This is a genomic window from Singulisphaera rosea, from assembly GCF_054877945.1.
Map to the genome: position 1 here is coordinate 1 of NZ_JBTYIP020000044.1, position 57,671 is coordinate 57,671.

Below are 57,671 nucleotides of genomic sequence, written 5' to 3' on the forward strand. Positions count from 1 at the left end.
TCCGCGGGCGTCGGGACCGACGCCGTTGGGCTACAGGTTCGGGTACGCGCGATGTCTTCGCCAGGCTGTCCCGCGGGCTCGAAGCACCAGTCACCTTTCCGGCGTAAGGCCGTGCCAGGGGCGTGGGTCCAGTGTAGCAGAGCGCCGGCGCCATTTTCATGGGTTTCGGGTGCCGCCAGAATGGCGGCGTGAAGGCTGTCCCCATTTTCCGGGCCGTCGCCGTCCGCTGCGGCGGAAACGTGGACGGGCACCTGCGCTTCGCTGCGGAGCCAGTCCCCGTTTCCGTCTCCGCTCTCGGGTTCGGGTCCCATCGTGCCGTGTGTCAGACAAACGTTAGTCGCTCTAATATGTGGCCTTCCTGATCTGGATTCGGATCCCGTCGCGCAGGGAGGCCCTGGTGTTAACGAAACCGCTTCGAAGGGATCGCCGCCGGCCTGAACGGGCTGTATCAATATTCGTGAATTGGATATCAGAGGATTGCAATATTCAAAAACGTATCACATGCCTTGGAAAATATCGGCAACACGGATGCGTAGGCCAGGCAGATAGGGGTCGGCCGTGAGCTCTTGACGGATGTTGTAGAGCTCCGGCTCTTCGCCTTGGCGGTGGACCAAAACTGTACGGAAATCGGTGTCGACGAGCCAGACGAGGGCTGACCCTGAGTCGAGGTAGAGTCGTACCTTCTCAGAAACCTCTTCGTGAGTGTCTGAGGGCGAGAGAATCTCAATAGCAAGGACAGGCGGTCCTTCGAAGAACGGCGAGCCTTTCGGGGTATTCGCGAGGACTTCGGCGGAGACATAGGCGACGTCAATGCCAACGTACGTGTCGGGCCCGCGTCGGAGCCGAAAGCCGGCCTCTCCGCCGACGATTAAGCCTCGAAGCTCGGGTTGCCTTCGCCACCAATCGCCCAGCAGATATCCGAGGTGAAACATTGAACTGCTGTGCCAACGATTATGCTTCGTCATGGGTCGTTCCCGGAGTTGGCCGTCGATCAATTCCCGCTCGACGTCGTCATCGGGAAGCTGGAGCAACTCCTCGGTTGACATCGCGCTTGTTTGAGCCATCGTGCTCATTGGTCGACCTCCTCTCGGTGAACTCGCGACCGACTTGGCTTTGGCAGATCGTTGGCCTTTCCCTCTCACATCCTATCCAAACACCGATCGCGTTGTCAGTGAACGAGCGGACGGAAGCTAGAGATGCATTGCACTTCTGATCAGGCGGTCTCAGCGGCTGCTGGACGGGGCCCTTTCCCGAGATGGGGGTGACCTTTAGGATAGGACGCTTCGTGGTGCGGCGAGGCTTCGGGACGATGACTCGGCGGTGACGATCGACGCCCAATGCCCTGGCGGGGTGGGCGGGCCGGGTCGCGGGTCGTCGGGAAGGGTGATGGGTTTGCGATGAGTACCAGCGAGACTCCCGTCCGGCTCGAGATGCGGAACATCACCAAGCACTTCGGGGGCGTGCATGCGCTCCGCGACGTGACGTTCACGGCGAGAGCCGCTGAGGTCCATTCGCTCTGCGGGGAGAACGGGGCGGGCAAGAGCACGCTCATGAAGATCCTCGCCGGGGCGATCACCGACTACGAGGGCCAGATCCTCGTCGACGGCAAGCCGGTGGCGTTCAACGGCCCGGCCGACGCGGAGGCGGCCGGGATTCGGATCATCTACCAGGAGCTGAACCTCGTCCCCGAGCTGTCGGTCACGGCGAACATCTTCCTCGGGCGGGAGAAGACTCGCGCCTTCGGCTGGCTCGACGACCGGGCGATGGAGGCCGAGGCCCGCCGGCTCTTCGAGCGGCTGGGGACGCCGATCTCGCCCCGGGCCAGCGTCGGCGACCTCCGGATCGGCGACCAGCAGATGGTCGAGATCGCCAAGGCCCTGGCATGCGACGCCGCGGTCCTGATCATGGACGAGCCGACGTCCGCCCTCTCCGACGCCGAGGTCGCCCGGCTTTTCCGCGTCATCGACGACCTCCGGCGGCACGGCACCACGGTGCTGTACATCTCGCACAAGATGACCGAGGTCTTCACCCTCTCCGACCACGTCACCGTGCTCCGCGACGGCAAGTTCGTCGCAAGTGCCCCCAGGGCCGAGACCGGCCCGGCGCAGGTGGTGCGGTGGATGGTCGGGCGCGAGATCGCCGAGCTCGCCTTCGAGCACAAGCCGGTCTCGGGGCCGCCTCGGCTCCAGGTCTCGGGGCTCTCGCTCCAGAGCACGCCGGGGAGCGGGCGGCCGGACCTGAAAGACGTGAGCCTGGAGGTCCGGCCTGGCGAGGTCCTCGGCGTGGCCGGGCTCCTCGGCGCGGGGCGGACCGAGTTGCTCGAGGCCCTCTTCGGGGCGGGGCCGAAGCCCTCGGCCGGTACGATCTCGATCGGAGGCACGCCGGTCCGATTCCGAGGGCCCGAAGATGCGATCGCGGCGGGAGTTGCCCTCGTGACCGAGGATCGCAAGAACCTCGGGCTGTTCGACCAGATGTCGGTCGCCGAGAACATCACGATCCGACACCTGGGCGCCCTCGCCCGAGGGGGCATGGTCGACCGACGCGCCGAGGCCAAGGCGGTCGCCGAGTCGATTACTCGGCTCGCCATCAAGACGGCCGGCGGGAAGGCCGCGATCACGAGCCTCTCGGGGGGCAACCAGCAGAAGTGCATCCTCGCCCGTTGGCTGTTGACCGAGCCCAAGATCCTCTTGCTCGACGAGCCGACCCGCGGGATCGACGTCGGGGCCAAGGCCGAGATCTACGCGTTAATTCGACGACTGGTCGCGCAGGGGATGGCGATCGTCATGACCTCGAGCGAACTCCCCGAGCTCCTGACCGTCGCCGATCGGATCGTCGTCCTCTGCGAAGGCCGCCTCACCGCCGAGCTCCCCCGCTCCGAGGCGACCGAGGAGTCGATCATGCACGCCGCGACCCAGTTCCTCGACCGCGCGAAGGCATCCTGAGCCGACCGGTTTCTGCCACTCTCGAAACCTGTTTTCAGGTTTCGGAGAAATGCTTACTCTCGGCCGCCGTGCCAGAGGATGATGGAACGATCCGAAGGGACGTAGGCTCCGAGGGTTCGTCCGTCGGGCGAGAAGTCGAGAGAACCCAGGGGCTTCGACGGGCCGTCGAGCGTGAGAACCTCTTGCCCTTCGACGGCATCCCAGAGGCGGACGATACCGGAGCGGTCGGCGCTGGCGAGGGTGCGGCCGTCGGGTGCGAAGGCGAGGTGGGTGACGAGGCTGGTCCGTTCGGTCAGTCGGGAACGGACGACGAACGACCTCGTGTCATACAGCCGAATCGTGCCGTCGCGGCATCCCGTGGCGAGGGTCAGGCCGTCGGGCGAGGCGGCGAAGGAAACGGGATTGCCTTCCGCGATCAGGCCCGCCGTGGTCTGGCCCGCCGACTCGGGGGACGGTAGGGAGTAGGCATACTCCCCCGAGACGATGATCAAGGTCCCCCCCGTCTGGAGGATCAGGAGCGTAGGGATGGCACCGTCCAGGGATCCGTCTCGTACCAGCAGACCTGTGTTCGTGTCCACAACTTTGACGAGCCCGGCGTTTCGGTCGAAGTAGGCCAGGAGTTGCCCGTCGGGGCTGAAGGTCGTCAGGGGGAAATCCTGGGGAGACGGGCCGTCGGGGATCGGGAGGGGGATGTCCTGGGCGCCGGGGTCGCTCAGACGGAGAAGACCGGGCGGGGACAGGTAGGACAGGACCCGCCCGTCGGGGGCAAGACGCGTTCCGATGGTACCGTCGGCCGAGCCCGTCGGCAGGGACTTGAGGAGTCGTCCGTCGACGTCGAAGGCGGAACGTCGGCCGTCCTTGAAGAGGACCTGGAGTTTGGTGTCGCCGTCGACGAATCGGAACTCGACCGGGAGGGGGCCCGAGCCGAGGGGGATGGTGGTCCGGTCTCGTCGTCGTTCGAGGTCCCAAAGCTTGACCGTGCCGTCTCGGCTCGCGGAGGCGAGGCGGGTGCCGTCGGGAGAGAAGGCGACGCTCCAGACTCGGTTGGCGTGCCCGGTGAGCACGTCGACAAGATCTCCCGTGGAGGCATCCCAGAGCCGGATGTTCGGGTCGAGGTGGTCGCCGCCCGTGGCGAGCCGGGCCCCGTCGGGAGAGAAGGCGACGCAGCAGGCGCGTTCGCGGTTGCTCCGCAGGGTCGACTCCAACTCGCCCGAGGTCTGCCAGAGACAGACTCCGGTCGGGCCCGCCGTCGCGGCGAGGTGTCGGCCGTCGGGGGAGAAGGCTGTGCTGTAAACGGGGCCCAGGATACCATCCGGCCGTACCAGGTCGCGGGCGTTCTGGAGCCTGGGAGTGAGCAGCGCGAGGTGCTTGCCGGCGATGCCCCCGGCGGCGATGAACGAGCCGTCGGGGGATGTCGCCAGGGATTTGATCTGGCCAATCGAGAGTTCCGCCCGGGCGAGCGGCCGCTCCTTGGCGGGGTCCCAGACGAGCACCACGCCGTCGTCGTAACCCGCGATAACGCGGCGGCCGTCGGCCGAGAAGATGGCGGCGGGGACGGAAGAGGACGAGACCTCACGCAACGGGCGAGCGAGGGGGTCACCGGTCCTCGCGCTCCAGAGCCGCACGGTGCCGTCGTCGCTCGCGGAGACGAGCGACTGGCCGTCGGGGGAGACTTCGACGGAGTTGACTTCGCCTAGATGGCCTCGCAAGGGAGGGATCCGGGAGGCACCCGTGGCCGAATCCCAGAGCCTCACGGTCTGATCCTGCCCGGCGCTCGCGATCCAGCGGCCGTCGGGGGCGTAGCGGACCTGGTAGACCTCGCCCCGGTCGTGGGTCATCGTGATCGACTCGCGGTGGGCCTTCCGCTTGAGGTAGCCCCACTCGAACCCTCGGGGGTCGTCCGGGCCGTTGCTGCGGGCCCAGGGGGCGAGGATCGCGTCGGCACCCGCGACGTTGAGATCCTCGAGCCGCTGGCCCGCCTGCCGGATGCCCCGGAGATAGCCGGCACGGGTCGTTTGGGAGGTCCCGAGGCGAACCAACGAGGCTGGGCGCGACGCCTTGGGACGATTCGAAACCGCCCACGCCAGCAAGGTTAGCGCTAATCCGACGGCCACCAGTCCGAGCCCGACCCCCACCCAACCGTGTCGAGTGTATCGAGCCGCCCGGACCGGCTTCCCGGCGAGGAAGCGTCGGAGGTCGTCGGCGAGCGCCCCGGCGCTCATGTAGCGGTCGTCCGGCTTCTCCTGGAGGCAGCATGTGACGATCGCGCGGAGGTCCTCGGGGATCCCCGGGATCCCCACCAGGGCCCGGGCTCGGCCTCGGAGCGGGCCGTCGGGCGGGAGGTCGGAGAGCATGTGGTGCAGGATCGCCCCCAGGCCGTAGAGGTCGGCCCTGGGGCCGATCCGAGACCGGTCACCCCGGGCCTGCTCGGGCGCCATGTAGCGGGGGGTCCCCATCGGGCCGATCTGCGTCTCCTCCCCCACGTCGTCGAGGAGCTTGGCCAGTCCGAAGTCGGTGATCCGGGGCTGGAAGGGGAGCTCGGCCCCCTTGGCAGTCCCCTCGAGCAGGACGTTGCCGGGCTTCAGGTCGCGGTGGAGCACTCCCCGGTTGTGCGCATGGGCGACGGCCTCGGCCAGCTCGATGCCGAGCCTGGCCACCATCGATGGTTCGAGGGGGGACATGCGGTCCGCCAGCCATTGTCCGAGGTTCGGCCCGTCGACGAAGGCGGAGGCGAGGTAGCAGACCGGCCCGACCTCGCCGAAGTCGTGGACGGGGATGATCCCCGGGTGGTCGAGCCGTGCCACGGCCCTGGCCTCGCGGAGGAATCGGGCGCGGATCTTGGGCGCGGCGAGGGCCTCGGGCCTGGGGACCTTCAGGGCGACCGAACGCCGGAGGACCGGGTCGAAGGCGAGGAAGACCAGGCCGTGGCCCCCTCGGCCGAGCAGGTGCCGGATCTCGAACCGGCCGAGGGTCACGCCATGGGCGTCGATCGGACTCGAGGCGCCCCCGCCTCCTGCTTCGGGCCAGGGCCATCGCCTGTGGAGCATCTCGAGGCAGGAGCGGGCCTGCTCGAGCCTTGCCCGATCCTCCTCGCCGACGATCCCCGGGGTCAGGGGGGCCATCCCCGGCGACCCCAGGTCCGCGGCGAGGGCCACGTCGTGGGCGATCAGGAAGGTCAGGAACTCGTCCTCGGTCCCCTCGTCGGGCATCGGCGTCGCCATCTCTTCGTTCGTCATGACGCACTCTCCCCCGTCTCGATCGAGCGGCGGAGCCGGTCGATCGCCCTCGCCCAGAGCTTGCGCGCCGCCTCGCCCGACCGCCCGAGCCGCCGCCCGATCTCGTCGAAGGGGAGGTGATCTCGGTTGCGGTACAGGATCACCGCCCGGTCAACTTCCGGGAGCCCTGCGAGCGCCAGGTCGAGCGCATCGGTCTCCTCTCGGGCGACCGCGGACGTCCCCGGCGTCGGGTTCGGGTCGACGAACGACGCCTCGGCCTGGAGCGCCTGCTCGCGGCCGACCGCACGCTTGCTCGTCGATCGATAGTGCCGGGCGATGTCGGCGAGGTTGTTCCGGAGGATCTCCCGGAGCCAGGCCCGCAGGTCCTCCGGGGCCTCCCCCTCGAACTTGATGAAGTGCCGATGGGCCTCCATCAGCGTCTCCTGCACCACGTCCGAGCCACCGACCTTCCCGAGCAAGTCGTCCGAGAGGTCGCGCTGCGCGATCGCGAGCAGGTAGGGGCGGAACGCCTCGAGGAGACGTTCCAACGCCAACACGTCGCCCCGGCGCGCGGCCTGCGCCTCGCGTTCGAAATCCGATCCGAGCCGATCATCCCGCACGTCCATCACGAGCCCTCGCACCGGCCCTCCCCGGAGAAACCTCCCGAATGCGCCCTCCTTCGGGATTTCCCGGCGTCAGCTCAGCTACCCAGGAAACCGTCTCGTCGGACGTTTGTCGACTGATTTTTTTCGGTGGCGCGTCCGCTCTGCCAAATTCTCCCGCTCAGGGGAACGGAGGGCCCCACGGCCCGGGGGTCGGAGGGATGTGGGGTTTTCAAAATTCACACGTTTTTGTAGTTCGGAAAATTTTAAAGTGAAAACGTGAAAAGTCAATGACGTTCTAAAAAGACGGCGTCGCCGACTTGCGGCGGATGCCGTTGCCGGACGCGCGGGAGAAGGCCGCCGGCCTCGCCGAGCGGCCCGGGTGGTTCCCGACGACGAGGAGGGCGAAGTCCATGGATCGTCGATCGAAGGTCGCTCGCGATGGGGCCCACGCCTCCTCCCCGAGGCGTGGTAGGCCGTCCGCCCTGGCCTCGACCCTGACGCCCGGGCTCGGCGTGATCGTGGCAATGGTGTTGGTGCTTGCCGTCTCCGTCGCCGAGCCCCCGAAGGGGTTCGCGACCCGCTTCGTCCTCGACGGGGAGGAACGCGTGGTCCGGACGTTGGCGTTCGCCCCCGACGGCCATTGTCTGGTCGTCTGCGGCAAGGACGGGGTCGCCAAGATCTGGGACCCCGAGTCCGGATCCTACCGGGCGATCGAGGTCGGCGAGCGGGCCGGAGGCGTTCGCGCGGAGCTGTCGCCCGACGGGGCCCGCCTCGCCGTGCAGAACCCGGACGCGACGTTGACCGTCTGGGACCTCTCTCCCGAAGGGGGGCGCCTCGACTTTCCGACGTCCGTGGAGTCGTTCGGGATCCTCGCGTTCTGTCGCGATGGCAAGGCCCTGGCCGTCGTCGAGGATCAGGGCGTCGCTGTCTGGGACCTGCCCAGCGGCCAGAAACGAGCCTGGTTGTCCCAGGTCGGGAGCGGGGTGTCGAGCCTCTGCTTCTCCCCGGATGGCCGGACCCTGGCGGTCGGCGGGAGGGAGGGGAAGGTCCGGCTCTGGGACCTCGCGTCCGGGGGCCAGCTCGTTGAGTTTCGGGCGCATCCCCACATGGTTTCCGCGCTCGTGTTCGACGACTCGGGGCGCAGGCTCGCCTCCGCGAGTGGCGCCGACGGATTCGTCCGAGTCTGGGAGCCCGCAACAGGCCTGCTGAGCTCGACGTTCGACTGCCAGACCTCGCCGATGCAGGCCCTGGCGTTCGCCCCTGGCGGGCGGATCTTGGCTGCGGCCGGTTGGGACGGGACGATCCGGCTCTGGGACATGTCCTCGGGACGTGTCCGCCAGGTGCTCGAAGGCCATGTCGGGGCCGTCACCGCCGTCGTGTTCTCCGCCGACGGGCGTTGCCTCGCGAGTGCGGGCGGCGACTCGATCCGGATCTGGGAAGACCGCCTCGACTCGGGTGGAGCCCCTGCGGTCGGAGACGCGGCCGTCTCGTCTCGAGGTGGGGTCGGTCGCCCTTCGCTGGCCTCGAGCGTTTCCTGGGCGGGGCCTCAAGGCTGACGGTGCCGATCGCGCGTCGCGGTTCGCGGGATCGATCGGGGTCGAGGGGTCGGGTTTCGCGACCTGGCCCCGGTTCTCTTGATCGAACGGGACCGTGGTCCGTACACTCTTCGAGGATCGCCCGACCGGTTCCGTCGAAGGCGAGATGCTTCTTCCTCGCGGGAGTGCCGCGGATGTCGGATTCGTTGGAGATGGCCGAGGCCAACCCGCTGCGTCAGAGCTTGCCGAGGACTCGGGTCCCCGAGCCTTGCGCGGTCGTCCTCTTCGGGGCGACCGGCGACCTGACGCACCGCAAGCTCGTGCCGGCGCTCTACCACCTGGCCCAGGGCGGCAACCTGCCCGCCGAGTGCGCCATCGTCGGGTTCGCCAGGCGCGACTGGACCGACGAGCAGTTCCGCGCCGAGCTCGAGAAGAGCCTCGCCAAGGGCGGCGACGCGGACTTCGCCGAGTCCTGGCCGCAGTTCGCCAGCCGGATCGCGTTCGCCTCCGGGACGTTCGACGACCCGGCCGCCTACGAACGGCTCAAGGAGCAGCTCCACCAGCTCGACGGCCAACTCGGGACCCGGGGCAACCGGCTCTACTACCTGGCCGTCGCCCCCGAATACTTCGCCACGATCATCAGCCACCTGGGGAAGGCCGGATTGGTCTACCCGAGCCACCAGGAAAGTCCCTGGAGCCGGGTGGTCATCGAGAAGCCCTTCGGCCACGACCTCGCCAGCGCCCGCGCCCTGAACCGGGACATCTCCGAGGTGCTCGACGAGAGCCAGGTCTACCGGATCGACCACTACCTCGGCAAGGAAACGGTCCAGAACATCCTCGCACTCCGGTTCGGCAACGCGATCTTCGAGCCGATCTGGGATCGCCGCCACGTCGCCTCGGTGCAGATCACCGTCGCCGAGGAGCTCGGCATGGCGGGGGGCCGGGGCGGCTATTACGACAACTCGGGCGCGCTCCGCGACATGGTCCAGAACCACCTGATGCAGCTCCTCTGCCTCGTGGCCATGGAACCCCCCGTCGACCTCTCGGCCGACGCCGTGCGGAACGAGCGGGTCAAGGTCCTCGACGCCCTCCCTCGCTGGACTCCCGAAGACGTCGCCAAGAACGTCGTCCGAGGCCAGTACGTCGCCGGCTCGATCGAGGGCAAGGAAGTCCCCGGCTACCACGAGGAGAAGGGCGTCCGGCCCGACTCGAGGACCGAGACGTATGTCTCGCTCAAGGTCACGCTGAATAACTGGCGCTGGGCGGGCGTCCCGTTCTACCTGCGGACCGGCAAGCGGCTGCCGAAGCGGGCCTCCGAGATCGCGATCCAGTTCCGAGAACCGCCGACGACCCTCTTCGAGGTCGACACCGACGAAGCCAACGGCGCGAACCTGTTGGTCCTGCGAATCCAGCCGAACGAAGGGGCGAGCCTCGCCTTCCAGGCCAAGGTCCCCGGCTCGAGGCGCAGGCTTCAGGAAGTCCGGATGGATTTCCGCTATGGGACCGCGTTCGCCGTCCCGCCGCCCGAGGCCTACGAGCGGCTCCTCCTCGACGTGATGCTCGGCGACCCGACGCTCTACACCCGCACCGACGCCGTCGAGAGCGCCTGGCGGTTCTGCGCCGCGATCCTCGACGCCTGGAACCGCGACGACGCCGCACCCCCCGTCCCCTACCCCGCCGGCACCTGGGGACCCGACGCGGCCGATTCCCTCATGGTCGACGAACATTCTCGCTGGCGCAGGCTGTAACATTGGGTTGAGGGGGGAGGATTCACCACGAAGGCACAAAGGGCACGAAGGGAAATTGGAAACGATTCGCAGATGTCGCAGATGAGCGCAGATAAAAATCAATGAAATAGGTTGAATTTAATCTGTGGCCATCTGCGTCATCTGTTGGTTTTGTCTTTTCTTCTCTCTTCTTTGTGCCTTGGTGGCGAATCCTCCCCTCCCCCATACCGTTCCACCCCACTTCACGACACGGTGACGAACATGACCGAGGCAGCCACCGACGCCTTTTTGAATGGCCAGGGGGTCCCGGTCGACCTCCACGACATCGAGACGGAGTTGCTGCGGCTCTGGGGGCCGGCGGCGGAGCGGATCGGGGGGCCGGACCTCGAGAATCCGCACGTGACGCGGATCGCGCTGGCGAACCTCGTGGTCGAGGGGCGGGCGACCGGCGCGTCGCGGCTCCAGGGCGTGATCGACGCCGTAACCGCCCAGTTCCCGAGCCGGACGATCGTCCTCAGCCGGACGAACGACCCCGAGCGCCGGCTCTCGGCCGAGGTCTCGGCGCTGTGCCACCTCCCCGCGCCCGGCTTGCCCCAGGTCTGCAGTGAGCTCATCGTCCTCGCCGCCGGGCCGTCCTCGTCGGACTTGCTCCCCGGCGCGGTGCGCCCCCTGTTGGAAGCCGACCTCCCCTTCGTGCTCTGGTGGACGGACGACCCGAGGTCCGACGAGACCCTCTTCCGCGACCTGGCCAACGAGTGTTCCCGCCTGGTCCTCGACCTCCCCGACACGGGTGCCGACCCGGCGGGCCTCCGGCTCGGCCTCGACCCGAAGGTGAGCCCGTTCGGCCGCGACGTCGCCTGGTGCGGCCTGACCCGTTGGCGCGAGCTGGTGGCCCAGTTCTTCGACCCGCCGTTTCACCACGAGGTCCTGGGCCGGATCGACTCGGTGAAGATCGAGGCGCTCGCGCCGAGTCTCGACGGCCCGCCCCGTCAGGCGGTCTGGATCGCGGCCTGGCTCGCCGGCCAACTCCGGTGGACCCCCGAAGGGCGTCCCGAACGCTCCGGAGGCCGCCTCACGGCCACGTTCCGGGGCCCGAATGGGCCGATCGCCGTCGAGATCACCACCGAGGCCGTCGCAGGGCTCGAGTCCGCCCAGTTGAGCGCCACGACCGTGACCGCCCGGGCCACCGACGGCGTCGAGACCTTCCGACTCCGCCGCCCCTCGCCCCGGTCGGCCGAGGTCCACATCAAGGCGGACTCCCCGTCGTACTGCTGCCTCCCCCGCGTCGTCCTCTCCCCCGAGCCCGACCACGCCCGCCGCGTCTCCGCCGCGCTCGAATCCTCACGGAATGACCCGCCCTACCAGCACGCCTTGCCGCATGCTCTATGGTTGCTGGAGGGGTGAAAGACCGGGGGACGGGGGGATCTATCCACCACAAAGGAACGAAGACACAAAATTCATAAAAGAGAATATCAGAATTTTTAAATTTTGAAAAATAAATATTTGTTTTGGTCTTCCCTTTGTATCTTTGTGCCTTTGTGGTGAATACCGTCCCCGCGATCCTCCCCGCTATCCCTCAACCAGCGGCACGAATCGGCGCAGGTGGGGTGTAAGGGCGTCGGTGACGGCCTCGGGTTCGGTGAAGAGGCGCTCGGGGCCGGTGGCCAGGGCGAAGGAGAGGGCCTCTTGGCCGAGGTTGACGCGGATCACGCCGAGGTTGACGGCACGCGTCCGGCCGAGCGGGGCGAGGCAGGTGCCGAGGGTGGCGTCGTCTTCGGGGCGGATCGGCTCGGGGGTCAGCACGACCGTCGTCAGGCCGATGACGAGGCACCGATCCCCTCGCCGCCACGGCGGGAACCTCCCGTTCACCGCCATCGCCAGGCGAGTGAGGAACTTGCGGTAGTCGGCCGTCGACAGGCCGACGTCGACCGGCTGCCGCACTACCGCCACCACGCTCAACGCCCTCCCGAGCACAGGCACCCAATTGAGCCGCACCGGACGGCGATAGTAACGCAAGACATCCAGCGGCGGCTCCCGATACTCCTCCCCCACCTCGGCCACCGACCCGCCTTCGACAAGGACCGGGTCGATGACGGAGAAAAAGTCGTCTTCGAGCATGGGGTGGGGGCTCCAATTCAGGGGACGGTATTCACCACAAAGGCACAAAGGAATGCAAAAGAAAAAAATTAATAAACTTTTGAAATTTGTTGGTAATTTGATTTGGTCTTCCCCTTGTGCCTTTGTGGTGAATCCATACCTCGCCCCGCAGGAGACAATCACTCATGGAGCTCGCGAAGCACCCGTCAGACTCTCGGGTCAGCCTGGCGATCATCACGGACCCTGGCCAGGCGAATGCGTTCGGGACGATCCACGGGGGAGTCCTGTTGCGGCTGGCGGACGAGTGCGGGGCGGTGGCGGCGCTTCGGCATGTGGGCGGGGGGCGGATCGCGACGGCGGCCATTGATGCGATGACCTTCCTCGGGCCGGTATATGTCGGCGAGCGAGTCGAGCTCTCGGCAGAGGTGACGCACGCGGGGCGGACGTCGGTCGAGGCGCGGATCGTGATCCACGCCGAGCCCATGGAACGTGCCGAGCGTCGGCGGGTGGCCGTCGGTTACGGGCTGTATGTCGCCCTCGACGCCGAAGGTAAGCCGACGCCCGTGCCTCCACTGCGGATCGACACCGAGGCGGACCGTCGGCGCGACGAATCCGCCCAGGCCCGCCAAGCCGTCCGGCTCGCCCGGCGAGCCGAGGCGAGAGCCTCGGAGGATGACCTCCCTTGAGGCGATTCAAGGCGAGGACTGTCCCGAAACCTGTTTTTTTCTTAAAAAACGGGTTTCTGTGGGAGTCCACGGCGAAATCCCGCTGGGGTTTGTCGCGTCGAGCGCGCCAGAAACCCGTTTTTAAGAAAAAAACAGGTTTCGGGATCGGCTCTCGGGGTTGGCTCGATCCAAACCCTATTCCATCCGTCTCGACCGTCAGTCCTGGGTCGTCTGGGGCTCGAACTCCATCCGGGGGACGGGGGCCGAGGCGGGGGGCTCGAACTTGGGGACGGAGGCCGCGGCGGCTTCGCTCGGCCGGGTCTCGGTGCGACGCGCGGGGACGTGCGAGCTCGACGTGCCGCTGATGTCGAACTCGTCCTCGATCCCGCGAATGCCCTTCTTGAACTCGACAATCCCCTTACCCAAGGAGCGGCCGACTTCCGGCAACCGCTTGCCGAAGAGGAGCACGGCCACCGCCATCACGACGATCATTTCCATCGGGCCGAGGTTGGGAAGCATGTCTGCATCTCCGAGTGCGATTGGGGTTCGGACAGACGGGCGGGCGATCTCAACGCAACGCTGTTCAGACCTCGGGGGCGGGCGGGGCCGGCTTCTTGGTGTCGGCGGTGACGGCCTGGTCGATGTCGTCCTCGATCCCCGAGACACCCTTTTTGAACTCGGTGACGCTCTTGCCGAGCGAGCGCATCACGCTGGGCAGGCGGTTGCCGAAGATCAGCAGCGAGACGAAGGCGACGACCATCAACTCGGTGGCGCCCAGGTTGGGAAGGAAGGCGAAAGGCAACATGGTCAGTCTCCTCAAGCGGTCGGAAGGGTTGCAGGGCGTCTTATTCGGTTGGGCCGTCGGTACCAATCAGGCTTGGGTCGACGGAAAGGACGTCAGTGTAACAGGCCCGAGGATCCGAGGATCATCGTGCGGGTCACGATCAGGGCCCCTATGGCCGTCGCCGCGGCGATCGTCAGGAACCAGAACATGCGATCGCCCCAGCGCGAGCGCCGGGGTGAGGCCTTCGACGACGCGGATTGTGGCGTGGCCGGCCCCGTGGCCCGTCGCGCCGCGGCGATCCAGGGGCGAAGGGCCCGCCCCTGCCGTGTCGTTTGGAGCAACACGCCGGAGCGGCCGTACATGATGAGCGCGACCACGGCGATCACGACGACCTCTCGGAGGCCGAGCGATCCCAGGAACGCCCAGAGCGACCCCGCTCCTTGACCGATCATCGTCCCAAATCTCCAGTCTCGGTCGCCTCGCCGCGCAAGGCTCAACCCGCGCCGCAATCGGGCGTTTCTTCCATGATATCAACGCGACGCGCGCCAAGCAGCGCCCGCCAATCGACGAAGGAAGAAAGGGTATCACGGTGGGGAATTACTTCGGTCGGGGGCCGACAGATCGGCACCAACCGAGGCCAAGGCGTCTCGACAGGGACGACGCGGGGTGGGTTGACATCCCCAATCGTATCGTGGCCCCGACCCGAGTCAAACAAAAATCCGGCCCTCCCGGCCGGATTTGCCGACGTGTTGTCCGCCCGTGTTTTTCTCGCCGGGGTCCGCGACCCCGCCCTCGCCATCGGATGAGATCAGCGATCCTGGCCCAACAGGGTCACAGACCCCGTCCACAACGATGCCGTTTCCACCTTTGACGTTCCTTAAACCACCTTCTCGACGGCAGGACCCCGAGCCCGTCGGGCCTGGAGATACAGGCCGAGGGCCAGGGTGACGGTCGCCCCGCCGAAGATGCAGACCGCGGGCCAGCCGCCGAAGGACCAGGCAAGACTCGAAGCCGCCGAGCTGGCGGCCCCGCCGAGGAACATCCCGCACATGTAGACGGTGTTGAGCCGATTGCGGGCCTCGGGGCGGAGCGCGTAGATGATGTGCTGGTTCGAGATCATCACCCCCTGCGCACCGAAGTCGATCAGGATAATGCCGACGACCAACCCGGCGATGCTGTTCCACAGGCCGAGGATCAGCCAGGAGAACGACATCACGAGGGTGCCCAGGCCGATCACCGCGTAAGGGCCCCGGCGATCGGCGATCTTGCCCGCGATCGGGGCGAAGAGGACGCCGCAGGCCCCGACGATCCCGAACAGGCCGGCGACGGTGGCGTTCAGCCCGTAGTTGGTGTCGAGGTGGAGCGCCAGGACGGTCCAGATCCCGATGAATGAGCCGAACAGACAGGCCTGAAGGCTCGTCGATCGACGCAGCTCGGGCTCTTCCCGCCACAGGTCCGCCAGCGATCGGAGGAGCGCCAGGTAGCTCTGATCGGTCTTCGGCCGGCTGTGGGGGAGCACCGCGGCCAGGACCACGCCGGTCAGGGCGGTCAGCCCGAGGCCGAGCCCATACATGGCCCGCCAGCCGAGATGCTCGCCCACGGCCCCGCCGAGGGCCCTGCCGAGGAGGATCCCGCAGAGGAGCCCGCTCATCACCGTGCCGATCGTCCGCCCTCGACGTTCCGGCGCCGAGAGCTCCGCCGCGAAGGGGAGGACCTGTTGCGCGACGGTCGAGGTCATCCCCACCAGCACCGACGAGGCCACGAGACACCAGGCGTTCGGAGCGAGAGCGGTGGCCGCCAGAGAGAGCACCAGCGTCGAGATCTGGACCAGGATCAGCCGACGACGATCGAGCCGGTCGCCGAGGGGGACGAGCAGGAACAGGCCGCTCGCGTAACCGAGCTGTGTGGCCGTCGGCACCATCGCGGCGACGGACCTCGCGTCGGGGAACGAGGCCAGGATGATCCCCAAGAGCGGCTGGTTGTAGTAGATGTTCGCCACCGCGACGCCGCAGGTCGCCGCCATGATCAGCGTCAGGCGGAGGTCGATCGTCGGACCCCGCTCAAAAGGGGAGGTGGTGGACTCCTGGGGCTCGACGGTGCTCATTTCGATAGGCTCGGGACGTGGATGTCGGCACGTATGCCAGAAAAACGGACCCCCTCGAGGTGCGCCTTGGTCGGCCGCGATCCCCATCGGGAGGGGATTCTTACCCCGGGAGCATTCCCCAAGAGGCTTCGGGCTCTGGAGAACGATCGAGTCCTCCCGGCCCGTGATGATCGAATTATTCACGAGCGTAGGGAGAAGGGGCAACGGTCGCCGGTCGCCGGCTTGTGGGGAGACCGCACCCTTTGGGGGCTCTTACAAGTTGGATCCCAAGGGGTTATCGCGATTCTCTCCGGCGGAGGACGGCCTCGGCAATGGGTGTGACGTCCGAGATGAGGGAGTTGAGGAGTGTCGTGGCATCTCTGTGCCGTGTGAGGTTTGCGCTCTGGCCGGCCCAGAGGGGGATGAAGTCGGCCTGCCCTGCCCTTTCCGCGAGGCGGGATAGGTGTTTCATCAGGTGACGTTGCAAGGGGTATGGCAGGAACTCGGTGCCGGGTCGATTGAGCTCTTCCATCAGTCGGTTCTTGATGCCCCGGCCGAGGCGGCCGGTGAAGCCTCGGGTCAGGGCCGTCTGGGCGGCCATACCCCCCAGGAGGGCTGCGCGGTGTTGCGGGCTCGCGCCCGACTCCTCGCAGGCGAGGAACGCCGTGCCGATTTGGACACCGTCCGCACCCAGGGCCAGGGCGGCGACGATGCCCCGGGCGTCGGTGATCCCCCCGGCGGCGACCACGGGAATGCTGACGCGGTCCACCACTTGCGGGACCAGGGAGAAGGTGCCGGTCAGCGAATCTTCGGCCGGCCGCAGGAAGGAGCCGCGATGGCCGCCCGCCTCGAAGCCCGAGGCGACGACCACGTCGACCCCCGCCTGCTCCAGGGCGACGGCCTCATCGGGGGTCGTCGCGGTCCCGAGGAGGACGATGTCCCGGGCTCGGCATTCGTCGAGGATTTCCCGAGGAGGGATCCCGAAGAGGAAGCTGAAGACCGGGACATTCTCATCCAGGAGCACCCGCATCTGATCCTCGACACGGGGCGGGGCGAACGGTTCGTAGGACGGACGCGGCCCCCCAAGCGCCTCGATGTGCGGGGCGATCACGGAGAGGCTCCTGGAGAACGCCTTCTCGCCGGATGTCCTCGCACCTTCGTCCTCCATCGAGGCCCACAGGTTCATCGCGAACGGCTTCGTCGTCAGCGATCGGATCTCGGCGATGACGTCCCGGATCTCCCCGGGCTCCAGTCCGTGTGCCCCGAACGAGCCCAGGCCGCCGAAGTTCGAGACGGCCGCCGTGAGCCGTTGCGTCGAGAACCCGCCGAACGGCCCCTGGATGATCGGGTAATCGATGCCAAGACGTGTCGAAAATGGCGTGCGGCTCCAACGCGTGGCCGTCGTCGAGTCTTGCCCTGACATCGGTCGCCCTTCGGAAAATGGAGAATTGTGGAAGTCTTAAAAATCAGCGAGAACCTGTCTCGTGGGAAGCAGCGGGGCACTCCTGCCCCGCTCTGGCGTTTTTGCATCACCACTTGCTGAAATGCGCACCCCCGTCGACGTGGAGGACTTCGCCCGTCACGCTCGAGGCTTCCGTCAGGTAGAGCACCGCGTCGGCGATATCCTTGACTTCGGAGATCACGCCCATCGGCGACAGGGTCCTGAGGAAATCCTGGGGGTTCTTCCGGTGCAGCGGGGTGTCGACGACGCCTGGGGCCACGACGTTGAAGCGGATGCGGTCCTTGGCGTACTCCGAGGCGAGGCTCCGGGTCGCGGCGTCGAGTCCCCCCTTGGTGATCATCGAGACGGCCGAGGATAACCCCAGGATCGGGTTGTCGACGAGCGACGAGGAGATCGTGACGACGCTCCCGCCCGAACCCTGGGCGAGCATCTGCTTGACGGCCCGTTGCGTGACGTGCAAAAACCCTTCAAGGTTGGTGGAGACGAGAGCCCGGAAGTCGTCGGGGGTGTACTCGGTGAACGGCTTCGCGACGAAGATCCCGGCGTTGTTCACCACGACGTCGATCGACCCGAACCGCTCGAGTGCCGCGTCGACGATCCGGTCGGCCGTGGCCGTGTCCCCGATGTCGCCGTCGACCAGCGCGAGGGAGTCGGAGGGCGTGAATGGGTTCTTCTTCGTGATCTGGCGAGATGTGGCCACGACCCGGTAGCCCCGCTCCAGGAACGCGGACACGATTCCCGCCCCGATCCCCTGCGAGGCACCCGTGACGATGGCAGTCTTCGATCCCGCGGCCATTGGTCTCGCTCCCGATCGTTTCGCTGCGACACCGATCGGCCCTGACACTGGACAGGGCCGCTTGTCTGGTTACAATCTAGGGGGCACGGTAACCTCGGTCAAGCCTGTTGGCAGTTACAGGATCGGACAGGACCATGGATCGCCCCGCTGTCCGAACGTCGGATCGGCCGCATGACCTCGACTTCATCGGCGACCACCTGGCGATTGATTTCATCAATACCGTCCGGGTCGTCGATGGCGAGGTCTCGGACACACTCCGTTCGGACAGAGACGTCGAAATCTGGCTCGGGCTCGCTTCGGCCCCCGTCGCGTCGAGGCACTCGCGTTGGGAGGACGGTTCGCTGCTCGCGTCGACGAGGCGGCTCCGCAAGGCCACGCTGAAGGCGATCGAGGCCAGGAAGGGCGGCCGACGGCCGTCCCTCGGCGTGATCAACGCCTTCCTGGCCGCCTCCACGGGCCCACTCCAACTCGTCGCGGCCTCCGGATTCGAGCTCGAACTCCGACGCATGCCCCGAGGTGAGACCCCCGAGCAATTCCTCGCGCCGGTCGCGGAGGCGGTCGCCGAGCTCCTCGCGCACGGAGAGATCGACCTCATCCGGCAATGTGCCGGGGAACGATGCGTCCTCTGGTTCTACGACCGGACCAAGGGCCACGGGAGGCGGTACTGCACCTCGGCGGGATGTGGCAATCGGGCCAAGGTCGCCGCCTATCGGGCAAGGGCCCGGGCTCGAGAGGAATGAGTCGGGCGGATGATGTTCGGCAACTCCTTCGATTCGCGAGGCTTGAGAGATGGATGCTCGACGTGAGGGATCGGTTGCGTTCGGGGTGGTGATCGCCGCCGCCCTGCTCTCCTCGACGGTGGTTTCGGCCAAGGAGCCGGCGTTGTCCCAAAGGATCTCCTACCGCTATGCAAAGGTCGATGGCCTGCGCGTGTTCTACCGCGAGGCCGGGCCCAAGGATGCGCCGACGATCCTCTTGCTCCACGGGCTGCCGTCGTCTTCGCGAATGTACGAGCCACTCCTGAGGAGGCTCGCAGGACACTTCCACCTGGTCGCGCCCGACTATCCCGGGTTCGGGCACAGTGACTGGCCGAATCCCAAAGAGTTTGCTTACACGTTCGACACGCTCACGGAAGTGATCGACCGGTTCACGCAGGTCGTCGGGCTGGAGCGATACACGTTGTACATGCAGGATTACGGCGGGCCGGTCGGGTATCGCCTGGCGATCGCCCACCCGGAACGCGTGCGTGCGCTCATCGTTCAGAACGCGGTGGCCCACGACGAGGGCTTGGGGCCGAATTGGGCCACGCGACGCGCGTACTGGGCCGATCGAGCCGGGCACGAGGCCCAGTTGCGGAAGAACCTCTTGTCGTTGGAAGCGACCCGGATGAGGCACGTCGGCAGCGACCCGGAGGTCGAACGTTATGATCCCGACCTCTGGACGGATGAATTCGCGTTCCTGAACCAACCGGGGCAGGCGGACATCCAGGCCGATCTCTTCTATGATTACCGGACGAATGTCGCCTCATACCCCGGGTGGCAGGCCTGGCTCCGGAAGGCCCAGCCGAAGCTCCTGGTCCTCTGGGGCAAGTATGACCCGTCCTTCACGATCGCCGAGCCCGAGGCGCTGCGACGCGACGTCCCAAGTGCCCAGGTCCATCTCCTCGACGGCGGCCATTTCGCGCTCGACACGGCCGCGGATCAGGCCTCGGAGCTGATCGTGAGATTTTTTGAAGATGTGAAATAGTTTAAAATCGACAGAAATGTGATGGTTGGTCTTTGCGGACGTAGGCACTCCGCGCCGATCTCCGCCGAGCACTCGCCGGAAGATCGCTTCACCACAAAGGCACCAAGACACAAAGGACAGGATCACAAGCCGAAGGATCCGGCTCGGAGGCTTTCCCGAAACCCTTCGTGTCTTTGTGCCTTTGTGGTGAGTCTCCCCCAACTCAATCGGAGAGGGCTTGGTCGACTGTGGCGAGCCGTCTCTGTGGTCTCGGTGCCTCTGCGGTGAGTCACCAAGCCGATTGCCGGGTTACTTGACAGGCCCGGCGTAGTCCCAGTCGAAGCTGACCTGGAAGGGTTCCCACCAGGGGGCGACGCCGGTGGCGGGGTCGGAGTGGCGGCCGATTCCGCCTTTCGTCGCGTGGTCGATGTCGTAGGTCAGGCGGAAGGAGCCGGCCTTGGGCATCGAGATGCTGGCGCCGTAGTGGAGGCCGTCGCGGGCGACCATCGGGACGAACTCGCCCTTTTGGATCGGCGCGCCACCGTCCTTCGGCGTGATCGCGTAGTGGATCTTCAGGTAGGGGACGAACTCGCCGAGCCCGAGGCCGTTCGGGTTCTCCTCGGTGGCGTGGATGTCCGCCTCCATGTGGATCAGGTCCGGAGTCATGGCCCCCTGGCCGCCCATCTGGATCGGAGGGAGCCAGACGGCGACGATCTTCATGTGGTTCTCGACCACGGGCTCGCCGATCGGGAACTCCCGGAACCCGGCGGGCTTCGCGCCTTCGGGGCTGCCGGCGGGCTCGGCCGTGTTCTCGGCCTTGGCCTCGGGCTTCGGTCCCGTCGAGGACGCGGTCGGGTTCGAGTTCAGGTTGAAGAACAGGATCAACGCCACGCCGCCGAGGATCAGCGCCGTGACCAGAGGGCCGGCAAAACGCTTCAGCATAATATCATATCCTCGGGCTAAGGAGGGTGGGGATGCGCCGGATCAGGCTCCGGCGTTCGCGGTCGGCGCGGGGCCGAGGGGGGACGACGAATCCTTGGGAGTCGCCGGGGCGGCCTTCGGGGCGACGACGCCCTCTCCCGCGGCCAGGAGGGCGAAGGCGAAGATCGCACCGATCAGCAGGAGGCCCTGCACCGAGAGCGTCTGGACGGTCGGGTAGAGCCCGAGGGTCGGGATCCCCGCCCCAAGCCAACTCATCCACGTCATCGGCGTGGTCTTGAGAATCCCGGAGGACTGGAGCTCGAAGACCCCGTTCCCCGCGAAGACGACGGCCATCGCGAAGAGCACCGCACCCGAGACGGTGAAGAACGACCGGAGCGGGAGCCGGACGCTCGTGGCCCGGATGACCACGGCGACGATCGCCAGGAGGACCAGCCCGAGGCCCAAACCGGCGGCCAATCCGAGCATCCCCGGGCGCGACTGGCCCTGGGCTCCGATCATCGCCTGATACATCAGGGCCGTCTCGGCCCCTTCGCGGTAGACGGCCAGGAAGGCGGTCAGGGCCAAGGTACTCGCCCCCCCGACCTTCGCCTGCCGCTTGAGGAAGTCCATCCAGCGCTTCGACTCGCTCTGCGAGATCAGCCAGTAGCTCACGTAGAAGAGGACGCCCGACGCGGCGAGCATCACGAGCCCTTCAACCATCTCACGAGCCTGCCCCTGCGACGAGGCGACGAGTCGGTTCAACGCCCAGGCGGTACCGATGCTGGCGAGGACCGCGAGCCCGACGCCCCAACGGATCGCCTTCAAGGCCCCGACCTGCCCCGTCTTCACGGCCAGGGTCGTGAGCATGGTCAGGAGGAGGATGATCTCGACGCCTTCGCGGAGGATCGTGATCAAAGACGCGGCGAAGGCCGTCCCGAAGGCCCCCGAGGCCTGGGAGTCGCTGCGGTCGAGGGTGGTCTCCACCTGGGAACGCAACCCGTCGAGCCTCGCGGCGAGGGCCTGGCCCTTCAGCCCCGTGCGGATCTCTCCTCGGATCGCGTTGAACTGCATCTCGAGCGGGCGGACGTCCTGAGGTTTGCGGGCCGCGACGAACCGTTCGAGCGGCTCGAACTCGGAGAAGTAGACCGAGGTCATCGCCGAGGCGGCGTCTTCGGCCTCGTCCTGGTCGGCCATCGATCGGATCCCGGCGAACCCCTTGGCCAGGGCGACGAGCTGGGCCCGGTGGTCGCCCGACGGGGCCTCGGCGAGGTCGGCCGAGGCCTGTTCGCCCGGCGAGTTGTAGATGTGGGCGCCGTCGGTCACGCCCTTGCGGTTCAACTCCTCGGCCGTGTGGACCAGGGCGAGGAGGAGCGCGCGATTCAGGTCGGCGAAGTGGGCCGCGGGGCTCCTCCCCTCGGCGACCTCGCGGACTTCCGACGCAATTGCGGTGAACTTGGCCTCGAGCTCGGCCTTACGGGCGAAGCCGAGCCGGGCTCGCACGGCCGTCTCCATGTCCGAAGCCTCGAATTCGCCCCAGTAGGCGTCCTCCGCCAGGCTCCGGGCCTTCTTGAACTCGCCGGGCCGAGAGGCGAGGGCGAGGCTCGACGCGAGCGTGACGCTGATCCGGTCGATGACCTCGGGCCAGGGGCGGATCGGGGCGAGCCGGCCGGGGCTTCGGACGGCGAGCGGTGCGGTCAGGGTGAGCGTCTCGACCGCGACGTCGGCGCCCTTCACCGTGATCTCCGTGCGGAGCGGGTCGCCCATCTCGTGCCAGACGTTGAGCGTGTATCGGCCGTCGGGGACGTCGCGGAGCCGGAACTTCCCCTCGCGCGTGCAGGTGCGGGCCCAGGGGGTGGCGGCGACGATCACGAAGCCCCGCATGTGGCTGTGGACGTCGCAGGTCAGGCGCACGACCCCCGCCTTCTCCGGGACCCACTTGAGGGATTTGCCGGCGGGCATCGAGTCGTTAAGCTGGTAGCCCGGCGAGACGACGTGGACGCTGTGCGTCTCGGAGTCGGAGTTGGTGAACTCGATGGTCCGCCCCAGGGGCATCACCTGGACCCTCGGGACGAACTGCAAGCCACGCTGGTCGACCAGGGAGACCTCGGCCGGCGCCGACGATGCCGTTGCCAAAGCCGCGGGCGGCGGCCCGTCGATCGGCTCCAGCGTCACGACCGCCGGGCTGATCTCCGGCGAACAGACGTCGGGCATCGCCACCGTCCCGGTGACGTCCGCCCCGAGGCCCGTCGACGTGATCAGGAACGCCAGCCAGGCCGGTATCGCGATTCGACGCATGGGCGTTCTCACCAATCCGTGACGCAAGTGATGGGCGGGGCATCGACCGGGTAGGTTTGTATTGCATTGAGATTCAATCTCAACAGGGCTCGATTATAGTCCCGTAAACGGGGCACCGTCAAGAATCTTCGGGGATGGCCATGGCGATGGGGACGGAAATCGACACCGAGTCCGCAGGGATTTATGAAGGGCCGACGACGACCTCGGAATTCACGATTGGAAGCCTGCCGATTCGGCTCGTTCGCCCCACGGACCCCGACCGGCTGCTCGACGTCCCCGAGATCGTGGCGAGGAATCGGCGCGACGATTACATGCCGTACTGGGCCTATCTTTGGCCCGGCGCGTTCCTCCTGGCGGAAGCGGTCGTCCGGGAGCCCCTGGGCCCCGGCCTCTCGGTGCTCGAGATTGGCTGCGGGCTAGGGTTGGCCGGGTTGATCGGCGTGGGCCGCGGCCTTCGCGTTCGCTTCACCGACTACGACGAGGACACCCTCCGGTTCGTGGGCCGGAGTGCGGAGGCGAATGGGTTCGACCCCTCGAGCTATTCGATCGGTCGGCTCGACTGGCGTGATCTCCCCGACGAGCGTTATCCGGTGATCATCGGCGCGGATGTCCTGTACGAGCGTCGCCTCGTCCCGCTCGTCGGCAACCTGATCGCCAGACTCCTCGAGCCCGATGGCGTCGCCCTGATCGCCGGCCCTTACCGGGTCGCCAGCGCTAACCTCGAGGTTTTGCTCTCCCCCTGGGGCCTCGTCACCGAGGCCGAGTCGATCGCCGCCACGGGCGAAGCCGGCCCGGTGCGCGGGACATTGCACCGGATCCGGCATAAGAGCCGTTGATTCGTGCCTGCTTGCTTCCGTGGCGTTTTGGCGATGGGGGTGTCGACTTCTTCTAGTCTCTTTCGAAACCCGGTTTCGCTCGAAAAACCGGGTCGGTCGTGGGCGATCGACCGGGCTGGCGATGGAGTGCGCGAGCGTCTCTGCAACTCGTAAAGCAGGAATGTGGCCGAGCTTGTGGCCATTTCTCCGGCGGCTCCGGGGCGTGAGTCGGCGGTGCCTGTCGTCCTATCGACATGCCGTCTCCATGGTTCACGAATCGACGAAGGGCTCGGATGATTTCCTCCGAGCGCTCTTAGGGGCCTCCATCGATATCAATATCGCTGCATGAGCCAATCTAGAATTTGTCACGATTTTGAACTGGCTATGGCAAGCGGGAGGTCCGTAAGATATCACACATTCATTCTCGAGGTGTGGTGGCCTGAAGCGAGTACCCCCCCTCCCCTCCAGTCGTGTGCCTACGGAGATTGCACCTGCGATGTCAGAGAACTCACGCACGCGCCCGCAAGGATCGTCCCGACGCGCCCGGTCGTTTTTAGGCGGGATCGAAACACTCGAATCTCGGGTTGTCCTTTCGGTCACGACTCCGATCGATCCTACCTATGGCAACGTGGGCCCCTTCTCGACCGAAACGGCCGAGAAGACGATCCTCGAATCGAATAGTGGCACGGGCTCCGGAACATCGGCCTCGACGACGGGCGCGAAGCTCTCGAGGGCGCCGGTGATGTCGGTGGCGGCTGCGGCGACTCAGTTGGTCATCACGAGTCAACCGACCAGCGTGAAGACGGCGGCCCCGTTCTCGATCACCGTCAACGCGTTGGACGCCGATGGAAATGTGGACACGAGCTACTCAGGCTCCGTCACGTTAAGCCTGACGACAAACCCCGGCAACGCGACCGTGGGCGGGACGTTGACGGTCCAGGCCGTGAACGGGGTGGCGACGATCGTTCCGACCCTGAACAGGGCGGCTTCCGGCTACGTGTTCACGGCCTCGGCGTCGGGATTGACGTCGGCGACGTCGGCGCCGATTACGGTAACCCCCGCCGCGAGCTCGCTGAATTTCTGGGTGCTGCCACCTGACGGTTTGAAGACGATGGCCAGCTTCACCGTGAAGGTGCAGGCGATGAATGGCGCATACGTGGACCCGAACTACACGGGCCTGGTGACGATAGGCCTGAACTCGAGTCCGAGCGGCGCGACTCTGGGCGGGACGTTGACGGTCCAGGCGGTGGACGGTGTCGCGACGTTCACCGGCCTGACGTTGGATAAGTCGGGAGGCTACCAACTCAAGGCGACGGCCGCGGACCTGTCGATGGCGTACTCGACCTCGTTCGCGGTAAATCCGGCCGCGACGCAACTGGCCATCACGACGCAGCCGCCGAGCAGCGTGAAGTCGGGCGACCCCTTCTCGATGACGGTGACCGCGAAGGACGCGAGCGGCAACGTCGACCCGAACTTCTCGGGCGTGATCTGGGTGAGCCTTGCCACGAATCCCGGCAACGGGATGCTGAGCGGGACGTTGTCGGTCCAGGCGGTGAACGGTGTCGCGACGTTCACGGATTTGTCGCTGAACAAACCGGCTTCCGGCTACAAGCTCAATGTGTTTGTCTACAGCTTGCCGATTCCTCCGGTGAACTCGGCGGCGATCACGGTGACGCCTTCCGCGACGCAGCTCAGGATCGCCACTCAGCCGCCGAGCAGTGTGAAGACGGGCCAGACCTTCTCTCTCGTCGTCAACGCGACGGATGCGAACGGGAACGTGGATCCCGGTTACTCGGGCCCGATGACCCTGAGCCTGGCGGCGAACCCCGGCAACGGGATGTTGAGCGGGACCCTGACGGTCAACGCCGTCCACGGCGTTGCGACGTTCACCGGCCTTTGGCTGAACAAGCCGGCGTCCGGCTACTTGATCAAGGCATCGGCGACGGGCCTGACGGCCGCGACGTCGACGGCGATCAACGTGTCGACAGCCTCGACGCAGTTGGCGATCACGACGCAGCCGCCGAGCAGCGTGAAGACGGGCGAGGCCTTCTCCCTCGTCGTGAACGCGAGGGACGCGAACGGTAACCTCGACCCGAATTATGCCGGTCCGATCACGCTGAGCCTTGCGACGAACCCCGGCAACGGGATGCTGAGCGGGACCTTGACGGTCAACGCCGTGCACGGCGTGGCGACGTTTAGCGGATTGTCGCTGAACCGGGTGGCGTCGGGTTACTCGATCAAGGCGTCGGCGTCGGGCCTGACGGCGGCGACATCGACGTCGATCGCGGTGACCCCGGCCGCGACCCAGTTGGCGATCACGACGCAGCCGCCGAGCAGCGTGAAGACGGGCGAGACCTTCTCTCTCGTCGTCACGGCGAAAGACGCGAACGGGAACGTGGACCCGAACTACAAGGGCCCGGTGACCTTGAGCCTCGCGGCGAACCCCGGCAACGGGATGCTCGGCGGGACTCTGACGGTCAACGCGGTCAATGGTGTTGCGACCTTCACGGGTCTGTGGCTGAACCGTGTTGCGTCGGGTTATCTGATCAAGGCCTCGTCGTCGAGCCTTGCGACGGCGACGTCGAACCCGATCGCGGTGACGACGGCCTCGACGCAGCTCACGATCGCCACGCAGCCGCCGAGCAATGTGAAGACGGGAGAGGTCTTCACGGTCGTGGTCAACGCGCTGGACGCGAGTGGGAATCTGGATCCGAACTACACGGGTCCGGTGACCCTGAGCCTTGCGGCGAACCCCGGTAACGGGATGTTGAGCGGAACGCTGACGGTCAACGCGGTGCGCGGCGTGGCGACGTTCACGGGCTTGTGGTTGAACAAGCCGGCATCGGGTTATTTGATCAAGGCCTCGTCGTCGAGCCTGACACCGGTGACCTCGACGTCGATCACGGTGACGACGGCGGCGACGCAATTGGCGTTCACGACGCAGCCTCCGAGCACGGTCACGATCGGAGTGGCATTCTCGCTAACGGTGTCGGCGCTGGACGCGAACGGGAATCTCGACCCGAACTACTCGGGGCTGATCACGGTGGGTCTGGCGGCGAACCCGGGCAACGGGATGGTGAGCGGGACGTTGAGCGTGCAGGCGGTGCACGGCGTGGCGACGTTCACCAATCTGATCCTGAACAAGCCCGCGGTGGGATACTTGATCAAGGCGACGGCGTCGGGTTTGACGCTGGCGACGTCATCGTCCATCACGGCGACGACCGCGTGAGGATGGCGTGTGCCTAATGGACGGGGTCGTCGTTTCGGCGGCGGCCCTGTCGTCATGGCGACGGAGTGCACATGATCTTCTGTGAAACGTGGTCATGACGGTCATCAAGCGTTTCGGCCGTCCCGAGGTTTGGGCAAGCGGTTGCTGAAAGCGTACGTCGCGAGGGTTCGACGATTCACGAATCGGAAAGCGTTTGGTGTGTTATCCTGGACAAGCCATTTTAGGAATTCTGATTGGTGCCAGCATCGCTGAATGAGCCAATCTAGATTTTGGCACGAATTTTTAGTGGCCATGACAGTCGGGAATTCCGTAGGATACCATGCACAGTCTCAAGGAGTGGTGGTTCGGAGCGTGTGTCCCCCCCCTCCAATAGTCGCGAGCCTTTGGAGTTTGCACCCCGATGCGAGAGATCCAAGTCGTTCGCCCGCAGAGGATTCGGCGAGGTAAGTTCCGACGTGTCCGTTCGTTTACGGGTGGGATCGAAGCACTGGAGCCCCGGGTCGTCCTGTCGGTGACGATCCAGTTCGACTATACGTATGACAACACGGGGTTCTTCGCGCCCGGGTCGGAGGCGCGGACGATCCTGGAGCAGGCGGGGAGCTATCTCGGGAGCCACCTGAACGATCACCTGTCGGCGATCCCGGGGAACCCCGGGGCTGGGAACACCTGGTCGGCGCAGACGTTCGACCCCCGGAACATCAACTCGACGCTGAACCTCACGAACCTGGCGGTCCCCGCGGACACGATCATCGTATACGCGGGTGCGTCGGCGTTGCCGAGCGGCGTGACGGGGAAAGGCGCGACGGGGGGGACCTCGTCGTCGGGAAGCGCGTCGTGGAACCAACTGGTCGGGACGAGGGGCCAGGCGGGGGCGCTGGCAACCCCGACAACCCCTCGTTACGACACCGGGCCCTGGGGCGGTTCGGTCACGTTCTCGACTCTGACGCAGTTCAGCTTCACGCCGATGGGGACGCCGTCGGTCGGCGGCGAGGCGGATTTCCTCGCCACGGCGTTGAATGAGCTGGGACACGTCCTGGGGTTGCTCCCGACGTGGCCCGGTTCGGAGACCTTTGACAATGGGAACTCCATTAAATTCGGCGGGGCCCATTCCAGTGCCTCGTACGGCGGCTTCATAACGCTCGACGCGACCGCCACCAACTGGGCTGCGGGGACCCAGTCGTTCGGCGAAGACGCGATCATGGACGCGGACGCGTCGTACGGCAGTTATCCGCAAGGGGCTCATTTCACCCCGCTCGACTGGGCGGCGATGGAGGACGCCGGTTGGCAGACCGACACCTTGTCGGTCGCGGCCACACCGCAGGTCACGGTCGGCCAGGACTTCTGGCTCACGGTCACGGCGCTCGACCCGACCGGGCACATCGACAAGGCGTACAACGGTATCATCACGCTTGGCCTGGCGAACAACCCCGGGGGGGCGACCCTCGATGGGACGCGCTTCCTCGACGGGACGATCTCCGTGGTGTCGATCGGGGGGGTGGCGACGTTCACGGATCTCACGTTGGACAAAGTCGGCAGCGGCTACACGATCCTCGTCTCAACCAACGACGACACGCCGTCCATCACGACGGCTCCCTTCTCGGCGACGCTGACCCCCCCGGCCGCGACCCATCTGGCCATCGTGTCCGCGCCGAGCAGCGTGAAGACCAATGAGCCCTTCTCGGTGACGGTGCAGGCGTTGGACGCGAACGGGGATGTCGACACCGACTACTCCGGACCCATCCGGTTGAGCGCGGGGTCGAACGGGTCGGAAGACTACTCTCTCAGCGGGATCTTGACGGTCAACGCTGTAAATGGGGTGGCGACGTTCAACACGTCCCGGAGCGATGCCTACGGAGTGAAGTCCTTCACGCTCTCGGCCTCGGGGGCGGGCCTGACGAAGGCGACGAGCTCGAGCATCGCGATGAGGGCCACCGCGACCACGCTGAAGGGCCAGATCACGTCTTCGGGCCCGGTGACTCCGCTGGTCCCGTTCACGTTGGTGGTGAAGGCGACGGATGCAAACGGAAATGTTGATCCGGACTACTCGGGCCTGGTGACGTTGAGCCTGGGCTCGAGCTCGAGCGCCGGGATCCTGGGCGGGACGTTGACGGTTCAGGCGGTGAACGGAGTGGCGACGTTCACGGACCTGACGGTGGATCGGGCGGGGACTTTCGTGATCAAGGCGACGTCGGGGAGCTTGACGTCGGGGGCGGGGTTGGTGACGTTCACGGTGAAGTCGACCCCGACGCAACTGGCGATCACGACCCAGCCGAGCAGCGTGGTTGCGGGGCAGGCCTTCACGATCGTCGTCACCGTGGAGGACGTGAATGGGTTCCTGGTCCCGACAGTCAACGGTTTCGACGTCGTCTTGAGTCTGGCGGAGAACCCCGGCAACGGGATGCTGAGCGCGCCTTTTGAACTAAGGGCCGGCGTCAGATCAGGGAAGGCGACGTTCAATGGTTTGTGGTTGAACAAGCCGGCCTCGGGTTATGTGATCAAGGCCACCCCTGTGGCGATGACGCAGTTGACGGTGGCGACGTCGGCGCCGATCACGGTGACGCAGGACGCGACGGGGTTGGCGATCACGACGCAGCCGCCGAGCGAGGTGGAAGCGGGTCAGGCCTTCACGGTCGTCGTCAAGGCAACAGACGCGAATGGGAATTTTGATCCGAACTATCCGGGCCCGGTGACGTTGAGCCTCGCGGCGAACCCCGGCAACGGGGCGCTGGGCGGGACCCTGACGGTCAACGCCGTCCACGGGGTTGCGACGTTCACGGGGCTGTCGTTGAACAAGCTGGCCTCGGGTTATGTGATCCAGGCCTCGTCGACGGCGAGTGGCCTGTCGCCGGCGACCTCGACGCCGATCACGGTACTGCCCGCGGCGACGCAGTTGGCGATCACCACGCAGCCGCCGAGCTTCGTGGCGCCGGGCGAGATCTTCTCGATGACCGTCACGGCGAGGTATCCGAACGGGGACTTCGACCCGAATTTCTCCGGCCTCATCACACTGAGACTCCCGGCAAACCTTGACATCGCGAAGCTGAGCGGGACGCTGTCGGTCCAGGCCGTGAACGGCGTGGCGACGTTCACGGATCTCTCGTTGAACAGTACCGCCTACGGCGGGATCAATGCGTCGGCGGCAGGCCTGACGTCGGCGACGACGACGGTCGTCTCGGTGCCGACGGCGGTAACACATTTGTCGTTCGCCACGCCGCCGCCGAGCGACGTGAAGACAGGTCAGAGTTTCTCGCTGACGGTGTCGGCGCTGGACGTGAACGGATACCTCAACACGACTTACACGGGCCTCATCACGCTGAGCCTGGCGGCGAATCCCGGCAACGGGATGTTGAGCGGAACTCTGTCCGTCAGGGCCGTGAAAGGCGTGGCGACGTTCACGGGCCTGTCGTTGAACAAGTCGGCCTCGGGCTACGTGATCCAGGCGTCGGCGAAGAGCCTGCCCGCGGCGGCCTCGACGCCGATCACGGTGACGTCCGCGGCAACGCAGTTGGCCATCACCACGCAGCCGAGCGGCGTGAAGACGGGCGAGGGTTTCTCGCTGATCGTCACGGCGCAGGACGCGAACGGGAACATCGACCGCAACTACACGGGCCCGGTGACGCTGAGTCTTGCGGCGAACCCCGGCAACGGGATGCTGAGCGGGACGCTGACGGTCGGCGCCATCGGTGGCGTGGCGACGTTCGCGGGCTTGACGCTGAACAAGCCGGCCTCGGGTTACCAGATCAAGGCGTCGGCGAGTGGACTGACGGCGGGGACCTCGGCGTCGATCACGGTGTTGACGGCCGCTCCCCAGTTGTCGATCACGACGCAACCGCCGAGCAGCGTGAACACGGGTGCGGGCTTCTCGCTGACCGTCACGGCCAAGGACGCGAATGGTGATGTGGATTCGAGCTACACGGGCCCGGTGACGCTCAGCCTCGCGGCGAACCCCGGTAACGGAGTTTTGGGCGGAACGCTGACGGTGAACGCGGTGAACGGCGTGGCGACGTTCACGGGCCTGACGCTGGACGCGGTGGGTTCGGGTTACCTGATCAATGCGTCGGCGAGCGGGCTGCTGTCGGCGACGTCGTCGTTGATGACGGTGACGCCGGTGGGTCCGCAGTTGTCGATCACGGCTCAACCGACGAGCGTGAAGACGGGCGAGGTCTTCTCGCTGACGGTGTCGGCGAAGGACGCGAACGGGAATTTCAATCCGAACTACTCGGGTCCGATCACGCTGAGCCTTGCGACGAACCCCGGTAACGGGATGCTGAGCGGAATGTTGACGGTGAACGCGGTGAACGGAGTGGCGACGTTCACGGGTCTGTCATTGAACAAGTCGGCGTCTGGCTATCTGATCAAGGCGTCGGGGTTGGTGTCGGGCGTGACGGCGGGAACGTCGTCGTCGATTACGGTGACGAAGGTCGCGACGCAGTTGTCGATCACGACCCAGCCTCCGAGCGGAGTGAACACGGGCGATGGCTTCCTGGTCGTCGTCAAGGCGACGGACGCGAATGGAGACGTGGACCCGAACTTTACGGGCCCGATCACGCTGAGCCTTGCGTCGAACCCCGGCAACGGGATGCTGGGGGGGACGCTGACGGTGAATGTCATCCAGGGCGTGGCGACGTTCGCGGGCTTGACGCTGAACAAGCCTGGGTCGGGCTACCAGATCAAGGCTTCTGCGAACGGCCTGACGGCGGCGACCTCGTCGTCGATCGCAGTGTCGACGGCCTCGCCCCAGTTGTCGATCACGACGCAGCCACCGAACGGTGTGAACACGGGCGAGGGTTTCTCGCTCGTGGTCACGGCGAAGGACGCGAATGGGGATCCGGACTCGAGCTACACAGGCCCGGTGACCTTGAGCCTCGCGGCGAACCCCGGCAACGGGACGCTGGGGGGTACGCTGACAGTGAACGCGGTGAATGGTGTGGCGACGTTCACGGGCCTGACGCTGGACGCGGTGGGTTCGGGTTACCTGATCAATGCGTCGGCGAGCGGGCTGCTGTCGGCGACGTCGTCGTTGATGACGGTGACGCCGGTGGGTCCGCAGTTGTCGATCACGGCCCAGCCGACCAGCGTGAAGACGGGCGAGAGTTTCTCGCTGACGGTGTCGGCGAAGGACGCGAATGGGAATTTGGATCCGAACTACTCGGGTCCGATCACGCTGAGCCTCGCGACGAACCCGGGCAACGGGATGTTGAGCGGGACGCTGACGGTCTATGCGGTGAACGGCGTGGCGACGTTCACGGGTCTGTCGTTGAACAAGTCGGCACCTGGCTACGTGATCAAGGCATCGGCGTCGGGGCTGTCTGCGGGAACGTCGTCGTCGATCACGGTGACGCAGGTTGCGACGCAGTTGGCCTTCACGGTGCAGCCGCCGAGCACGGTGGAGGTCGGCGAGGCCTTCTCGCTGACGGTGACGGCTGAGGATGGGAACGGGGCCGTGGACCCGAACTACTCGGGGCTTGTGACGGTGGGTCTGGCGGCGAACCCGGGCAACGGGATGGTGAGCGGGACGTTGAGCGTGCAGGCGGTGCACGGCGTGGCAACGTTCACCAATCTGATCCTGAACAAGCCCGCGGTGGGGTATCTGATCAAGGCGACGGCGGCGGGGCTGACGTTGGCGACCTCGTCGTCGATCACGGCGACGACCGCGTGAGCATAGCCGAGGCCTAACGGACGGGGTCGCCATCGTGGCGACCCCGTCGTCGGGCTTCGGCGCCGCCTCCCTACCGGTGAGCCCGATGGCAGAAGGGGGCATCGGACCATGGACCGCTCGGGGTCGTCGTGGACCTGGGCGATCGACGGATCTGGCGCCGCGGTGCGCGTGATCCGCTTCAATGCGAGGTCAGGACGGTCATCGAGCGTTTCGGCCGCCTCGGGGTGTGGGCAAGTGGTTGCTGAAAACGCGCATCGCGAGATTTTCCTGGCTTATGAATCGAAAAGTGTTTCGAATTTGGTTTCTTTAATTGATTTAGAAATTTTTATTCGTATCAATATCGATGAATGAGTCAATTTAGATTCTGTCACGATTTTTAGGTGGCCATGACGGGCGTGAATTCCGTAGGATATCATGCACAGTCTCAAGGGGTGGTGGCCCGAAGCGCGTTTCCCTCCCCTCCATCAGTCGTGCACCTATCGAGTTTACACCCCGATGCGAGAGATCCAAGTCGTTCGCCCGCAGAGGATTCGGCGAGGTAAGTTTCGCCGTGTTCGGTCGTTTGTGGGCGGGATCGAGAGCTTAGAATCTCGGGTCGTCATGTCGGTGACGATCCAGTTCGACTATACGTATGACAACACGGGGTTCTTCGCGCCCGGGTCGGAGGCGCGGACGATTCTGGAGCAGGCGGGGAGCTACCTGGGCAGCCACCTGAACGATCACCTGGCGGCGATTCCGGGGAATCCCGGCGCGGGGAACACCTGGTCGGCGCAGACGTTCGACCCTCGGAACATCAACTCGACGCTGAACTTGACGAACCTGGCGGTCTCTGCGGACACGATCATCGTGTACGCGGGTGCGTCGGCGTTGCCGAGCGGTGTGACGGGGAAAGGGGTGACGGGGGGGACTTCGTCGTCAGGGAGCGCGTCGTGGAACCAACTGGTCGGGACGAGGGGCCAGGTAGGGGCGCAGGCAACCTCGACAACCTCTCGGACTGACACCGGGCTCTGGGGCGGCTCGGTCACGTTCTCGACGTTGACGCAATTCAGCTTCACGCCGATGGGGACGGCGTCGGTTAGCGGCAAGGCGGACTTCCTCGCCACGGCGTTGAATGAGGTGGGGCACGTCCTGGGGCTACTCCCGACGTGGCCCGGCTCCGAGACCTATCGCGAGGGAATCAACACGTTCGAAGGGCTTCATTCCCAATACTCGTACGGCGGCCCCATAACGCTCGACGCGACCGCCACCAACTGGGCTGCGGGGACCCAGTCGTTCGGCGAAGACGCGATCATGGACGCGGATGCATCGTATGGCAGTTATCCGCAAGGGGCTCGTTTCACCCCGCTTGACTGGGCGGCGATGGTGGACGCCGGCTGGCAGATCGACACGCTCACGGTCACGGCCACACCGCAGGTCACGGTCGGCAAGGATTTCTGGCTCACGGTCACGGCACTCGACCCGACCGGGAGCGTCGACAAACTGTACAGCGGTACTATTACGCTGAGCCTGGCGAACAACCCCACGGGAGCGACTCTCGATGGGACGCGCTTCTTCGACGGGACGATCTCCGTGGTGTCGTTCCGGGGTGTGGCGGCGTTCACGGATCTTACGCTGGACAAAGTCGGCAGCGGCTACACGATCCTCGTCTCGACGGACAACGACACGCCGTCCGTCACGACGGCTCCCTTCTCGGCGACGCTGACTTCCCCGGCGGCGACCCATCTGGCCATCGTGTCCGCGCCGAGCAGTGTGAAGACGAATGCGCCCTTCTCGGTGACGGTTCAGGCGTTGGACGCGAACGGGCACGTCGACACCAACTACTCCGGCCCGATCCGGTTGAGCACGGGGACGAACGGGTCGGAAGACTACGCCCTTAGCGGGATCTTGACGATCAACGCGGTGCATGGTGTGGCGACGTTCAACACGTCCCGGAGCGATACCTACGGAGTGAAGTCCTTCACGCTCTCGGCCTCGGGGGCGGGGCTGACGACGGCGACGACCCCGTCGATCGCGATGAGGGCCACCGCAACCACACTGAAGGGCCAGGTGACGTCCTCGGGCTCGGTGACACCATTGGTCCCGTTCACGTTGGTGGTGAAGGCGACGGATGCGAACGGGAATGTTGATCCGGACTACTCGGGGATGGTGACGTTGAGCCTGGGCACGAGCCCGAGCGGCGGGGTCTTGGGCGGGACGTTGACAGTCCAGGCGGTGAATGGAGTCGCGACGTTTACGGGCCTGACGGTGAATCGGGGGGGGACCTTCTGGATCAAGGCGACGTCGGGAAGCCTGACGTCGGGGGCGGGGGTGGTGGCGCTCACGGTGAAGTCGACCCCGACGCAACTCGCGATCACGACCCAGCCAAGCAGTGTGGTCGCGGGCCAGGCCTTCACGATCGTCGTCACCTTTGAGGACGCGAATGGGTTCCCGACCCCGCCGCTCTACACTGGTTACGACATGGTCCTGAGTCTGGCGGAGAACCCCGGCAACGGGATGTTGAGCGCGCCTTTTTATCTAAGGACCAGCGTTATTAAGGGGGTGGCGACCTTCACGGGTCTGTGGTTGAACAAGCCGGCTGCGGGCTATGTGATCAAGGCGACCGTCCTGGGTGGGACCGAGTGGTCGCCGACGTTATCGGCGCCGATCACGGTGACGCAGAACGCGACGCAGTTAGAGATCACGACGCAGCCGCCGAGCGTGGTGGAGGCGGGTGCGGCCTTCACGGTCATCGTCAAGGCGAAGGACGCAGATGGGAATTTCGATCCGGACTATCCGGGCCCGGTGACATTGAGCCTTGCGGCGAATCCCGGCGACGGGATGCTGGGCGGTACGCTGACGGTCAACGCTGTCCACGGAGTGGCGACGTTCACGGGGCTGACGCTGAACAAGCTGGCGTCGGGTTATGTGATCCAGGCATCGGCGACGGCGAATGGCCTGACTTCGGCGACGTCGTCGGCAATCACGGTGGTGCCCGCGGCGACGCAGTTGGCGATCACGCCTCCGCAGGGCACCGTGACGACGGGCTCGGCCTTCTCGCTGACCGTCACGGCGAGGTATCCGAACGGGGACCTCGACCCGAATTACACCGGCCTCATCTCGCTGAGACTCTCGTCAAACCCCAACAACGCGACGCTGAGCGGTACGCTGTCGGTCCAGGCCGTAAATGGCGTGGCGACGTTCACGGGCCTCTCGCTGGACAAAGTCGCCTACGGGATCCAGGCGTCGGCGACGGGCCTGACGTCGGCGACGACGGCGATCACGGTGGTGCCCGCGGCGACGCATTTGTCGATCACCATGCAGCCGAGCAACGTGACGACGGGCCAGCCGTTCAGCCTGACGGTGACGGTTGAGGATACGCTCGGGAACGTCGACCCCAATTACTTTGCCCTGATCACGCTGAGCCTGTCGGCGAACCCCAGCGGCGGGATTCTCAGCGGGTCGAGGACGGCCTACCCCTATCAGGGGGTGGCGAGATTCTATGACTTGAGCTTGTACACGCCGGGATCGGGCTACCTGATCACGGCGTCGACGGCGAACCTGACCTCAGCGACCTCGTCGCCGATCACGGCGACATCGCTCCCGCCCCAATTGACAATCAGGACGCCGCCGCCGAGCAGCGTGCAGACGGGCCGGTCCTTCTCGCTGTCTGTCATTGCCAAGGACGTGAACGGGAATCAGGACCAGAAATTCTCGGGCCCGGTGACCCTGAGCCTTGCGGCGAACCCCGGCAACGGGATGCTCAGCGGGACCCTGACGGTCAATGCTGTGTACGGGATCGCGACGTTCACTGGCCTGTCGTTGAACAAGTCGGGATCGGGCTACCTGATCCAGGCGACGGCGTCGGGCCGGCTCGCGGTGACAACGTCGGCGATCACGGTGGTGCCCACGGCGACGCGGTTGGCGATCACCACGCCACCTCCGAGCGGCATGAACTCGGGCGAGGGCTTCTCGCTCGTCGTCACCGCCAAGGACGTAAATGGGAACGTGGATCCGAACTACTCGGGCCCGGTGACCTTGAGCCTTGCGGCGAACCCCGGTACCGGGCGGCTCGGCGGGACGCTTACCGTTAGCGCCATCCAGGGCGTGGCGACGTTCGCGGGCTTGACCTTGAACGCGGCGGGGTCGGGTTACGTAATCCAGGCCTCGGCGACCGGCCTGCCGACGGCGAAAACGTCGTCGATCACGGTGACGACGGCCACGCCCCAGTTGGCGATCACGACGCTGCCGCCGCCGAACGGCGTGAATCCAGGCCAGGGCTTCTCGCTTGTCGTCACCGCCGAGGACGCACAAGGGAATCGGGATCCGAACTACCTGGGCCCGATCACGCTCAGCCTGTTGGCGAACCCGGGCAACGGATACCTCGGCGGGACACTGACGGTCAACGCCCTGAACGGTGTCGCGACGTTCGTGGACCTGACGTTGAACCGCTTGGGATCGGGCTACCTGATCAAAGCGACGTCGCCGGGCCTGCTGGCGGCGATATCGCCGGCGATCAACGTGACCGCCGCAGCGCCGCAGTTGGTGATCACCACGCAACCGGCCAGCGTAAAGACGGGCGAGGGCTTCTCTCTGACGGTCACCGCGAAGGACGCACAAGGAAATCTGGATCCGAACTACTCGGGCCCGGTGACGCTGAGTCTTGCGACGAACCCCGGCAACGGGATGCTGAGCGGGACCCTGACGGTCGGCGCTGTGAATGGGATCGCGACGTTCGCGGGCCTGTCGTTGAACAAGCTGGGATCGGGCTACGTGATCAAGGCGAAGGGTTCAGGCCTGATGGCCGCGACATCGTCCGCGATCGCAGTAACAATGTTTGCGCCCCAGGTGGCGATCACGACCCAACCGCCGAGCGACGTGAAGACGGGCGAGGGCTTCTCGCTGACGGTCACGGTGGAGGATGCGAACGGAAACCTGGACCCGAACTACTCGGGCCCGGTGACGCTGAGTCTTGCGACGAACCCCGGCAACGGGATGCTGAGCGGGACGCTGACGGTCGGCGCTGTGAATGGGATCGCGACGTTCACGGGTCTGACGCTGAACAAGCCGGGAACGGGCTACCTGATCCAGGCGAAGGCTTGGGGCCTGCTACCGTCGACGTCGTCGGCGATCGACGTAACCGCCGCCGGGCCGCGGTTGGCGATCACGACCCAGCCGCCGAGCACAATCCAGGTCGGGAGTACGTTCTCGCTGTCGGTCACGGCGAAGGACGCGAATGGGAACATCGACCCGAACTATTCCGGGCCCATTACGCTGAGCCTGGGCGCGAACCCGGGCAACGGAGCTCTCGGCGGGACGCTGACGGTCAACGCCGTCCACGGCGTGGCGACCTTCACTAACCTGATCCTGAACAAGCCGGGGTTCGGCTACCTGATCAAGGCGACGGCGTCGGATCTGGCCCTGACGACGTCGACGTCGATCGACGTGACGCCCGTCGCGACCCATTTGGCGATCTCGGTCCCGTCGACCATCCCGATGACGATGGTGTCGTTCGCGGTCACTGTCACCGCGCTGGACGCCAACGGAAATGTGGACACGAACTACTCCGGCACGATCACGATCAGCCTGGCAACGAACCCCGGCGGCGCGACGGTGGGCGGGGTGTTGACGCTCCAGGCGGTCCACGGTGTGGCGAGCTTCCAGGCGAACCTGGACAGGGCGGCCTCCGGCTACCAGTTCCTGGCCACGGCGTCGTGGTTGCCGGCCGCGACGTCGTCGGCGATGGCGGTTAAACCCGCTGCGACTCATTTGCTCGCATTTGCCACGTGGGATGGGAAGAGTCAGACGACGATGGCTCCCTTCTCGTTGACGGTGATTGCATTGGACGGGTCCGGGGGCATCGATAGGAACTACTACGGCCCGGTGACGTTGAGCCTGGTGACGAATCCGGGCGATGCAACCTTGGGCGGGACGTTGACCCTCCAGGCGGTGAAGGGTATGGCGACGTTCACGGGCCTGACCTTGAATAAGGCGGGAACCTACTCGATCCAGGTGGCGACTCCGAACGTGCCCCCGGTCACCGTGGGTATTACCGTGAAGATCAGCGCAACGCAGCTTGCGATCACAACTCAGCCGCCGAGCAGTGTGAAGACGGGTGAGGGCTTCTCGCTGACGGTCACGGCCAAGGACGCGAAGGGGAACCTGGATCCGTATTACACCGGCCTGATCACGCTGAGGCTTGCGGCGAACCCCGGCAACGGGATGCTCGGTGGGACGCTGTCGGCCTGGGCCGTCAACGGCGTGGCAACGTTCACGGGCCTGTCGTTGAACCGGTCGGGGTCGGGCTACCTGATCTGGGCGTTGGCGACGAGCCTGACGGCGGCAACGTCGTCGGCGATCGCGGTGACGACGGCCACGACCCAGTTGGCGATCACGACGCAGCCGACGAGCGTGAATACGGCGTCGGGGTTCTCACTGATCGTCACGGCCAAGGACGCGAATGGAAATGTGGATCCGAATTACTCGGGTCCAATTACGCTGAGCCTTGCGGCGAACCCCGGCAACGGGATGCTGAGCGGGACTCTGACCGTCGGCGCCATTGGGGGCGTGGCAACATTCACGGGCTTGACGCTGAACAAGCCGGGATCGGGCTACCTGATCACGGCGTCTGCGAATGGCCTGACATCGGCGACCTCGTCGTCGATCGCGGCGATAACGGCCGCGCCCCAGTTGTCGATCACGACGCAGCCACCGAACGGTGTGAACACGGGCGAGGGTTTCTCGCTCGTGGTCACGGCGAAGGATGCGAATGGGGATCCGGACTCGAGTTACACGGGCCCGGTGACCTTGAGCCTTGCGGCGAACCCCAGTAACGGCGTTCTGAGCGGTACGCTGACGGTGAATGCGGTGGACGGCGTGGCGACGTTCACGGGCCTGACGCTGGATGCGGCGGGATCGGGTTACCTGATCGATGCGTCGGCGAGCGGGCTACTGTCGGCGACCTCGTCGTTGATCACAGTGACGCCAGTCGGTCCGCAGTTGTCCTTTACGACCCAACCGGCGAGCGTGAAGACGGGCGAGGGTTTCTCGCTGACGGTGTCGGCGAAGGACGCGAACGGTGACGTGGATCCGAACTATTCTGGTCCGATTACTCTGAGCCTCGCGACCAACCCCGGCAACGGGATGTTGAGCGGGACATTGACGGTGAACGCGGTGAACGGAGTGGCGACGTTCACAGGTCTATGGTTGAACAGGTCGGCGCCTGGCTACGTGATCAAGGCGTCGGCGTCGGGGTTGTCCGCGGGTACGTCGTCGTCGATCACGGTGACGCGGGTTGCGACGCAGTTGTCGATCACGACACAACCGCCGAGCGGGGTGAATACGGGCGATGGCTTCCTGGTCGTCGTCAAGGCGACGGATGCGAACGGTGACGTGGATCCGAACTTTACGGGTCCGATCACGCTGAGCCTAGCATCGAACCCCGGCAACGGAATGCTGGGCGGGACTCTGACGGTGAACGTCATCCGTGGCGTGGCGACGTTCGCGGGCTTAACGCTGAACAAGCCTGGTTCGGGCTACCTGATCACGGCGTCTGCGAATGGCCTGACGGCGGCGACCTCGTCGTCGATCGCGGTGTTGACGGCCGCGCACCAGTTGTCGATCACGACGCAGCCACCGAGTGGCGTGAACACGGGCGAGGGTTTCTCGCTGACCGTCACGGCAAAGGACGCGAATGGGGATCCGGACACGAGCTATACGGGCCCGGTGACGCTCAGCCTTGCGGCGAACCCTGGCAACGGGACGCTGGGGGGTATGCTGACGGTGAACGCGGTGAATGGTGTGGCGACGTTCACGGGTCTGACGCTGGACGCGGCGGGATCGGGTTACCTGATCAGTGCGTCGGCGAGCGGTCTGCTGACGGCGACGTCGTCGTTGATCACGGTGACGCCGGTGGGTCCGCAGTTGTTTATCGCGTACCAACCGGCGAGCGTGAAGACGGGCGAGGGCTTCTCGCTGACGGTGTTGGCGAAGGATGCGAATGGTAACGAGGGCCTGAGCTTTTCGGGTCTGATCACGCTGAGCCTTGTGACGAACCCCGGCAACGGGATGTTGAGCGGACCATTGACGGTCTATGCCGTGAACGGATCGGCGAATTTCTTTGGTCTGTCGTTGAACAAGTCGGCGCCTGGCTATCTGATCATGGCGTCGGGTGCGGGCTTGACGTCGGCAACCTCGTCGTCGATCACGGTGACGCAGGTTGCGACGCAGTTGTCGATCACGACGCAACCTCCGAGCACGGTCGAGGTCGGAGGGGCGTTCTCGCTGACGGTGTCGGCGGAGGATGCGGACGGCAACCTCGACCCGAACTACTCGGGGCTGATCACGGTGGGTCTGGCGGCGAACCCTGGCAACGGGATGGTCAGCGGGACGTTGAGCGTACAGGCGGTCCACGGGGTGGCGGTCTTCACCGACCTGATCCTGAACAAGCCTGGAGTGGGTTACGTGATCAAGGCGACGGCGACAGGTCTGACGCTGGCGACGTCGTCGTCGATCACGGCGACGACCGCGTGAGGATGGCCGGGGCCTTGCGGACGGGGTCGCCTCTCCGGCGGCTCCGTCGTCAAGGATTGAATACTTGTGGGGAAATCTGAAATTATCCACAGGTGACGCAGATCGGCGCAGATGAAAATCCTGCGATTTTGATTTTGTCTGCGTCGACCTGCGTTATCTGTGGATCGTTTTTCGACTCTCATTTCTAGACTATTGTCGGTTTGTTGATAGGTTTTCCTACCTTCTTCCCTCCTCCCGGATTTGTATCGAAGGCATGCCACGTGAACCTTCCTTGGTCGCTCTGAGGAAGGCTCTGCATTGGTTGCGCTGCATGAGTTGATCTGAATTTTGACGCCGTTTTCATGTAGTCAGAATGGTTGATGACTCTGTAAGATCTCCCATTGAATTCAGAGGAGTGGTGGCCCGAAGCGCGTGCCCCCTCCGAGTTGTACGCCGACGACGCTTGCACCCTCGATGCGAGAGACTCGAGTTATGCGTTCGCCAAGGAATCCGCGAGGATCGTCCCGTCGCACCCGGTCGTTTTCTAGCGGGATCGAATCCTTGGAACCCCGGGTCGTGCTGTCGGTCGCGATCCCGTTCGATTCGACCACGCCCGTGACGGCCGCGCCGCCGATCCAGGAGGTCGCGACGTTCTCGCAGTTCACGCCGAGTCAAGGGACGGGCGAGACGTCGGGGGTGACCGTGAGCCCCGCGGTGCAGGCCACGGTGCTCGCCGTGACCACCCAGCCCCCGGCGAGCGTGGCCGCGGGCTCCTCCTTCAACCTCTCGGTCTCGGCCAGGGACGGGCTCGGCGCGGTGGACACGAGCTACGACGGCCCGATTACCTTGAGCCTCTCGACTAACCCCGGAGGGGCGACGCTGGGCGGGACGCTCACGGTCAACGCCGTGGACGGCGTCGCCGTTTTCTCGGGCCTGACGTTGGACAAGGCCGGGTCCGGATACACCCTCTCGGCGACGGCCTCGGGCTTGAGCACGGCGACGTCCAACGGCTTCGGCGTCGTCTCGGCGGCCGCGGCCAGCCTCTCGATCGCGACGGCCCCGACGACGAGCGTGCTGGCGGGCAACCCGTTCTCGATGACGATCTCCGCCCTGGATGCGTTCGGCAACGTCGCCACCGGCTTCTCGGGGAACGTCACGCTCGCGCTCTCGTCGAACCCCGGGCTTGTGGTACTCGGCGGGACCCTCTCGGCCAACGCCGTGAACGGCGTCGCGACGTTCTCTGGCGTGATGATCGACCGACCGGCCTCGGGCACGGTCCTCAGCGCCTCGGCCTCGGGCCTGGGCACAGTGGCGAGTGCCCCGATCACTACGTCGTACAGCCAGGCCCCGACGATCAAGTTCCAGTTCGACTACACCTACGACACTTCGGGCTACTTCGCCAATAACCCCGCGGCGAAGGCGGTGCTCGAGCAGGCGGCGGCGATCATCGGCAACGGCCTGCACGACACCCTGTCGGCGATCGTGCCGGACCCCGCGGCGGGCAACAACTGGTCGGTCAACTTCATCAGCCCGAGCTACCTGAGCAATCCAGGCCCCTTCGGCACCCCGCCCACATTCGTCACGGTCAACAACCCGACGGTGGCCGCCAACACGATCCTCGTCTACATAGCCGGCTTCGCCTCGCCGGCAGGCGGCTACTCGTACGCGTCTTCCTCCGGCTCCGGGTATCCGACCGGCGGCTCGAGCGACTGGACCACAAATATCAAATCGCGCGGCCAGGCGGGGACCCAGGGGGCGAATGCGACGGACGTCTCCCCCTGGGGCGGGATGCTCGCCTTTGGCACGGGCTCGAATTGGGGCTTCGCGGGGACGGGCGGGACCCCCGGGGCGGGACAGATCGACTTCCTCACGGTCGCCGAGCATTTGCTCGTGAGCCTGCTCGGATTCGGTGGGTCGACACCCTGGAAAAACGACGTCAACACGACGAACCACACCTTTGTGGGCCCCCACACGTCGGCGAGCAACGGGGGGCCGGTCCCGTTGACGTCGTTCGGCAACAGTGCGTGGGTCTCGGGCCTCTCCTCGAACGGCCAGGAGCCGTTGATGGAGGACGGCTTCTCCCCCGGCCAGCGTCGCGGGATGACCTCGCTCGACTGGGCGGGCCTCGCCGACATCGGTTGGATGACCGACTCCCTCGCAATCACGACCCCGCCCCCGGCGAACGTGACCGCCGGCGCCCCCTTCGGTATGTCGGTCACCGTCGTCGACCCCAACGGGAACAAGGACGCCTTGTTCAATGGCCCCGTCACCTTGAGCCTCGGGGCGAACCCGAACGGCCTGACGCTCGGCGGGACCCTTACGGTGAATGCCGTGGGCGGGGTGGCAACCTTCTCCGGCCTGACCCTGGACAAGAACGGCACCGGCGAGACCATCCTTGCCACGAGCTCCCTCCTCCCCGCGGTCGCGACCGCGGTCCCCCTCTCGTCGGCCCTGTCCACCGTGGCCGCGACGCAGTTGGCGATCACCACCCAACCTCCGGCCGGCGTGAAGACAGCCGAAGGGTTCTCGATGACTGTCACGGCCCAGGATGGGCACGGGAACATCGCCACCAACTACTCCGGGCCCATCACTCTGAGTTTGGCGACGAACCCCGGCAACGGGATGCTCGGCGGGATGCTGACGGTCAACGCCGTGTACGGAGTCGCGACGTTCACAGGCTTAACGTTGAATGCGTCGGCCTCGGGTTACCTGATCAAGGCCTCGGCGTCGGGGCTGTCGGATGCGACATCGACGGCAATCACAGTGACGCCCGCCGCGACGCAGTTGGCGATCACGACCCAACCGGCCGGCGTGAAGACCGGCCAGGGCTTCTCTCTGACGGTGTCGGCAAAGGACGCCAGTGGCGACCTGGACCCGAACTACTCGGGCCTGGTGACCCTCAGCCTGGCGGCGAACCCCGGCTACGGGATGTTCGGCGGGACGTTGACGACCCAGGCGGTGAACGGTATCGCGACGTTCACGGGCCTGATGTTGAATGAGCCGGCCTCGGGCTACCTGATCGAGGCGTCGGCGTCGGGGCTGTCGGATGCGACGACGTCAACGATCACGGTGACGTCCGCAGGGCCGCAGTTGGCGATCACGACCCAACCGACCAGCGTGAAGACGGAACAGATCTTCTCTCTGACGGTCACAGCGAAGGATGCGAACGGGAACTTCGATCCGACGTACTCCGGCCTCATCACACTGAGCCTGGTCACGAATCCTGGCAACGGGATGCTCGGCGGGACTCTCACGGCCCATGCAGTGAACGGCGTGGCGACGTTCACGGGCTTGACGTTGAACAGGATGGGGGTCGGATACTCCATCAGGGCCTCGACGTCGGGGCTGACTGATGCGACATCGTCGGCGATCACGGTGACCCCGGCCGCGACGCAGTTGGTTATCACCACGCCTCCGCCGAGCAGCGTGAATACAGCGGCAGCCTTCTCGATGACGGTCACGGCGGAGGAAGCGTACGGAACCATCGACCTCGATTACAACGGCCCGATCACTCTGAGCCTCGCGGCGAACCCCGGTGATGGGATGCTGAGCGGGAAACTGACGGTCAACGCCGTGCAAGGCGTGGCGACGTTCACGGGCCTCTCGCTGAATAAGGCGGCCTTCGGATATCAGATCAAGGCCTCGGCGTCGAGCCTGACGGCGGCGACGACGGCGATCGACGTGATGCCTATCGCGACCCAGTTGACCTTCCTGGGAATGAGTGCCGCGACGACGATGGTCAACTATTCGGTGACGGTGAGGGCCCTGGATGCGTCCGGGAACTTCGACCCGTACTACACGGGCCAGGTGACGATAAGCCTGTACTCGAATCCGAGCAACGGGACCTTGGTCGGGACGTTGACGGCCCAGACAGTGAACGGTATCGCGACGTTCACGGGACTGACCTTTAATAAGGCGGGAGTCTATCGGCTCCAGGCGACGGCCCCCGGCTTGTCGACGGCGAACTCCCCGGCATTTAATGTTTTCCCAGCCGCGACGCAACTCGTCATCACGCCGCCGCTGCCGAGCAGCGTGAAGACGGGCGAAACCTTCACGCTGACGGTGGCCGCGGAGGATGCGAACGGCAACCTCGACCCGAACTATACGGGTATCGTGAGGATTGACCTCGGGATGGACCCCAGTGACGGGATGCTGAGCGGGACGAACATCGTCCAGGCGGTGAACGGAATCGCGACGTTCACAGGGTTGTCGCTGAACAAGCCGGGGTCCGGCTACGTCATCCGAGTGTGGACGACCGACCCCCTGCGACTGGTGGACTCGGCGCCGATCTCAGTGACGCCCGTTACGACCCAGTTGGCGATTAGCACACAGCCGCCGAGTGGCGTGAAGTCGGCGGCGGATTTCTCACTGACGGTGACTGCGGAGGACGCGAATGGAAATCTGGATCCGAACTACTGGGGCCCCATCACGCTGAGTCTGGCGTCGAACCCCGGCAACGGGATGCTCGGCGGGACGTTGACGCTCAACGCCGAGCACGGCGTGGCGACGTTCGCGTACTTGACCTTGAACAAGTCAGCGTCGGGCTACTTGATCAAGGCGTCGGCGTCGGGCCTGACGGCGGCGACGTCGACGCCGATCACGGTGACGCCCGCCGCGACCCAGTTGGCGATTACGACGCAGCCACCGAGTAGCGTGAAGACAGGCCAGACCTTCTCGCTCGTAGTGAACGCGAGAGACGCGAACGGGAATCTCGATCCGAATTATTCTGGCCCCATCACGCTAAGCCTTGCGACCAACTCAGGGAACGGAATGCTGAACGGGCCCCTTACCGTCAACGCCGTTCACGGGGTGGCGACCTTCACGGGCCTGTCATTGAACCGTTCGGCGTCGGGTTATTTGATCAAGGCATCATCTTCCAGCCTGACGACATCGACCTCGACGGCGATCACGGTGACGCCCGCTGCGACCCAGTTGGCCTTCACGACCCAGCCTCCGAGCAGCGTGAAGACGGCGGTCACCTTCACGCTGACAGTGTCGGCTCAGGACGCGAACGGGAACCTCGACCCGAACTACTCCGGCCCAGTGACCCTGAGTTTGGCGACGAACCCTGGTAACGGGATGCTGAGTGGGACCCTCACGGTCAACGCTGTGCATGGAGTCGCGACCTTCACGAACCTGACATTGAACCGGGCTGCGTCGGGCTACTTGATCAAGGCCTCGTCGTCGAGCCTGACGACCGCGACGTCGACCTCGATCACCGTGACCCCCGCGGCGACCCAGTTGGCGATCACATCCCAGCCCCCGAGCAGCGTGATGACGGCCCAGGGCTTCTCTTTGACGGTGACGGCGAAGGACTCGAGCGGGAACCTCGACCCCAATTACAACGGCCCGATCACCCTGAGCTTGGCGACGAATCCCGGCAACGGGATGTTGAGCGGCACGCTGACGGTCAACGCCGTGCACGGGGTCGCGACGTTCACCGGCCTGTCGTTGAACCGGTCTGCGTCGGGCTATCTCATCAAGGCCTCGTCGTCGAGCCTGACGGCATCGACGTCGACGGCGATCACTGTGATCCCGGCGGCAACCCAGTTGGTGTTCACGACCCAGCCTCCGAGCACGGTGAAGATCGGCGTGGCGTTCTCACTCGTCGTTACGGCGAAGGATGCGAACGGCAATGTCGACTCGAATTACAACGGGCTGATCACAGTGGGCCTTGCGGCGAACCCCGGCAACGGGATGGTGAGTGGGACGTTGAGTGTGCAGGCGGTGCACGGTGTGGCGACCTTCACCAATCTCATTCTGAACAAGCCCGCGGTGGGATATCTGATCAAGGCGACGGCGACGGGTCTGACGCTGGCGACGTCGTCGTCGATCACGGCGACGACGGCGTGAGGGTGGCCAGGCCCTTGCGGACGGGGTCGCCGCCAGGGGCGATCCCGTCGGCAGGTCAGGCGCGTCAATGACGACGGAATCCGGCGGACTGGCTGAGGGGGCTTGCTCAGCCGCCGTTGCCCGTCTTCGGCAGGAACGGGACCATCTGGCGGACGAACCCGTGGAGTTGGCGGGTCTGGAGATAGATCCGGCCGGGGCCTCGATAGCGGCAGACGAAGCCTTCGCCCGAGAGGGCCGACTGGACCATCCCCTTGAGGAAGCCGCCGACCCCCTGGGTCTTGCCGGTCGCCTTCTCGAGGTGATAGTCGACGCTTTCCTCGAAGGCGACGATGTGGCCGGTGTCGACGATGTACTCCTCGCCGGGGGCGAGGTCCTTGGCGTGGATCGCGCCGAAGGAGGAGAGCAGGAGAAGGCCGCTCCCCTGGACGGTCAGGAGGAAGAGGCCTTCGCCCGAGAGCATGCCCCGCATGCTCCCCTGGATGTTGACGGCGAGCCTGGGGTCACCCGCCAGGTAGCTGCCCGGCTGGACGAACAGCCTCGAGCCGGAAAGCTCGATTGCGAGGATGTCGCCCAGGCTCGACGGGGCAAACGTGACCTCGCCCGGCCCGGTCTCGGCGGTGTAGGTCGTCCGGAAGAGGGACTCGCCGCCGACGGCGCTCTTGAGTGCGCCGAGCATCCCGCCCCCGGCCATCTTGGCCTCGAGGCGGATCGTCGGCGACATGCTGACCATCGCGCCCGACTCGGCCATGATCTGCTCGCCGCGCTCGAGCGAGACCACCGCGAGGCTGAATGACGGCTGATACAGGATCTGGTGACGCAAAGGCTCCCCTCCTCTCACTTCACTTCGCTCCCCGGCCGAAGCCGGGGAGGTGTTTCCAACGCGATCGATCGGTCACGAATCGGAAGATTGGAGCTGCGCGGCGAGGACCTCGATCGGGTGCTCGGGCGTGAACCCGGCGAGCCCGTGGACCTGGCTGCGGCAGGAGAAGCCGGGGGCGACGACCCTGGCCTTCGGGTCGGCCTTGGCGGCCGGCAGGAGGACCCGATTGGCGAGGGCGACGCTGAGGTCGTAGTGCCCGTGCTCGTAGCCGAACGACCCGGCCATGCCGCAGCAGCCCGAGTCGATCTCCTTGACTTCGACTCCGGGGATCCGCTTCAGGGCCGCGACGGTCCCGGCCGTGCCGACGAGTGCCTTCTGCTGGCAGTGGCCGTGGAGCAGGATCTTCCCCTCGTAGGGCTTCAGCGGGAGCGAGGGGACGCGCTTCGGGTCGGCAAGGAAGGCCTCGACGAGCATGGCGGAGGAGGCGACGAGGTCGGCGTCGGGGCCGAGCCGGAAGTCGCGGTACTCGTCGACCAGGGTCAGGAGGCAGCTCGGCTCGCAGCCGAGGATCGGGGTCCCCGCCCTGGCGTGCTTGATGAGGGCCTGGACGTTCTCCCGGGCGAGCTCGCGGCCGAGCCCGACGAGCCCCTTCGAGATCGCCGGCCGTCCGCAGCAAGGCAGTCCGGCGAGCTCGACCTTAAAGCCGGCCGCCTCGAGCACCTGCACCGCCGCGCGGCCGACTTCGGGGTTGTTGTAGGTCGTGAAGCAGTCGTCCAGTAGCACCACCGTTCCCCGCTCGCCGGCGCGGGGGTCAGCCTTGTGCTTTCGGAACCACTTGCGGAGGTGGTCCGACGCGAACGTCGGCAAGGTCCGCCTGCGGTCGATCCCGGCGACCTTCTCGAGCAGCCACTTGAACACGGGATTCTTCAAGGTCCAATTCGCCAGCGGGGCGGTCGCCGAGCCGATCGGGTTGAGCTTGAAGATGTAGCCCATCAGGAGCGAGCCGATCGGGACGTTCCGGCCCTTGTAGACCTGGTGGAGGACCTCGGCCTTGAGCTTGGCCATGTCGACGCCGGAGGGGCACTCGGTCTTGCACGCCTTGCACTGGAGGCAGAGGTCGAGCGCCTCGTGGAGCGTCTCGCTCGCGAGGCCGTCGCCCGGCAACTCGCCCGACATCGCCAGGCGGAGGGCGTTGGCCCGACCTCGGGTCGTGTGCTCCTCTTCCATGGTGACCATGTAGCTCGGGCACATCGTTCCCGCGGTCGTCTTGCGGCAGGCCCCAACGCCCGAGCACATCTCCACGGCGCGGGCGAACCCCCCCTGCCCTGAAAAGTCGAAGACGGTCGCCTCGGGCTCATTGGCGCGATACTCGGGGCTGATCCGGAGGCTCTCGCCGGGGTCGAGCGAGGCGACGACCTTGCCGGGGTTCATCCGGTTGTCGGGGTCGAACCCGTGCTTGACGGCCTCGAACGCCGAATAGACCTCGGGGCCGAAGAGCTTGGCGTTCCAGAGGCTCCGCGCCATGCCGTCGCCGTGCTCGCCGCTCATCGCGCCGCCGAACTCGACGACGAGGTCGGAGACCTCCCGGGCGATCGTCCGGATCTGCTCGACCCCTTCCTCGGTCTTCACGTTGATGACCGGCCGGATGTGGAGGCAGCCGACGTCGGCGTGGCCGTAGCAGGCGGCGCGGAGCCCCTGGCGCTCGATGATCGCCTGGAACCGCTCGTAGAAGGCGGGGAGCTTCTCGGGGGCGACGGCCGTGTCCTCGACGAACGCGACCGGCTTGGCGTCGCCGACCATCCCCATCAGGAGCGAGAGGCCGGCCTTGCGGACCTTCCAGAAGTCGTCCTTCTCGGCGCCCGCGAGGCTCTTATGGACCTTGAGGACCCCCGGCCTCCCCTCGAACCGTCGGGCGAGGTCGTTCGCCTTGTCGGCGACATCCTGGGGGCTCGTCCCGTAGAACTGGGCGGCGAGGATGGCCACCGGCCGGCCTTCGACGAACGAGAGCTTGCCCGCGAACGCCGGCTGGCTCGCGGCAAGGTCGAGGATCGTCTTGTCGAGCATCTCGACGGCGACGGGGCCCGTCGCGACCATCTCCTCCAGGCGGTCGAGCGCGGCGGGGATCGTGGCGAACGAGAGGACGACCAGGCCGGTCGCCGCCGGCAGCGGCACGACCTTCAACTCCGCCCCTCGGACGATCGCGAGCGTTCCTTCGGACCCGACGATCAGCCGGGCGAGGTTGAACTGCCAGGGGTCGTCGACCCAGTCGACCGGGCGGACGGGGAGCCCCGGGATGAACTCGTCGAGGTTGTAGCCGCTGACCCGGCGGAGGATCTTGGGGAACCGCGCGGCGATGGCGTCGCGGTGGTCGCGGACGGTGTCCCGCACCACCCGGTGGACCTTCCCCACGAGGTCGGTCCGTTTACAGACGGCGTCGAGCTCGGCTTCGGAGAGGGGGCCGAGGGTCGTCGCGGTGCCGTCGGACAGGACGACGTCGAGCGAACGGACGTGGTCGACCATCTTGCCGTAGCGGAGCGACCGGGCCCCCGCCGAGTTGTTGCCGATCATCCCGCCGATCGTCGCGCGGTCGCTCGTCGAGACGTCGGGCCCGAACATCAGGCCGAGCGGCTTCAGGTGCGCATTCAGCCGGTCGAGCACGACGCCCGGCTCGACGCGCACGGTCATTTTGTCGCGGTCGACCACGCCGATCCGGTTCAGGTATTTCGAGACGTCGAGGATGATCGCCGGGCCGATCGTCTGGCCCGAGAGGCTGGTGGCCGAACCCCGGGGCAGGACCGGGACCCCTTCCTCGCTCGCGATGCGTACCGCCAGGGCGACGTCCTCCACGGTGCGCGGGAGGACCACGCCCAGGGGCTCGACCTGGTAGAGACTCGCGTCCGTCGAGTAGAGCCAGCGGCTGCCGGCGTCGAATCGGACCTCGGCCCGGGTTTCTTGACTCAGCCGTTCCTGGAGACGGTCATGCGTGGTCGTTGTGCTCATCCCGACATTTTATGCCAGGCGGCATGACGGGGCTACGGCAGTCGCTCGTGGGTTGGGTCGGATGCGGGGGATTTTTTCGCCGCGGATCGAGCACGGATAAAAAAATGCGGATTAATCAACGGATGACACGGATGGACGCAGATTAAGGAAATGAAAAATTTTAAAAAATGAGGTTTAGAAAATTTAAATTATCCGTGTTTCATCCGTGGCCAATTGAACCGGTTGATTCAAGATTCTTACTTCTTGTCGGTGGCGTAGCTGGCGAGGCCTTTGGTTCGCTCGCGGCCGTAGACGGTGAGCCAGCGGAAGTCGCCGGGTTTGGTGGTGAAGTCGGCGGGGCGTCGGGAGCGATCGGTGACGGAGAAGGAGTTGAAGAACTGGCCGTCCTGGATCTTGTAGATGCCCGATTGGCGCTCGTTCGCGAGGCCGTCGTCGCCGATCAGGTCGATCTTCTTGGGGGTCGACTTCGGGTCGATCGAGATCCGGCCTCGCCCTTCGTACTTGTTCCTGAGGACGTAGCGATATTCGCCCGGCGCCGTCGGGGTGTGGATCGTCATCGTGATGCCCTCGATCTGTCCCTTGCTCTGCCGCTTCCCGATGGCAACGCGCTCGACCAGCGTCCACGACCCGACGATCCCGATTTCGCTGCGCTCGGTTCGCTTCCAGACGTCGGCGATGCGTCGCCCCCCGCCGGCGTTGGAGAGGTCCGTCGGCGGTTCCGCGCCCGGGAGCGCCAGGCACTCCCTCAGCCGATCCCCTTCGAGGGCGCAAAGGCCGATGTAGCGCTTCCGGCTCTCTTTGCCCCCGACCCGATGGGTTTCCTTTTCGTACGTCGTTGGGGATGAGGGGTCGTACCGAATCGTCCCCTCGACGATCAGCGTGCCCGACGTATGGAATCGCTCTCCTCGGATGACCAGCTTGTCACCGATGGTTGTCGCAGGGATCCCCTCGGACTCGAACCGGATCGTCGTCCAGGTCCCCTGGAGGCGAGCGAGGTCGTCGGTCGGGGCGTCGGCGCCGAGGAGGAGGCCGGTCAGGAGACCCAGAAATTTCCGGTGGTTCAAGGAAAGCCCCACGTGTGTTGCGGCGGATGCGACCCGCAGACGCTCTCCGGCCCGACGGAACGCCGGCCCTCGTCGCCTCGAATCTTCCGGCCGGGGCCGGCCCGAGGCGCACGCGATCGCGATCGCGGGCGACGGCGTGCCGCGCGGAACGACGGGCGCAGGATGGCCCCGAGTGGATTTCGGATCTATCCCCGGGAACTCGACGTCATCAACGACGAACCGAGGGCCGGCGCGCGACGTCGGGACCGGACCCTGGGCGATTCAGGAAACCGTGGGGACTAAGTTGTTAAAATTCTTATGTCTGCAAGGATTTGGAATCAACCGATCGGATCGCCGACGAGGAGGAACCCGGAGAAAGGGTACGGATCACCCGAGGGGCGAGTCAACGCGCCACGGACCACCTCGACTGCGAGCCGTTCGGCCCGCAGTAAGGGGCCGGTGGGCGACTCGATTAGGTAAGGTACGGCCCCCGGCGCGCCCCGTCAAGTGTGTTTCGAAAGGGTTTGTGATGTTTCGCATAGGAAAGGACTGGGAGAGCATTAAGAAATGACCAGGTCCGAATTCATTGGTGGCCGCTCGCGAGCGAGGTCTCTCGCTTTGGTGTGCCGGGACGCAGCCCGATCACGACTGGTTCCGCTCCTCGGCCGGCTTCAGGCCGAATCCGAGGTTGTGGGCGGTGTTGATGAGGGAGATGTGGGAGAACGCCTGGGGGAAGTTGCCGAGTTGTCGGCCGGCCCTGGGGTCGTACTCCTCGGAGAGGAGGCCGACGTCGTTGCGGATCGCCAGGAGCTGGTCGAAGATCGCCCTCGCCTCGTCGCATCTCCCCTGGAGCGCGAGGTTGTCCGCGAGCCAGAACGTGCAGGGGAGGAACGCCCCCTCGCCCGGCGGGAGCCCGTCGACGGCCGACTCGGTGGCGTAGCGCTTGACGAAGCCGTCGACCTTGAGTTCTCGCTCGATCGCGGCGACCGTCCCGAGGACCCTCGGGTCGTTGGCCGGCAGGAACCCGACGAGCGGGATCATCAGCAGGCTGGCGTCGAGCGACTCCGAGCCGTACGACTGCACGAACGCGTTCTGCCTCGTATTGAAGCCCGCGCGACAGACCTGGTCGTGAATCTCGTCCCGGATCTTCCGCCAGTGGTCGATCGGCCCTTCGATGCCGAACCGCTCGATCCCCTTCACGGCGCGGTCGAAGGCGACCCAGGCCATGACTTTCGAGTGCGTGAACGGCTTCCGCCCGCCGCGCACCTCCCAGATCCCTTCGTCGGGCAGTTTCCAGGCATCGGCGAGGAATTCGAGGATGACCCGGCCCATCCGCCAGGCGTCCTCGAGCTGGGCCAGGCCCTGGTTCCTGGCCTGGTACAGCACGTCGAAGAGTTCGCCGTACACGTCGAGCTGGAACTGGGTCGAGGCCCCGTTGCCGATGCGGACCGGGGCGGACCCCTCGAAGCCGGGGAGCCAGGGGATTTCCATTTCGGTGAGCCGACGCTCGCCGCCCAGGCCGTACATGATCTGGAGCCGAGTCGGCTCGCCGGCCACGGCGCGGAGCAGCCATTCGCGCCAGTCGCGGGCCTCGTCGAGGTAGCCTGAGGTCAGGAGGGCATAGAGGGTGAACGTGGCGTCGCGGAGCCAGCAGTATCGATAGTCCCAGTTCCGGACGCCTCCCGGCCACTCAGGCAAGGAAGTTGTTGCCGCCGCGACGATCCCGCCGGTCGTCGACGATGTGAGCGCCTTCAGAGTGATCAGCGAACGCACGACGGCATCGCGATCATCCCCCTGATAGCGACAGGGATGTGACCAGCGCAGCCACCAGTCGGCCGCGTCGTCGATGGCCTTCGCGACGTCGATCTCGGGGGGAGCCTGTTCGTGCGAGGGGTGCCACGCCAGTTCGAACGGGATGCGTTGCCCGGCCTCGACCTCGAAGTCGGCCACGGTTTTCATGTCTTCGCCCCGCACGTCGACCCCGCGGCGGAGGTGCAACTTATCGGGCCCCGCGATCGCCGAGATGCCGCCGTCGATCCGGCGGACCCAGGGGACGATCGATCCGTAGTCGAACCGGATGACGAGCTCCATGTGCATCGGCACCCGACCGCCTCGCCCTTCGACCAGCCTGAGGAGGGTCGGCGAGTCGGTGTCCATGGCCATGGCGTCGATCAGGGCGACCGTGCCGGATTCGGTCTCGAACTCGGTCTCGAGCACGAGGGTCCCGGGCCGGTACGACCTCCGGATCGAGCGGACCTCGACCGAGGGGGCGATCTGCCAACGGCCGTTCTCGGGCGTCCCCAGGAGGGCGGCGAAGCACGCCCCCGAGTCGAACCGGGGGACGCAGAACCAGTCGATCGACCCGTCCCGCGCGACCAGGGCCGCCGTCCGGCAATCTCCGATCAAGGCGTAGTCTTCGATGCGTGAGGCCATCGTGAGTCCCACCTCGAGGCTTCGGTCTCGAGGCGGCCAAGTCCCCGAGTCCCAGGCTGCCTCACCGTGAGTCTAACGACCGACAGGGGGGGGCGAGTCGACATTTCTTCCGGATCCAGCTATTCCGGGTTATTTCCGGTGCGGCTAGGAGGGCGCGGGAAGTTGTTCGACTCGGCCAGGTTGTCCAGGGCGACTTCGATCAGATCGACCTGTCTCAACCCGAGATAAGAGGCGAATTTGGAACACCACGTCTTGTATTCCGGGGTCGCCACGAAGCTCACCGCCGACTTGAGCGGTTCGCGGTTCCCCTTCGGACGGCCCCGCTTCCGCTTGGGATAGTCGTTTCCCGGAACATTCATCGATTCGCCTGCTCACCCGTAGGATGGATGGGGAGGAGGAAAGCGGACCGAGGTCCAGTCCTTCCCTCACGGACGCGCCAACCCTCACCGCGCACGAGTCGAGGGCGGGACGGGGTCCCCCATTCGGCGGTGCCTCGAGCGGTCGTGAAGAGAGTTGCCCTACCGAAAATGCGTGGTGACGGCCACGCGAGTCGGGCCCCGGGCTCGGCATTCGCGGCCGAGCCTGTGGGCGGGGGGCGTTGAACAATGGGTTGTAGCAATCGGCGTGCCCAGATCCTGGGCCTGCGTACCGAAATGAGGGCCCCCGGGTCACGATCTTCGGACGGAACGGCCCTCTCACCCTCCTCCCTCGATCAGAGTCGAGCGGCTCGGCGTCCCGACCTGGACGAGGGTCGGGGGTCGGCGATCCTCGCGAGGGCCGGTGGACGGGCCCCGACGAAAAGCGGATGATGAAGGGGCGAAGCGCAGACCTGATTTTTCAATTGAGCAGACGAGGGTCGATCGATCGTGGTGAATTTGCGGGTCCGCCTCGGACGTCTCGAGTTGAAGAACCCCGTCCTCGTCGCGTCGGGGACGTTCGGATATGTTCGTGAGATGGTCTCCTTCGTCCAGTTGGAGCGTCTCGGGGGCGTCATTCCCAAGACCGTGACGGCCAGGCCGAGGGCCGGCAACCCGACCCCTCGCACGGTGGAGACGGCCTCGGGCTTGCTCAACGCGATCGGCCTCGACAACGACGGCATCGACCATTTTCGGACGCACCACCTCCCCTACCTCCGCACCGTCGGCGCGGCGGTGATCGTGAACATCGCGGGAGAGGACGAGGACCAGTTTGTCGCGATGGCCGAGCTGGTCGGCGGCGACGAGGGCCTGGACGCGATCGAGCTCAACGTCTCCTGCCCGAATGTCAGCCACGGCCTCGACCTGGGGATCGACGCGGGCGCGGTCTCGAGGCTGGTGCGCAGGGTGCGTTCCGTTTGCCCGCTGCCGGTGATCGCCAAGCTCACCCCGAACGTGACCGACATCGTGGCGATCGCCGAAGCAGCCGCGGAAGGGGGCGCCGACGCCGTCAGTCTGGTCAACACGTTCCGAGGTCTCGTCGTCGACTGGCGGAAGCGTCGCCCCGTGCTCGCCAACGACGTCGGCGGCCTGAGCGGCCCGGCGATCAAGCCGCTCGCCCTGAGGATGGTCTGGGACGTCGCACGGGCGCTCCCCGAACTCCCCATCATCGGCATCGGCGGCATCGCGACCGCCGACGACGCCCTCGATTTCCTCGTCGCCGGCGCCTCCGCCGTCCAGGTCGGCACCGCCAACTTCTACGACCCGACCGCCTCGGAGCGCCTCCTCGACGAGCTCACCCGGTCACTCGAAGGCATCGGCGTGACCGACGTGAACGAGGTCATCGGCTCGCTCCGCTCGAACCGCCGGCCCTCCTGATTGGCGGGCGAAACGTCGACAGGAAAGCATTTCGTAGGGTGGGCATCACCCACTATTGTTTTCTTTCTTTATTGTGAATATGCTTTTGTCTCGTCCCCACGGAGGCCGTGGGAACGAGAAATGAACATTTTACGACTGCTAAAAATTCGTGATCGCGACGCCCCCGGGTCCTACCAGGCGACGTCGAGCAGCGTTTCCAGATCCGGCTGATTGCAGGGCCGGGGGTTGGTCTTGTGGCAGTGGTCGAGGAGGGCGAGGCGGGCGTATTCGGGGATCCGGTCGTGGCGGAGGCCTTCGACTTCGCGCAGCCGCCTGGGGAGCGGCAGGCGGGCCAGGACGAGCTCCGTCAGGGTGATCAGGTGCGAGGCCCCTTCGCCCCCACGGCCCAGGCCCATCCTCGAGGCGAGCTCGGTCAGGCGAGGCAAGGCGCACTCGCGGTTGAACCGGAGCGAGTGCGGCAGGAGGATCGCGTTGAGGGTCCCGTGGTGGGATCGGCCTTCGGCCCCGAGGGCGTGCGAGAGCGAGTGGACGACTCCCAGCCCCTTGTGGAAGCTGATCCCGCCGAGGAGGGCTCCCATCATCAGGGCCTCGCGCGACTGCGGGTCGCCCCCCTCGCGGACGGTGGTCTCCAGGCTCTTCGAGACGTGCCGCAGGCCCTCGATCGCGATTCCGTCGCACATGGGATGATACGTGGTCGAGAGGAAGCTCTCCACGCAGTGCGTGAAGGCGTCCATCCCGGTCCCCGCGGTCAACACGGGCGGGAGCCCATACGTCAGCTCGGGGTCGCAAATGGCGACGCTCGGCAACAAGTAGGGACTCAGGACGATCGACTTGCGCCCCGTGCGGGGGAGCTGGATCAAGGCGCCTCGGCCCGCTTCGCTGCCGGTACCGGAGGTCGTCGGGATCGCGACCATCGGCGGGAGGTTGTCGGTGATCTTCGTCAGGCCGCCGGTCGTCAGGTCGTAGTCGGCGAGGTCGCCCGGGTGCGTGACCAAAAGACGGATCGCCTTCGCCGCGTCGATCGGGCTGCCGCCGCCGAGCCCGACGATGCCGTCGCACCCCCGGTTGCGGTAGAGGTCGAGGCCCTCGAGGACGTCTTCCTCGGCCGGGTTCGCCTGCACGGCGTCGAAGAGGACCGTGTCCTGGAGCGTCGAGGCGACGGCGTCGGCGATCCCCAAGGCCCTGAGGCCGGGGTCGGTCACGATCAAGGGACGCGCGACCTTGAGCCGGGCGAGCTCCTCGGCGAGTGACGTCCGCGCACCCGCTCCGAACAGGATGCGGTTGGGAAAGGTGAAGATCGCGGGCATCAGGGCTCCGACGCAGGCGGGTCGACTCGGCTCGACGCGCGCGAGTCTTCGGGCAGGACCAGGGGTGTTATCCCGTCGGCGAGGTCGATCATCCTAGCGACGCGAGCAGGCCTTCCATCTCGGAGGCCGCGTGCCAGTCGCCCCGAACCCGGGCCTTCTCGATCCCCGTCCGCAACGCCTCGGCTGCCTGGGCCGACTCTTCCGTCTCGAGGTACGACTGCCCGAGCTGTTGGTAGGCCGCGACCTGATCGTCGGGATGGTCGGCGATCAGCGCGAGCAGCCGCACTCGTCCCTCCTCGACGTCGCCGTCGCGGAGGCACTGCAACGCGAGCCCGTAGCGGAGAAACGTGTCGGCCGGATCCTCGGCGAGGCTCTCCTCC

General features: G+C 66.0%; 33 protein-coding genes (1 of these 33 running past the window's edge). 14 read left to right on the forward strand and 19 right to left on the reverse strand.

Features of this window, described 5'->3' with window-relative positions:
* Positions 1-497: 497 nt before the first annotated feature.
* The gene (locus tag ACYOEI_RS38440) at positions 498-1,073 is read right to left on the reverse strand and encodes a Uma2 family endonuclease (RefSeq protein ID WP_462855806.1); all 576 of its coding nucleotides are present in this window, start codon (positions 1,071-1,073) and stop codon (positions 498-500) included.
* 324 nt (positions 1,074-1,397) lie between these two features.
* Here ACYOEI_RS38440 and ACYOEI_RS38445 point away from each other — a divergent pair, with 324 nt between their 5' ends.
* The gene (locus ACYOEI_RS38445; protein ID WP_462855807.1) at positions 1,398-2,942 is read left to right on the forward strand and encodes a sugar ABC transporter ATP-binding protein; all 1,545 of its coding nucleotides are present in this window, start codon (positions 1,398-1,400) and stop codon (positions 2,940-2,942) included.
* 53 nt (positions 2,943-2,995) lie between these two features.
* Here ACYOEI_RS38445 and ACYOEI_RS38450 read toward each other — a convergent pair whose 3' ends face one another.
* A complete protein-coding gene (locus ACYOEI_RS38450) occupies positions 2,996-6,178 on the reverse strand; it encodes a WD40 repeat domain-containing serine/threonine protein kinase (RefSeq protein WP_462855809.1) in 3,183 nt (1,060 codons plus the stop codon).
* Entirely contained in the window at positions 6,175-6,798 is a 624-nt protein-coding gene (locus tag ACYOEI_RS38455; RefSeq protein ID WP_462855810.1) for a sigma-70 family RNA polymerase sigma factor, read from the reverse strand. Before ACYOEI_RS38455 ends, ACYOEI_RS38450 begins: the two co-directional genes overlap by 4 nt.
* Positions 6,799-7,172: 374 nt before the next feature.
* Between ACYOEI_RS38455 and ACYOEI_RS38460 the strand changes: the two genes are divergently transcribed.
* The 3 genes from ACYOEI_RS38460 to ACYOEI_RS38470 all read left to right on the forward strand — a co-directional run bounded on the left by ACYOEI_RS38460 (position 7,173) and on the right by ACYOEI_RS38470 (position 11,428).
* The gene (locus tag ACYOEI_RS38460; RefSeq protein WP_462855811.1) at positions 7,173-8,318 is read left to right on the forward strand and encodes a WD40 repeat domain-containing protein; all 1,146 of its coding nucleotides are present in this window, start codon (positions 7,173-7,175) and stop codon (positions 8,316-8,318) included.
* A gap of 173 nt (positions 8,319-8,491) precedes the next feature.
* Complete coding sequence (gene zwf, locus ACYOEI_RS38465) at positions 8,492-10,045, forward strand: glucose-6-phosphate dehydrogenase (RefSeq protein ID WP_462855812.1); 1,554 nt, start codon at positions 8,492-8,494, stop codon at positions 10,043-10,045.
* Between the two features lie 240 nt (positions 10,046-10,285).
* Positions 10,286-11,428, forward strand: coding sequence for a glucose-6-phosphate dehydrogenase assembly protein OpcA (locus tag ACYOEI_RS38470; protein ID WP_462855814.1), 1,143 nt, complete (start codon positions 10,286-10,288; stop codon positions 11,426-11,428).
* Between the two features lie 165 nt (positions 11,429-11,593).
* Here ACYOEI_RS38470 and ACYOEI_RS38475 read toward each other — a convergent pair whose 3' ends face one another.
* Complete coding sequence (locus ACYOEI_RS38475) at positions 11,594-12,142, reverse strand: hypothetical protein (protein WP_462855815.1); 549 nt, start codon at positions 12,140-12,142, stop codon at positions 11,594-11,596.
* Positions 12,143-12,306: 164 nt separating this feature from the next.
* On the opposite strand from ACYOEI_RS38475, the gene ACYOEI_RS38480 reads away from it, so the two are divergent.
* Positions 12,307-12,807 (forward strand): acyl-CoA thioesterase, encoded by a 501-nt coding sequence (locus ACYOEI_RS38480; protein ID WP_462855816.1) that lies wholly within the window; start codon positions 12,307-12,309, stop codon positions 12,805-12,807.
* A 195-nt stretch (positions 12,808-13,002) separates the two neighbouring features.
* On the opposite strand, the gene tatA is transcribed toward ACYOEI_RS38480, so the two are convergent.
* The 6 genes from tatA to ACYOEI_RS38510 all read right to left on the reverse strand — a co-directional run bounded on the left by tatA (position 13,003) and on the right by ACYOEI_RS38510 (position 17,911).
* Positions 13,003-13,305, reverse strand: a complete 303-nt coding sequence (gene tatA / locus ACYOEI_RS38485) for a twin-arginine translocase TatA/TatE family subunit (RefSeq protein WP_462855818.1) — start codon at positions 13,303-13,305, stop codon at positions 13,003-13,005.
* 64 nt (positions 13,306-13,369) lie between these two features.
* Positions 13,370-13,591, reverse strand: a complete 222-nt coding sequence (locus tag ACYOEI_RS38490) for a Sec-independent protein translocase subunit TatA/TatB (protein ID WP_462855819.1) — start codon at positions 13,589-13,591, stop codon at positions 13,370-13,372.
* A 92-nt stretch (positions 13,592-13,683) separates the two neighbouring features.
* On the reverse strand, positions 13,684-14,022 hold the full coding sequence (locus ACYOEI_RS38495) for a hypothetical protein (RefSeq protein ID WP_462855820.1): 339 nt from the start codon (positions 14,020-14,022) through the stop codon (positions 13,684-13,686).
* A 425-nt stretch (positions 14,023-14,447) separates the two neighbouring features.
* A complete protein-coding gene (locus tag ACYOEI_RS38500; protein WP_462855822.1) occupies positions 14,448-15,674 on the reverse strand; it encodes an MFS transporter in 1,227 nt (408 codons plus the stop codon).
* Between the two features lie 274 nt (positions 15,675-15,948).
* Positions 15,949-17,076 carry an NAD(P)H-dependent flavin oxidoreductase gene (locus ACYOEI_RS38505; protein WP_462855823.1) on the reverse strand — a complete coding sequence of 376 codons (1,128 nt, stop codon included), beginning with the start codon at positions 17,074-17,076 and terminating at the stop codon, positions 15,949-15,951.
* A gap of 106 nt (positions 17,077-17,182) precedes the next feature.
* On the reverse strand, positions 17,183-17,911 hold the full coding sequence (locus ACYOEI_RS38510; protein WP_462855825.1) for an SDR family NAD(P)-dependent oxidoreductase: 729 nt from the start codon (positions 17,909-17,911) through the stop codon (positions 17,183-17,185).
* 134 nt (positions 17,912-18,045) lie between these two features.
* On the opposite strand from ACYOEI_RS38510, the gene ACYOEI_RS38515 reads away from it, so the two are divergent.
* Positions 18,046-18,651, forward strand: a complete 606-nt coding sequence (locus tag ACYOEI_RS38515) for a CGNR zinc finger domain-containing protein (protein ID WP_462855826.1) — start codon at positions 18,046-18,048, stop codon at positions 18,649-18,651.
* Between the two features lie 49 nt (positions 18,652-18,700).
* On the forward strand, positions 18,701-19,657 hold the full coding sequence (locus ACYOEI_RS38520) for an alpha/beta fold hydrolase (protein WP_462855827.1): 957 nt from the start codon (positions 18,701-18,703) through the stop codon (positions 19,655-19,657).
* 288 nt (positions 19,658-19,945) lie between these two features.
* Here ACYOEI_RS38520 and ACYOEI_RS38525 read toward each other — a convergent pair whose 3' ends face one another.
* Positions 19,946-20,578: an iron transporter gene (locus ACYOEI_RS38525; protein ID WP_462855828.1), complete on the reverse strand. Its 633-nt coding sequence runs from the start codon at positions 20,576-20,578 to the stop codon at positions 19,946-19,948.
* A 42-nt stretch (positions 20,579-20,620) separates the two neighbouring features.
* Positions 20,621-22,852: an FTR1 family protein gene (locus tag ACYOEI_RS38530; RefSeq protein WP_462855829.1), complete on the reverse strand. Its 2,232-nt coding sequence runs from the start codon at positions 22,850-22,852 to the stop codon at positions 20,621-20,623.
* Positions 22,853-22,986: 134 nt separating this feature from the next.
* On the opposite strand from ACYOEI_RS38530, the gene ACYOEI_RS38535 reads away from it, so the two are divergent.
* From ACYOEI_RS38535 to ACYOEI_RS38560, 6 genes are all read left to right on the forward strand, one after another.
* Positions 22,987-23,688 carry a class I SAM-dependent methyltransferase gene (locus tag ACYOEI_RS38535; protein ID WP_462855830.1) on the forward strand — a complete coding sequence of 234 codons (702 nt, stop codon included), beginning with the start codon at positions 22,987-22,989 and terminating at the stop codon, positions 23,686-23,688.
* A 721-nt stretch (positions 23,689-24,409) separates the two neighbouring features.
* Positions 24,410-26,896, forward strand: coding sequence for a hypothetical protein (locus ACYOEI_RS38540; RefSeq protein ID WP_462855831.1), 2,487 nt, complete (start codon positions 24,410-24,412; stop codon positions 26,894-26,896).
* Positions 26,897-27,296: 400 nt separating this feature from the next.
* A complete protein-coding gene (locus tag ACYOEI_RS38545) occupies positions 27,297-32,555 on the forward strand; it encodes a beta strand repeat-containing protein (protein WP_462855832.1) in 5,259 nt (1,752 codons plus the stop codon).
* Positions 32,556-32,663: 108 nt separating this feature from the next.
* The gene (locus ACYOEI_RS38550; protein WP_462855833.1) at positions 32,664-32,906 is read left to right on the forward strand and encodes a hypothetical protein; all 243 of its coding nucleotides are present in this window, start codon (positions 32,664-32,666) and stop codon (positions 32,904-32,906) included.
* Between the two features lie 249 nt (positions 32,907-33,155).
* Positions 33,156-41,063, forward strand: a complete 7,908-nt coding sequence (locus ACYOEI_RS38555; RefSeq protein ID WP_462855834.1) for a beta strand repeat-containing protein — start codon at positions 33,156-33,158, stop codon at positions 41,061-41,063.
* Positions 41,064-41,603: 540 nt separating this feature from the next.
* Positions 41,604-46,895, forward strand: a complete 5,292-nt coding sequence (locus tag ACYOEI_RS38560) for a beta strand repeat-containing protein (protein ID WP_462855836.1) — start codon at positions 41,604-41,606, stop codon at positions 46,893-46,895.
* A gap of 106 nt (positions 46,896-47,001) precedes the next feature.
* Here ACYOEI_RS38560 and ACYOEI_RS38565 read toward each other — a convergent pair whose 3' ends face one another.
* The 5 genes from ACYOEI_RS38565 to ACYOEI_RS38585 all read right to left on the reverse strand — a co-directional run bounded on the left by ACYOEI_RS38565 (position 47,002) and on the right by ACYOEI_RS38585 (position 54,550).
* The gene (locus tag ACYOEI_RS38565; RefSeq protein WP_462855837.1) at positions 47,002-47,715 is read right to left on the reverse strand and encodes a TIGR00266 family protein; all 714 of its coding nucleotides are present in this window, start codon (positions 47,713-47,715) and stop codon (positions 47,002-47,004) included.
* 72 nt (positions 47,716-47,787) lie between these two features.
* Positions 47,788-50,715, reverse strand: coding sequence for an FAD-binding and (Fe-S)-binding domain-containing protein (locus ACYOEI_RS38570; RefSeq protein WP_462855838.1), 2,928 nt, complete (start codon positions 50,713-50,715; stop codon positions 47,788-47,790).
* Between the two features lie 236 nt (positions 50,716-50,951).
* Positions 50,952-51,779: a hypothetical protein gene (locus tag ACYOEI_RS38575; protein ID WP_462855839.1), complete on the reverse strand. Its 828-nt coding sequence runs from the start codon at positions 51,777-51,779 to the stop codon at positions 50,952-50,954.
* 621 nt (positions 51,780-52,400) lie between these two features.
* Positions 52,401-54,191: a glycoside hydrolase family 15 protein gene (locus tag ACYOEI_RS38580; protein ID WP_462855840.1), complete on the reverse strand. Its 1,791-nt coding sequence runs from the start codon at positions 54,189-54,191 to the stop codon at positions 52,401-52,403.
* 119 nt (positions 54,192-54,310) lie between these two features.
* Positions 54,311-54,550, reverse strand: coding sequence for a hypothetical protein (locus ACYOEI_RS38585; RefSeq protein ID WP_462855841.1), 240 nt, complete (start codon positions 54,548-54,550; stop codon positions 54,311-54,313).
* A gap of 507 nt (positions 54,551-55,057) precedes the next feature.
* On the opposite strand from ACYOEI_RS38585, the gene ACYOEI_RS38590 reads away from it, so the two are divergent.
* Positions 55,058-55,984: a dihydroorotate dehydrogenase gene (locus ACYOEI_RS38590; protein WP_462855842.1), complete on the forward strand. Its 927-nt coding sequence runs from the start codon at positions 55,058-55,060 to the stop codon at positions 55,982-55,984.
* 170 nt (positions 55,985-56,154) lie between these two features.
* On the opposite strand, the gene ACYOEI_RS38595 is transcribed toward ACYOEI_RS38590, so the two are convergent.
* Together ACYOEI_RS38595 and ACYOEI_RS38600 are read right to left on the reverse strand one after the other, a co-directional pair.
* On the reverse strand, positions 56,155-57,291 hold the full coding sequence (locus ACYOEI_RS38595) for an iron-containing alcohol dehydrogenase (protein ID WP_462855843.1): 1,137 nt from the start codon (positions 57,289-57,291) through the stop codon (positions 56,155-56,157).
* A gap of 88 nt (positions 57,292-57,379) precedes the next feature.
* Positions 57,380-57,671: the 3' portion of a tetratricopeptide repeat protein gene (locus ACYOEI_RS38600; protein WP_462855844.1), read on the reverse strand. 5 nt of this gene lie beyond the right edge of the window; only the last 292 of its 297 coding nucleotides appear in the window; its start codon lies off the right edge, out of view; the stop codon is at positions 57,380-57,382.

Coding starts and splice junctions, on each gene's coding strand:
- ACYOEI_RS38440 (WP_462855806.1), bottom strand. CDS start 1,073: ATGAGCACGATGGCTCAAACAAGCGCGATGTCAACCGAGGAGTTGCTC.
- ACYOEI_RS38445 (WP_462855807.1), top strand. CDS start 1,398: ATGAGTACCAGCGAGACTCCCGTCCGGCTCGAGATGCGGAACATCACC.
- ACYOEI_RS38450 (WP_462855809.1), bottom strand. CDS start 6,178: ATGACGAACGAAGAGATGGCGACGCCGATGCCCGACGAGGGGACCGAG.
- ACYOEI_RS38460 (WP_462855811.1), top strand. CDS start 7,173: ATGGATCGTCGATCGAAGGTCGCTCGCGATGGGGCCCACGCCTCCTCC.
- zwf (WP_462855812.1), top strand. CDS start 8,492: ATGTCGGATTCGTTGGAGATGGCCGAGGCCAACCCGCTGCGTCAGAGC.
- ACYOEI_RS38470 (WP_462855814.1), top strand. CDS start 10,286: ATGACCGAGGCAGCCACCGACGCCTTTTTGAATGGCCAGGGGGTCCCG.
- ACYOEI_RS38475 (WP_462855815.1), bottom strand. CDS start 12,142: ATGCTCGAAGACGACTTTTTCTCCGTCATCGACCCGGTCCTTGTCGAA.
- ACYOEI_RS38480 (WP_462855816.1), top strand. CDS start 12,307: ATGGAGCTCGCGAAGCACCCGTCAGACTCTCGGGTCAGCCTGGCGATC.
- tatA (WP_462855818.1), bottom strand. CDS start 13,305: ATGCTTCCCAACCTCGGCCCGATGGAAATGATCGTCGTGATGGCGGTG.
- ACYOEI_RS38490 (WP_462855819.1), bottom strand. CDS start 13,591: ATGTTGCCTTTCGCCTTCCTTCCCAACCTGGGCGCCACCGAGTTGATG.
- ACYOEI_RS38495 (WP_462855820.1), bottom strand. CDS start 14,022: ATGATCGGTCAAGGAGCGGGGTCGCTCTGGGCGTTCCTGGGATCGCTC.
- ACYOEI_RS38500 (WP_462855822.1), bottom strand. CDS start 15,674: ATGAGCACCGTCGAGCCCCAGGAGTCCACCACCTCCCCTTTTGAGCGG.
- ACYOEI_RS38505 (WP_462855823.1), bottom strand. CDS start 17,076: ATGTCAGGGCAAGACTCGACGACGGCCACGCGTTGGAGCCGCACGCCA.
- ACYOEI_RS38510 (WP_462855825.1), bottom strand. CDS start 17,911: ATGGCCGCGGGATCGAAGACTGCCATCGTCACGGGTGCCTCGCAGGGG.
- ACYOEI_RS38515 (WP_462855826.1), top strand. CDS start 18,046: ATGGATCGCCCCGCTGTCCGAACGTCGGATCGGCCGCATGACCTCGAC.
- ACYOEI_RS38520 (WP_462855827.1), top strand. CDS start 18,701: ATGGATGCTCGACGTGAGGGATCGGTTGCGTTCGGGGTGGTGATCGCC.
- ACYOEI_RS38525 (WP_462855828.1), bottom strand. CDS start 20,578: ATGCTGAAGCGTTTTGCCGGCCCTCTGGTCACGGCGCTGATCCTCGGC.
- ACYOEI_RS38530 (WP_462855829.1), bottom strand. CDS start 22,852: ATGCGTCGAATCGCGATACCGGCCTGGCTGGCGTTCCTGATCACGTCG.
- ACYOEI_RS38535 (WP_462855830.1), top strand. CDS start 22,987: ATGGCCATGGCGATGGGGACGGAAATCGACACCGAGTCCGCAGGGATT.
- ACYOEI_RS38540 (WP_462855831.1), top strand. CDS start 24,410: ATGTCGGTGGCGGCTGCGGCGACTCAGTTGGTCATCACGAGTCAACCG.
- ACYOEI_RS38545 (WP_462855832.1), top strand. CDS start 27,297: ATGCGAGAGATCCAAGTCGTTCGCCCGCAGAGGATTCGGCGAGGTAAG.
- ACYOEI_RS38550 (WP_462855833.1), top strand. CDS start 32,664: ATGGACCGCTCGGGGTCGTCGTGGACCTGGGCGATCGACGGATCTGGC.
- ACYOEI_RS38555 (WP_462855834.1), top strand. CDS start 33,156: ATGTCGGTGACGATCCAGTTCGACTATACGTATGACAACACGGGGTTC.
- ACYOEI_RS38570 (WP_462855838.1), bottom strand. CDS start 50,715: ATGAGCACAACGACCACGCATGACCGTCTCCAGGAACGGCTGAGTCAA.
- ACYOEI_RS38580 (WP_462855840.1), bottom strand. CDS start 54,191: ATGGCCTCACGCATCGAAGACTACGCCTTGATCGGAGATTGCCGGACG.
- ACYOEI_RS38585 (WP_462855841.1), bottom strand. CDS start 54,550: ATGAATGTTCCGGGAAACGACTATCCCAAGCGGAAGCGGGGCCGTCCG.
- ACYOEI_RS38595 (WP_462855843.1), bottom strand. CDS start 57,291: ATGCCCGCGATCTTCACCTTTCCCAACCGCATCCTGTTCGGAGCGGGT.